The organism is Microbacterium sp. ZW T2_14 (assembly GCF_044987405.1).
Taxonomy (GTDB): domain Bacteria; phylum Actinomycetota; class Actinomycetes; order Actinomycetales; family Microbacteriaceae; genus Microbacterium.
Genome location: NZ_JBJDRK010000044.1, coordinates 1 through 41,028 on the forward strand (window position 1 = coordinate 1; position 41,028 = coordinate 41,028).

Annotated in this window: 30 protein-coding genes; 15 read left to right on the forward strand and 15 right to left on the reverse strand. The window is 69.7% G+C overall.

Annotated features, from left to right (window positions below):
• Nucleotides 1–46 precede the first annotated feature (46 nt).
• The 4 genes from ACI3KY_RS14660 to ACI3KY_RS14675 all read right to left on the reverse strand — a co-directional run bounded on the left by ACI3KY_RS14660 (nucleotide 47) and on the right by ACI3KY_RS14675 (nucleotide 5,430).
• Nucleotides 47–484 (reverse strand): type II 3-dehydroquinate dehydratase, encoded by a 438-nt coding sequence (locus ACI3KY_RS14660; protein ID WP_404930892.1) that lies wholly within the window; start codon nucleotides 482–484, stop codon nucleotides 47–49.
• Between the two features lie 85 nt (nucleotides 485–569).
• Nucleotides 570–1,847 (reverse strand): TRAP transporter large permease, encoded by a 1,278-nt coding sequence (locus tag ACI3KY_RS14665; RefSeq protein WP_404930893.1) that lies wholly within the window; start codon nucleotides 1,845–1,847, stop codon nucleotides 570–572.
• A 2-nt stretch (nucleotides 1,848–1,849) separates the two neighbouring features.
• Nucleotides 1,850–2,506, reverse strand: coding sequence for a TRAP transporter small permease (locus ACI3KY_RS14670; RefSeq protein WP_404930894.1), 657 nt, complete (start codon nucleotides 2,504–2,506; stop codon nucleotides 1,850–1,852).
• A gap of 230 nt (nucleotides 2,507–2,736) precedes the next feature.
• Complete coding sequence (locus ACI3KY_RS14675) at nucleotides 2,737–5,430, reverse strand: PQQ-binding-like beta-propeller repeat protein (protein WP_404930895.1); 2,694 nt, start codon at nucleotides 5,428–5,430, stop codon at nucleotides 2,737–2,739.
• Between the two features lie 308 nt (nucleotides 5,431–5,738).
• Between ACI3KY_RS14675 and ACI3KY_RS14680 the strand changes: the two genes are divergently transcribed.
• From ACI3KY_RS14680 to ACI3KY_RS14690, 3 genes are read left to right on the forward strand one after another with little or no spacing between them, the layout of a single operon-like run.
• Complete coding sequence (locus ACI3KY_RS14680) at nucleotides 5,739–7,187, forward strand: aldehyde dehydrogenase family protein (RefSeq protein WP_404930896.1); 1,449 nt, start codon at nucleotides 5,739–5,741, stop codon at nucleotides 7,185–7,187.
• On the forward strand, nucleotides 7,184–8,083 hold the full coding sequence (locus ACI3KY_RS14685; RefSeq protein WP_404930897.1) for a citryl-CoA lyase: 900 nt from the start codon (nucleotides 7,184–7,186) through the stop codon (nucleotides 8,081–8,083). The genes ACI3KY_RS14680 and ACI3KY_RS14685 overlap by 4 nt, the downstream gene beginning before the upstream one ends.
• The gene (locus ACI3KY_RS14690) at nucleotides 8,080–9,843 is read left to right on the forward strand and encodes a thiamine pyrophosphate-binding protein (RefSeq protein ID WP_404930898.1); all 1,764 of its coding nucleotides are present in this window, start codon (nucleotides 8,080–8,082) and stop codon (nucleotides 9,841–9,843) included. Before ACI3KY_RS14685 ends, ACI3KY_RS14690 begins: the two co-directional genes overlap by 4 nt.
• A 35-nt stretch (nucleotides 9,844–9,878) precedes the next feature.
• Here the strand turns inward: ACI3KY_RS14690 and ACI3KY_RS14695 are convergent, their stop codons facing one another.
• Complete coding sequence (locus tag ACI3KY_RS14695) at nucleotides 9,879–10,565, reverse strand: DUF998 domain-containing protein (RefSeq protein ID WP_404930899.1); 687 nt, start codon at nucleotides 10,563–10,565, stop codon at nucleotides 9,879–9,881.
• A 195-nt stretch (nucleotides 10,566–10,760) separates the two neighbouring features.
• Here ACI3KY_RS14695 and ACI3KY_RS14700 point away from each other — a divergent pair, with 195 nt between their 5' ends.
• Nucleotides 10,761–11,582: an isocitrate lyase/phosphoenolpyruvate mutase family protein gene (locus tag ACI3KY_RS14700; RefSeq protein WP_404930900.1), complete on the forward strand. Its 822-nt coding sequence runs from the start codon at nucleotides 10,761–10,763 to the stop codon at nucleotides 11,580–11,582.
• A gap of 22 nt (nucleotides 11,583–11,604) precedes the next feature.
• Here ACI3KY_RS14700 and ACI3KY_RS14705 read toward each other — a convergent pair whose 3' ends face one another.
• The 3 genes from ACI3KY_RS14705 to ACI3KY_RS14715 form a co-directional block, all read right to left on the reverse strand.
• Nucleotides 11,605–13,293 (reverse strand): MDR family MFS transporter, encoded by a 1,689-nt coding sequence (locus ACI3KY_RS14705; protein ID WP_404930901.1) that lies wholly within the window; start codon nucleotides 13,291–13,293, stop codon nucleotides 11,605–11,607.
• The gene (locus tag ACI3KY_RS14710) at nucleotides 13,290–13,940 is read right to left on the reverse strand and encodes a TetR/AcrR family transcriptional regulator (RefSeq protein ID WP_404930902.1); all 651 of its coding nucleotides are present in this window, start codon (nucleotides 13,938–13,940) and stop codon (nucleotides 13,290–13,292) included. The genes ACI3KY_RS14705 and ACI3KY_RS14710 overlap by 4 nt, the downstream gene beginning before the upstream one ends.
• Before the next feature lie 123 nt (nucleotides 13,941–14,063).
• On the reverse strand, nucleotides 14,064–15,167 hold the full coding sequence (locus ACI3KY_RS14715; RefSeq protein WP_404930903.1) for a substrate-binding domain-containing protein: 1,104 nt from the start codon (nucleotides 15,165–15,167) through the stop codon (nucleotides 14,064–14,066).
• A 230-nt stretch (nucleotides 15,168–15,397) separates the two neighbouring features.
• Between ACI3KY_RS14715 and ACI3KY_RS14720 the strand changes: the two genes are divergently transcribed.
• Nucleotides 15,398–20,806 carry a chitinase N-terminal domain-containing protein gene (locus ACI3KY_RS14720; protein ID WP_404930904.1) on the forward strand — a complete coding sequence of 1,803 codons (5,409 nt, stop codon included), beginning with the start codon at nucleotides 15,398–15,400 and terminating at the stop codon, nucleotides 20,804–20,806.
• 507 nt (nucleotides 20,807–21,313) lie between these two features.
• Here ACI3KY_RS14720 and ACI3KY_RS14725 read toward each other — a convergent pair.
• Nucleotides 21,314–22,726, reverse strand: a complete 1,413-nt coding sequence (locus tag ACI3KY_RS14725; RefSeq protein ID WP_404930905.1) for a PLP-dependent aminotransferase family protein — start codon at nucleotides 22,724–22,726, stop codon at nucleotides 21,314–21,316.
• Here ACI3KY_RS14725 and ACI3KY_RS14730 point away from each other — a divergent pair.
• The gene (locus ACI3KY_RS14730) at nucleotides 22,725–23,648 is read left to right on the forward strand and encodes a DMT family transporter (RefSeq protein ID WP_404930906.1); all 924 of its coding nucleotides are present in this window, start codon (nucleotides 22,725–22,727) and stop codon (nucleotides 23,646–23,648) included. The two genes, ACI3KY_RS14725 and ACI3KY_RS14730, sit on opposite strands and share 2 nt — an antisense overlap.
• A complete protein-coding gene (locus tag ACI3KY_RS14735) occupies nucleotides 23,648–24,259 on the forward strand; it encodes an FMN-binding negative transcriptional regulator (RefSeq protein ID WP_404930907.1) in 612 nt (203 codons plus the stop codon). The genes ACI3KY_RS14730 and ACI3KY_RS14735 overlap by 1 nt, the downstream gene beginning before the upstream one ends.
• Before the next feature lie 313 nt (nucleotides 24,260–24,572).
• Here the strand turns inward: ACI3KY_RS14735 and ACI3KY_RS14740 are convergent, their stop codons facing one another.
• Nucleotides 24,573–25,475, reverse strand: coding sequence for a helix-turn-helix transcriptional regulator (locus ACI3KY_RS14740; RefSeq protein WP_404930908.1), 903 nt, complete (start codon nucleotides 25,473–25,475; stop codon nucleotides 24,573–24,575).
• 100 nt (nucleotides 25,476–25,575) lie between these two features.
• Between ACI3KY_RS14740 and ACI3KY_RS14745 the strand changes: the two genes are divergently transcribed.
• Both ACI3KY_RS14745 and ACI3KY_RS14750 read left to right on the forward strand, forming a co-directional pair.
• Nucleotides 25,576–26,832, forward strand: coding sequence for a multidrug effflux MFS transporter (locus tag ACI3KY_RS14745; protein WP_404930909.1), 1,257 nt, complete (start codon nucleotides 25,576–25,578; stop codon nucleotides 26,830–26,832).
• Between the two features lie 78 nt (nucleotides 26,833–26,910).
• Nucleotides 26,911–27,930, forward strand: coding sequence for a zinc-dependent alcohol dehydrogenase family protein (locus ACI3KY_RS14750; RefSeq protein ID WP_404930910.1), 1,020 nt, complete (start codon nucleotides 26,911–26,913; stop codon nucleotides 27,928–27,930).
• A 218-nt stretch (nucleotides 27,931–28,148) separates the two neighbouring features.
• Here the strand turns inward: ACI3KY_RS14750 and ACI3KY_RS14755 are convergent, their stop codons facing one another.
• Both ACI3KY_RS14755 and ACI3KY_RS14760 read right to left on the reverse strand, forming a co-directional pair.
• Complete coding sequence (locus ACI3KY_RS14755) at nucleotides 28,149–28,853, reverse strand: class I SAM-dependent DNA methyltransferase (RefSeq protein WP_404930911.1); 705 nt, start codon at nucleotides 28,851–28,853, stop codon at nucleotides 28,149–28,151.
• Nucleotides 28,854–29,016: 163 nt separating this feature from the next.
• On the reverse strand, nucleotides 29,017–30,375 hold the full coding sequence (locus tag ACI3KY_RS14760) for a D-alanyl-D-alanine carboxypeptidase family protein (RefSeq protein ID WP_404930912.1): 1,359 nt from the start codon (nucleotides 30,373–30,375) through the stop codon (nucleotides 29,017–29,019).
• A 395-nt stretch (nucleotides 30,376–30,770) separates the two neighbouring features.
• Here ACI3KY_RS14760 and ACI3KY_RS14765 point away from each other — a divergent pair, with 395 nt between their 5' ends.
• From ACI3KY_RS14765 to ACI3KY_RS14775, 3 genes are all read left to right on the forward strand, one after another.
• Nucleotides 30,771–31,790 carry a carbohydrate ABC transporter permease gene (locus ACI3KY_RS14765; protein ID WP_404930913.1) on the forward strand — a complete coding sequence of 340 codons (1,020 nt, stop codon included), beginning with the start codon at nucleotides 30,771–30,773 and terminating at the stop codon, nucleotides 31,788–31,790.
• Nucleotides 31,790–32,740 carry a carbohydrate ABC transporter permease gene (locus tag ACI3KY_RS14770; protein ID WP_404930914.1) on the forward strand — a complete coding sequence of 317 codons (951 nt, stop codon included), beginning with the start codon at nucleotides 31,790–31,792 and terminating at the stop codon, nucleotides 32,738–32,740. Before ACI3KY_RS14765 ends, ACI3KY_RS14770 begins: the two co-directional genes overlap by 1 nt.
• 181 nt (nucleotides 32,741–32,921) lie before the next feature.
• A complete protein-coding gene (locus ACI3KY_RS14775) occupies nucleotides 32,922–34,289 on the forward strand; it encodes an ABC transporter substrate-binding protein (protein ID WP_404930915.1) in 1,368 nt (455 codons plus the stop codon).
• A 125-nt stretch (nucleotides 34,290–34,414) separates the two neighbouring features.
• Here ACI3KY_RS14775 and corA read toward each other — a convergent pair whose 3' ends face one another.
• Nucleotides 34,415–35,413 carry a magnesium/cobalt transporter CorA gene (gene corA / locus ACI3KY_RS14780; RefSeq protein WP_404930916.1) on the reverse strand — a complete coding sequence of 333 codons (999 nt, stop codon included), beginning with the start codon at nucleotides 35,411–35,413 and terminating at the stop codon, nucleotides 34,415–34,417.
• A gap of 108 nt (nucleotides 35,414–35,521) precedes the next feature.
• Between corA and ACI3KY_RS14785 the strand changes: the two genes are divergently transcribed.
• Together ACI3KY_RS14785 and ACI3KY_RS14790 are read left to right on the forward strand one after the other, a co-directional pair.
• The gene (locus ACI3KY_RS14785; protein WP_404930917.1) at nucleotides 35,522–36,493 is read left to right on the forward strand and encodes a squalene cyclase; all 972 of its coding nucleotides are present in this window, start codon (nucleotides 35,522–35,524) and stop codon (nucleotides 36,491–36,493) included.
• A 113-nt stretch (nucleotides 36,494–36,606) separates the two neighbouring features.
• Complete coding sequence (locus ACI3KY_RS14790; RefSeq protein WP_404930918.1) at nucleotides 36,607–37,530, forward strand: S1C family serine protease; 924 nt, start codon at nucleotides 36,607–36,609, stop codon at nucleotides 37,528–37,530.
• Nucleotides 37,531–37,575: 45 nt separating this feature from the next.
• Here the strand turns inward: ACI3KY_RS14790 and ACI3KY_RS14795 are convergent, their stop codons facing one another.
• Together ACI3KY_RS14795 and glsA are read right to left on the reverse strand one after the other, a co-directional pair.
• Complete coding sequence (locus tag ACI3KY_RS14795) at nucleotides 37,576–39,231, reverse strand: MFS transporter (protein WP_404930919.1); 1,656 nt, start codon at nucleotides 39,229–39,231, stop codon at nucleotides 37,576–37,578.
• Nucleotides 39,228–40,280 (reverse strand): glutaminase A, encoded by a 1,053-nt coding sequence (glsA, locus tag ACI3KY_RS14800; RefSeq protein WP_404930920.1) that lies wholly within the window; start codon nucleotides 40,278–40,280, stop codon nucleotides 39,228–39,230. The genes ACI3KY_RS14795 and glsA overlap by 4 nt, the downstream gene beginning before the upstream one ends.
• A 104-nt stretch (nucleotides 40,281–40,384) precedes the next feature.
• Here glsA and ACI3KY_RS14805 point away from each other — a divergent pair, with 104 nt between their 5' ends.
• Complete coding sequence (locus ACI3KY_RS14805; protein ID WP_404930921.1) at nucleotides 40,385–40,654, forward strand: hypothetical protein; 270 nt, start codon at nucleotides 40,385–40,387, stop codon at nucleotides 40,652–40,654.
• Nucleotides 40,655–41,028: the final 374 nt, after the last annotated feature.

A 41,028-nucleotide genomic window follows, 5' to 3' on the forward strand; every position in this document is an offset into this window, starting at 1 on the left:
GACCCTCGGCGGGCCGGATCCGCCGGTCCGCCGCCCGGTCGGGAGGTCAGCCGGTCAGCCGGTCCGCGGCGCGGATGGCCAGCTCGTAGCCGTACACGCCCGCGCCCGCGATCACGGTGCGGGCGACCGTCGAGATGATCGAGTCCCGATGGAGGGCGTCCCGGGCGTGGATGTTCGTGATGTGCACCTCGACCACGGGTGTGGACAGCATGTGCAGTGCGTCCAGCAGCGGCACCGAGCCGAAGCTGAACCCTGCGGGGTTGATCACGACCGTCGCGTGCCGGCGGAACGCCTCGTGCACCCATTCGACGAGCTCGTGCTCCGCGTTGGACTGCGCGAAGAAGAGCTCGAACCCGACCTCGCCGGCGACCCGCTCGCAGTCGGCGCGCACGTCGTCGAGGCTCGCGGTCCCGTAGAGCTCCGGTTCGCGCACGCCGAGCATGTTGAGGTTCGGGCCGTTGAGCACGAAGAGCTTCCTCGTCATGGATGACTCCTTTCTCGCCCGTGCCGTTCCCCCGATGTCCCCGCGCCGCCGGCGCGGGGACATCGGGGGAACGGCACGGGCGCTTCTACAGACCGAGCAGCGTCGGCAGGAACGTGACGACGACGGGGAACAGCGTCAGCAGCAGCAGGACCGTGCCCAGCGGGATCAGGAACGGCAGGATGCCGCGGAACAGCTCTCCCATCGGTCGGCGCGTGATCGAGCCGACGACGAACAGCACGGCCCCGACCGGTGGTGTCAGCGATCCGATCATCAGGTTGAGGATCATCAGCACGCCCAGCTGCACCGGGTCGATCCCGAACTGGGCGACGATCGGCATGAGGATCGGCACGAGCACCAGGATGACCGGCGGGGCCTCGAGCGGGATGCCGAGCAGGATCAGGAGCACGTTCAGCATCAGCAGGAAGACGATCGGGTTGTCCGTGAATCCCGTGAGCCACTCACCGAGCGCGCGCGACACCTGCTCGCGGGCGAGCACCTGGCCCATGAGGTTCGAGGCCCCGAGGATCAGGAGGATGCCGCCGGCGATCACGACCGTCTCCTTCGCCGACTTCCAGAACACCCGCCACGTCAGCGTGCGGTAGATCGCCCCGAGGATGAGCATGTACACCGCCGCGATGCCGGCGCTCTCGGTCGCGGTGAAGAGTCCGCTGAAGATGCCGCCGAGGATGATCACGGGCAGCAGGGCGGGGCCGATGACGCGCACGGCCGCCTTGCCCAGCATCCCGCCGTTGAACGGTCGGCCGACCGCGACGTCGGGGTGCCGGCGCACCCAGAAGAAGATGTACAGCGCGAGACCGGCCGCCATCAGCAGCGCCGGGATGATCGATCCCGCGAACAGGGCGCCGGTCGAGATCGATGCCGTCGCCGCGAACAGCACCGCCGGGATGCTCGGCGGCATGACCGTGCTCATCAGCGAACCGGACGCCGTCAGGCCGGCGGAGAAGCCGTAGGGGTAGCCGGCCTTGAGCATCTGGGGGATCTGCACCTTGCTCGTCGAGGCGGCATCCGCCAGCGCCGAACCGCTGATCCACGAGAAGCCGATTGCGGTGCCGAGGTTGACGTAGGCGAGGTTGCCGGGAAGTCGCGGAAGCAGCGCCCGGGCCAGGTCGTAGAGGCGCGTGGCGATGCCGAGGTTGTTGGCGATCGTGCCGACGAAGATGAACAACGGCACCGCCAGCAGCGGGAAGCTGTTGATGCCGTTGACGATCGAGGAGATCGCGTACCCCGCCGACAGATTGTGGCTGTAGAAGTAGAGCATGCTCGACGCGATCATCGCGAAGGCGACGGGCACCCGCAGCAGCAGGAAGACGACGAACAGCAGGATGTAGAGCCAGAGGTCCACGCTCAGCCCTCCATCTCACCGATGTCGAGCTTGCGCTCGGGACGGTTCGCGTAGGGGATCTTGAACGACGAGTGGATCGCGGCCGACACGAAGCCGACGAGCGCGAAGATGTACAGGACGCCGACGGGCACGTGCATGGCGGCGCTGAGCCGGCCCCACTCGGTCTCGATCTTCACCCACGCCTCGTAGGCGAGGGCGAGGCTCGTGGCGACCATGATGACGGCGGAGATGACCCGCAGGGCGACGAAGAGCCGGGTGCCGGCGAGCATCTCGTCGAACATCTCGAGCACGATGTGCCCGTTGCGCCCGACGAGGTAGCCGGTCGTGATGAACGTCATCGCGATCATCGAGAGCAGCGCCAGCTCGCCGGCGCCCACCCAGCTGATGGTGGGGAAGTACCGGCCGAGCACCTGGTACATGACGCCGAAGATGATGCCGGCGAAGAGCGTGACGCCGATCGTGATCTCGATGCCCGAGAGGATGCGGATGAACACCGGGTCGGGCGGGACGCCCTGGTTGAGCTTGGGCGTCGTGTAGAACGTGTTCGTGTGCGGGTAGATCGACTCGCCCACCCCCGGCTCGTGCGCCGCGTCCGCTGCCGCCTCGGACTCGGTGCCGCGAACCTCCTCGGGTTCCGACCCGGGGTCCTTGTCGGTCATGGCGTCACCGCCACGGTCTCAGGATGCATTGCCAACCTCTCTGTCGGTGCCGGGCCCGGCGTGCGCGCACGCATCGCCGTCCCTGTGACTCTGGTCTGCGGGCGGGGGTGTGCAAAGAAGAGTTTCGCCGAATGGGACACCGGCCGCACGCGCCGATCCGCACCGTCGCACACGCGCCGATCCGCCCCCGTCGCACGCGACGGAGGCGGATCGGTGTCGGGCGGGAACGGCTACTTGACGACAGGCACCGTCGCCGTCGAGGAGAGCTGCTCCTGCACCCCCGCGGGGTTGAGGACGTTGATCCTCAGGGTCAGCGCCGCCTCTCCGGCCGGCACGTTGTTGTCGACGTCGTCGGCGTCGAACTGGACGATGACGCGGTTCTTGTTCGCCGTCACCTTCGACGCGACGATCGGGGCCGACGACAGCGGCGTGACGAGCACGGCGCCGCTGTCATATGTGTACCCGGCCGGCAATTCGAAGTGCGCCGAGACCTTGCCGTCCACGCCGGTGAACAGCCCCGTCTCGGAGCCGAGCTGCAGCGTGCCCGGTGTGAACTTCAGCGCGCCCGGCTGATCCTGCGGCACGAGGTACACCTCGATCTTCCCGGTCGGCCGCGGATCGGTGCAGTCGTTGAAGAAGTACTCACCGGCACGGTCGAACGTGTGCTGGTAGGTCTCTCCGGGCTGCAGCTTGACGTTGAACTCGCCCTCGAAGAACTGCGTCGCGCAGTGCGCCTTCGTGTTCGGGAAGTTCGGGAACGTCTCGGCTCCCGGGTTGCGGAACGTCACCGTCGTGCCCACCGGCACCCGCAGGTGCGTCGGCTGCATGCCGTTCTGCGACACGCTGTCGCGGGAGGCGGCCGTGTCGGCCGTGCGGCTCGACCGTGCGAGCAGCACGGTGTTGCCGACCGTCGAGCCTTCGACAGCGGCACCGCCCACCGGGCGACGGATCGTCAGGGGCGCCGTCGCCGGCCCCTCCTGGCTGCCGGACTCGGTCGTGTAGTCTCCGCCGAGTTTGAACGACCACAGCGAGTCGCCCTGGGTCACGGACCCGCCGTACGGGTTCGTCGATCCGGCTGCGATCACGGCGACGTACTGCTCGCCGTCGACCTCGTAGGTGACCGGCGCCCCCGAGATGCCGGAGCCCGTCTGGAACTCCCACAGCACGTCCCCCGTGGCCGCGTCCATCGCCAGCACCCGGCCGTCGATCTGGCCGACGAACAGCAGATCGGATGCCGTGGTCAGGGGTCCCTGGCCGTGCGACATGTCAGTGCCCAGGTGGTTGCGCCACGCGACCTCGCCGGTCGACGCGTCGTATGCCAGGATGCCGCCCGTCTGGTACTGACCGATGGCGCGCAGGCCGTTGGCGGCTGCGCCGTCATAGTGTGCGACCGGGTTCGTGCCGTACGGGAAGTACACCAGGTTCGTGCTCTGGCTGTACGAGTTGTTCGACCAGTCGCCGCCGCCGTTCTGGCTCGTCGTCGACAGGATCGGCGCCTCGAACTGCGGGTCGTACAGGCATCCCTCGCGGTGGCCCGACGAGCCCGCCGGGTAGGTGAGGAACGGCTCGTCGACCGAGACGTAGCTGTCCGGGCTGAACACGAGGTTGCCCTCGGCATCCGCCTGGTAGCCGTTGTAGTTCGGCACGCCGCGCCAGGGGTTCCCCGGGATGTTGTCGGCGCCGAGCTTCTCCCAGACGACGCAGTCCGGCAGGAGCCGGGTCTCGGGCATGGGCTGGGTCGCCGTGTTGTGCTGGCGGGAGTCCGTGATCACGGGCTGCTCGGTCACGGGGAGCACGGGCTTGCCGTCGGTCCGGTCGATCACGAACTGGTGGCCCGACTTGCTGCCGTAGAAGGCGACCTTGCGCTCCTCGCCGTCGACCGTGATGTCGGCAAGTGTGGGCGGATGCACGTTGTCCATGTCCCACACGTCGTGGTGGATGGACTGGTAGTGCCACTTGAACGCGCCGGTCCTGGCGTCGACGGCCACCATCGTGTCGGAGAACAGGTTGTCACCCGGCCGCCCGGAGGCGTTCTGTGACGACGTGCAGCTGCGCGCGTTGCCGAAGGTCATGATGTACGTGCCGAGTTCGGTGTCGACGGCGCCGTGCATCCACGAGGTCGCACCTCCCTCTTCCGCGCAGTCCGTGCCGTCGGCCTGCACCGGCCCCCACGTCGCCGACGCGTCGAACGTCACGCCGTCCAGCCCGGTGAACAGCTCGCCGCGCTTCGGGCCGCCGAAGAAGTGCCAGAGGTAGTGCCCGTCGCTCGCGTCCAGCGCGACGACCGCGCCGCGGTCGCCGTCCGCCGCGTGCGCGTAGACGATCCCGTCGTAGTACACGGTCGCAACCTTCCCGACGCGGCCGAGGTCCTCGCCGTTCGCTCCGGTGGGCTGCACCGCCCAGACCTCGGCGCCCGTCGCCTGGTCGAGGGCGACCACGCGGTTGCCGCCGGCCAGCGTGAAGATCTTGCCGTCCCCCGCCGAGACCCCCCGGCGAGTGGTCGACGTTCCGTAGGCGGGCTTGTCCCACTTCCAGATGGCGTCTCCCGTGACGCCGTCGACGGCGATGACGCCACCGCTCGGCGTGTCCACGTAGATGACGCCGTCGACGACGATCGGCGTGGTCTGCTGTCCGACGTTGGCCGACGCGGGCGCGACGGCCGAGAGGTGCGTGCGCCAGGTCGGGGCCAGCTCGTCGAGGTTCTCGGCCGTGATCTGCGTCAGACCCGAGTAGTGCTGGTTGCCGAGATTGCCGCCGACCGTGGGCATGTCGGCGCCGGTCGGCTCGAGCCCGCTGAGTCCAGCCGGTGGCACCGGATCTGCGGGTCTGGTCATTCCGTAGGCGGGTGAGGCGGCGATGGCGAGCACGGCCACCAGCGCGCCGATTCCCGCCGTTCCCAACCTCATGGTCAGTCGTTTGCGCATCCCTTGCTCCTTGATCGTCTTCGATCCGGCGACGCGGGGACCTGCCCGCGCGTCGCCGCTGTGGGGAATGCCGTCCGGGCCGTCGACCCTGGGGGGATCGGCCACTCCGGCCGGCGCTCGGACGCTAACCCCCGGTCACCGAGGCGGCAACCTCGCGACCCATCGAGTGGTACAGCGGCTACTGCGCCGAGCGACCCAGGCCGCAGGGATCCCTTCCCTTTCTGCCCAGTGGGACACGCTTTGTCGTCGGCGGCGGCGCCTGCATAGCATGCGGCCGTCGGCACCAATGCCCCATGGACGGAGTTGTCATGGCTGCTTCAGCATCCAAATCCCTGTCGCCCGAGCAGCAGCAGGAGCTCGATGAGGTGTTCGCCCGGGCGCGCGCCGCGCTGGCGGTCATCGAGACCTATGACCAGGCGCGCGTCGACCGGCTGATCCGCGCGGTCGCCTGGGCGGTGGCCAATCGCTCGTCGTTCCACCGTCTGGTCGAGATGGGCATCGAGGAGTCCGGGCTCGGCGACTTCGACAGCCGCATGAACAAGCGGATGAAGATCCGCGGCGTCCTCCGCGACGCGCTGCGCAGCCCCTCGGTCGGCATCATCGAGGAGGATGCCGAGAAGGGGCTCGTCAAGTACGGCAAGCCCGTCGGGGTGATCGGCTGCGTCGTCCCGACGACGAACCCCGATCTCACGCCCGCCGGCAACGCCATCTACGCGATCAAGGCGCGCGATGTCGTGGTGTTCTCGCCGCACCCGCGTTCGAAGCACACCACGTTCGAGACCGTCCGGCTGATGCGCGAGGCGCTCGAAGCGGAGGGCGCTCCCGCCGACATCCTGCAGTGCATCGAGCTGCCGAGCCTGGCCGCATCCCAGGAGATCATGCAGCGCGCCGATCTGGTGATCGCCACCGGCGGCCAGGGGCTGGTGCGCGCCGCCTACAGCTCCGGAACGCCGGCCTACGGCGTCGGCGCGGGCAACGCCACCGAGTTCGTCGACGAGACCGCGGATCTTCGCGAGACCGCGCGCAACTGCGCCCTGTCCAAGACGTCGGACTTCGGTTCGGGGTGCTCGGCGGACGGCAACGTGCTCGTGCCCGCCGCCCGATATCGCGAGATGCTCGAGGCGCTCCAGGCCGAGGGCGGCTACCTGGCGACCGCCGACCAGCGCGCCGCCCTGCGGGCCGTCATGTGGGATGCCGAGGGGCATCGGCTGCCCCACACGGTCGCCGTCTCACCGCAGAAGCTCGCGCGCGCCGCCGGCTTCGACATCCCCGCCGACAGCCGGTTCATCGTCGTCGAGGGCGACGGCATCGCCGAGGACCGGCAGTTCTGCAAGGAGAAGCTCACCACCCTGATGGCGGTCCACGCCTACGAGGGCGGTTTCGAAGACGGCGTCGAACTGGCCAAGAGGCTCTACGACATCGGCGGCAAGGGCCACTCCTGCGGCATCGCGTCGACCGACGACGCGCACATCGACTACTTCGCTCGGCACATGCCGGTCTCGCGGATCATGGTGCGCCAGCCGAACTCGAAGGCGAACGCCGGATCGTTCACGAACGGGATGCCGATGACGTCGTCGATGGGATGCGGCACGTGGGGCGGCAACATCACGTCCGAGAACGTCTCGCTGCGCCACTACCTGAACACGACGTGGGTCTCGCGCACGATCGCGGAGGACCGGCCGTCGGACGAGGAGCTGTTCGGCGACTTCTACGACGCCGCGCTGGAATCCGCCGACACGGCGGCGGCGGCGCGGTGAGCGCCGTCGACGGCCGCGGGCTCGCGAGCGGGCCGGGCGACGAGCCGTCGGCCGAGCAGCTCGTCGACGAGGCGCGGCGATGGTGGCAGACCGACATCATCGACATCCGTCCCGGCGAGATCGCGCTGCGCGGGTATCCGATCGAGCAGCTCGTCGGCAACGTCGGCTTCGTCGACACGATCTGGCTGATGCTGCGCGGCGAGCTTCCCTCGCGAGCGCAGGCGGCGCTGCTGGAGTCCGCCCTCGTGGCTTCCGTCGACCACGGGCCGCAGGCGCCGTCGATCGCGATCGCCCGGATGGCGACGACGTGCGGTGCACCGGTCAACGGTGCGATGGCGTCGGCGATCAACGTGCTCGACGACATCCACGGCGGCCCGGGGGAGCAGTGCATGGAGCTGTACCTGGAGGTCGACGCGGAGCTCGCCCAGGGGCAGGGGCTCGAGGACGCGGTCCGTGTCGTCCTGCAGCGACGGCGGGACGCGGGCGTCACCTACATCCCGGGCTTCGGCCACCGGTTCCATCCGCTCGACCCGCGCACCCCGCGTCTGCTGTCCCTGGTGGACGCCGCAGCGGTGGACGGCACGGTGAGCGGGCGGTTCGCGACGATCGGGCGCGCCGTCGAGGCCGCCATCAGCGCGGGAAAGCCGCGGACCGTCCCGATGAACGTCGATGGAGTGACCGCGGTGATCTACTGCGAGCTCGGCTTCACCCCCGCGCTCGGGCGCGGCGTGTTCATCCTCGCCCGCTCGGTCGGCATCCTGGCGCACGCGAGCGAGCAGATGGTGCAGGGCGGTCGCATCAAGGGCCCGCTGCCCAAGTCCATCGGATACACCTACACGGGGCCGGCGCGCCGGCAGGTCCCGGTCGACGGCGACGAAAGAAGGAGCACCTCATGAGGGACCTGGTCTCGAACCAGATCGTTCGCTACCTGGAAGCACGTGAGGTGGAGCATGTCTTCGGCCTCTGCGGTCACACGAACATCGCGCTGCTCGCGGCGCTCGAGAAGAGCGAACGCATCTCGTTCGTCAACGTGCGGCACGAGCAGATCGCCGCCCACGCGGCGGACGGCTACGCGCGGGCCGCCCGACGGACCGGTGTCGTCCTCACCCATCTGGGTCCCGGCCTGACGAACGCCACCACCGGCGTCGCGAACGCCGCGCTCGACTCGATCCCGATGGTCGTCATCGCGGGCGACATCCCGACCCACTACTTCGGCAAGCACCCGCACCAGGAGATCAACCTCCACGCGGATGCCGCGCAGTACGAGATCTACCGGCCCTTCGTCAAGCGCGCGTGGCGCGTCGACCAGCCGCACCTGATCGCCGAGGTGCTCGACAAGGCGTTCACGCTGGCGGAGAGCGGGCGTCCCGGTCCCGTCCTCGTCGACGTGCCGATGGACGTGTTCTCGGCCGAGATCGACGTCGCCCTGTTCGACCGGGTGATCGGCAACACTCGCGCGCTCGTGAAGCCGGGCCTCGACGAGGCCGTCGCCGAACGGATCGTGCAGAACCTGCTGGACGCCGAGCGGCCGGTGCTCTACGTCGGCGGCGGCATCGTGGCCGCCGGTGCGGCGCCCGAGCTCGCCGAGTTCGCCGAGCTGCTCTCGCTCCCCGTCGCCCACAGCCTGATGGGCAAGGGGGCGGTGCCCGACGACAGCCCGCTGGTGCTCGGCATGACCGGGTTCTGGGGGACCGCCTTCACGAATGAGACCACGCGGACGGCGGACTGGATCCTCGCGCTCGGAACGCGGTTCGCGGAGGCGGACTCGAGCTCCTGGTACACCGAGTACACCTTCGACATCCCGGGGACCAGGCTCATGCAGATCGACGTCGACCCCGCCGAGCTGGGCCGCAACTACCCGCTCGAGATCGGCGCGCTCGCCGACCTCAAGTCCGCGCTCGCCGCGCTGCTGCGCGTGGCTCGCCGGTTGGCTCCCGACGGCGTGGGGCGCACGGAGCTGCTCTCGCAGATCGCGGCGAACCGCGCGACGCTGAAGCTCCAGAACGCGCCGGCGCAGGCATCCGATGCGTGGCCGATGCGGCCCGAGCGGATCCTGTCGGAGACGAGGGAGGTGCTGCCCGCGGACGCGATCATCACCACGGATGTCGGCTGGAACAAGAACGGTGTGGGGCAGCAGTTCGACATCCTCACGCCCGGCAGCTTCCTCACGCCGGGCGGCTTCGCGACGATGGGCTTCGGCGGCCCTGCCGCCGTGGGCGCCAAGATCGCCTGCCCCGACCGCGTGGTGGTGTCGCTGGTGGGCGACGGCGGCTTCGGCCAGAACCCTGCGGTGCTCGCGACGGCGCGGGAGCAGGGTGTTCCCGTCGTCTGGGTCGTGATGAACAACAACGCGTTCGGCACGATTGCGGGCCTCGAGAAGGCCGCCTTCGACACGACCTACGGCACGGTGTTCGGCAGCGCCGACGACCCGATGTACACCGACTTCGCCGCGATCGCCGAGGCCTACGGGGTCACCGGCATCAAGGTCGAGTCGGCGGCGGAGTTCAAGCCCGCGCTCGAGCGCGCGATCGCGCTCGGCGGCCCGGTGGTGATCGACGTCTCGATGGTGAACGTGCCGACCCCCACCACGGGCCACTGGAACATCCTCGACATCTACTCGCCCGGCGAGACGGTGGAGCACGTGGCCATCCCCTGACGGCGGGCGGTCGCACGTCAGACCATGGTCGCGCGTCAGACGGTCGCCGCGCGCTGCGCGCGCACCGGGTGCGGCGACCACCCGTACACGTGCGCCGAGGCGAGCGCCAGCCACAGCAGTCCGGCCAGGACGGAGAGCCAGAGCAGCAGCACGCCCAGCGGGATCATCGCGAAGGCCGCGCCGCCGAAGAACCCGATCACCACGACCGCGCCCAGCCCGATGGCGAGGGAGGCCCGGCCGCGCTCGCCGATGCTGCGGCACCACCCGGCGTAGGCGAACGCGGCGACCGCCAGGGCGAGGAATCCGATCGCGCCGAACACCAGATGAAGGATGCCGCTGGTCGAGGCGACACCGCCCTCGGAGCCGGGCGGGAAGCCGGGGACCGGGTCGGGCGGGAAGATGGCACTCAGGATCAGGCACGCTCCGTAGACGTCCAGCAGCACGGCGGTCGCGAGCCCGCGACCGTTGCGGATGGCGCGCTGGAAGCCGAGCGCCGCCGCGAGCACCATGAGGCCGGTGAGGATGAGGTTCGCCCGCTGCATCCATCCCCACTCGCCGAGCATCAGCAGTGACAGGGCGTGCTCGCTGAGCCGGAATCCGGGACGCGTCAGGGCCAGCGTGAGCCCGACCAGGATGTAGAACGGACCCGCGACGACGCCCCAGCCGAGAAGGCTGCGCGTCACCGCCGCCCGACGGTCGAAGCCGGTGGTCTGTGTGGACATGAGATGCTCCTTCTCTTGCACTCGCCAGTGCAATATTGCACTCACGGGTACAATAGAGCGAGCGCGTCACGTCGCGCAAGACCCTGAGCCGGCGCGGTGGTCTCGCGGCCCTGTCGCGGCGGGGAACCACTGGTACCGTGCGTAGACGGGGCGAGGCTGCCCCGCCTTTCCGCACATCCGACGGCAGGAGACGCCATGGCCGACGACCTCAGGTTCACGAGCCGAGCGACCGAGCTTCTCGTCCTGCACGCCGGCCCCGGCTTCGTGATCCCGAACGCGTGGGATGCCGGGTCCGCCCGGATCCTCGAACAGGTCGGCTTCCCTGCGATCGCGACCACGAGCGCGGGCATCGCGTGGGCATGCGGCGTCCCCGATGGGAATGCGCTGGACCCCGACACGATGTTCGAGCGCGTGGCCGAGATCGTGGCGGCGGTCGGCGTGCCCGTCAGCGCCGATCTGGAAGCGGGCTACGGCGACTCGCCGGCCGCCGTCGGCCGCACGGTCGCGCGGGCGGTGGCGCTGGGCATCGCCGGAGCGAACATCGAGGATGCGCAGGACGGCCGGCTCTTCGGCATCGACGACGCGGTGGAGCGTCTGGTCGCCGCGCGCGCTGCCGCGCCGACGGGCACCTTCGTGCTGAACGCCCGCACCGACACCTACTTCGGCGGCGTGGCCGGTGACCCGTTCGACGAGACCGTCGAGCGTGCTCGCCGCTACGTCGAGGCCGGCGCCGACTGCATCTTCGTGCCCGGCGTGAACGACGAGGAGACGATCCGGCGACTGGCGGACGTCATCCCCGCACCCCTCAACATCGTCGCCGGGCTGGCCGCCAACGTCATCCCGGTGCACACGCTGTTCGGGCTCGGCGTCTCACGGGTGAGCGTGGGCGGTGGTCTGGCGCGCGCCGCGCTCAGCCTCGTCGAGCGCGCCGGACGCGAGCTCAAGGAATCCGGCACGCTGGGCTTCCTCGACGGCGCTCTCGGCTACGCCGAGATGCAGCGCCGCTTCGGCGCCTGACCCGCCTCCTCGGCCCCCGCGGCTAGCTTCCGGCGCGGTCGCGCTGACGGGATCGCCGCGGCGCGCGAGCCGGGCTCCCGGCGTCGCCGTGCTCGGCCGCGCGCTGCTCGGCCTCCAGCCGCTCGGCCTCCTCGCCGCCGATCGCCTCGCCGCGGGCCACGAGTCCCGCGACATCCGAGAGGGGGATCTGCTTGAGGAACAGCGCCAGGATGAACGCCACGGCGATGAAGGGCACGAGATACCAGAACACCGGAGCCAGGGCATCGGCATACGCATCGACGACCCCCGTCTTCACGGCGTCCGGGAGCGTGCTCAGCACCGACGGGTCGATGGTCGAGGTCGCCTCGCCGGCCTGTTCGGGGCTGGCTCCGGCATCCGTGAACACCTTCGTCAGGTTCTCGGTGAGACGCGTCGTGAACAGGGTGCCGAAGACGGCGGTGCCGAGCGCGGCGCCGACCTCGCGGAAGTAGTTGTTCGTCGACGTGGCGGTGCCCAGGTCGGACGCCGGCACCGCGTTCTGCACGACGAGCACGACCACCTGCATGATGCAGCCCAGGCCGACGCCGAACAGGAACAGGTACGTGCAGATCAGCCAGATGGGGGTCGAGGCGTTGAGCGTCGTCATCAGCACCATGGCGATCCCGACGATGATCGTGCCCACGATCGGGAAGATCTTGTACTTGCCCGTCTTGGTGATCAAGAGGCCCGAGGCGATCGACGTGCCCATCACGCCGACCATCATCGGGAGCATGAGAAGACCGGATGCCGCGGCTGAGGTGCCCGACGACATCTGCAGGAACGTCGGCACGAAGCCGAGGGCGGCGAACATCCCGATGCCGATCGCCATGCCGATCGCCGTCGCGTTGATGAAGATCGGGTTGCGGAACATCGAAAGCGGCATGATGGGATCGGCCGCGCGGGACTCGGTGAAGATGAACAGCCCGGCGGACGCGACGAGACCGGCGCCCCACGCCCAGGTCGCGCTCGAGTCCCAGCCGAAGTCGGCCGACCCGCCGAAGTCGGTGAAGAAGATCAAGCACGTGGTCGCCGCCGTGAGGAACAGCACGCCGAGCCAGTCGATGGGCTTCTCGGCCCGCTTGTTGGGGAGCTTCAGTGCGAACACGGCGATGAAGAACGCCACGATGCCGACGGGGATGTTGATGTAGAACGCCCACTGCCAGGTGAGGTGATCGACGAAGAAGCCGCCTAGGAGCGGGCCGGCGACGGCCGCGAGCCCGAAGATGCCGCCGAGCGGGCCGAGGTACTTGCCGCGCTGGTCGGCCGGCACGATGTCGGCGATGATCGCCTGCGACAGGATCATCAGCCCGCCGCCGCCGAGCCCCTGGATCGCGCGGAAGACCACGAACATCCAGAAGTCGGTCGCGAAGGCGCAGCCCACCGACGCGAGCGTGAAGATCGCGATCGCGACCATGAACAGACGCCGCCGGCCGAGCACGTCGCCGAACTTGCCGTAGATCGGCATCACGATGGTCGTCGCGAGGATGTAGGCGGTCGTGATCCAGACCTGGTGCGAGACGCCGCCCAGTTCGCCGACGATGGTCGGCATGGCGGTCGAGACGATCGTCTGATCGAGGCTCGACAGCAGCATCCCCGCGATCAGGGCGGAGAAGATGATCCAGATGCGCCGCTGCGTGAGCAGGAGGGGCGCGTCACCGTCGGGTCTGACGGTGGGGACGGTGGCGGTGGTCATTCGGGGGATCCCATCAATGCGTTCTGTGTGGCGAAGAGTGCGCGTGCCGCGGCGACGCGCCGCTCGAAGATGTCGATGAAGGTGTCGTCGCTGCCCGGCACGAGGAATTCGCCGGCCGCGGAGCGGACGAGGGCGCCGACGACCTGGGCGGCCACCTGCGCGCGGAGGTCGCCCGACGGCAGGTTCTCCCGCTGCTCGATCAGCCGTGCGTCGAACTTCTCGCTCTCGGCGCCGAGTTCGAGCATCCGCGCGAGCAGGCGGGGTTCCTTCTCGACAGCGCGGAACAGGTCGTGCACGGTGTCGGGGGCGATGTCGAGGGCGCGCCAGCGCTCCTCCGCGAGGAGCGCGAGCTCGGTCAGCAGGTTCGGTGAGAGCGCCGGCCCGTCGGAACCGCGGGCGAGGAAGCGGGCGACGGCCGCGGCATCCGATCGTTCCAGAGGGATGCCGAGCACGGCGTCGTCCTTGGAGGCGAAGTAGTTGAAGAAGGTGCGCCGCGATACGTCCGCTTCGGCGCACAGCTCCTCGACGGTGAAGCCGGCGAGGCCGTGCTGGGCGGTGAAGCGCCGAGCGGCGCGGATGAGCGCACGCGTCGTCTCGGCTCGCCGACGCTCACGGAGCCCATCTGCACTATCTGTCACAGCATGCATTTTTGCACTGCCGCCCCAAACGTGCAAATTCGGTGGTTGGAGCGCGCGCCGAGCCACCCCCAGTGGGGCAGGTGACGGATGCCGCGGCCGCGGCATCCGTCGGCCGCACCGACTCGCCGGGCGTCAGGGTGCGGCGCGCAGCGTCGAGTCGCGGGGCAGCAACTCGGGCAGCAGGTGCACACGCTGCACCGGGCGGCGGCCACCCTCGCTCAGTCGCGCGACCATCGTCTCCACGGCGAGCCGCCCCACGTGCTGCTTGGGCGGGCGCAGGGCCGTGATCGGGGGCTCGGCGCTCTCGGCGACCTCGTCGTCGTAGGCGATGATGGCGAGGTCGGCCGGGATCGACCAGCCGTGGTCGCGGGCGTACTGCTCCAGCAGCACCGCCTGCGGGTCGTTGTGGATCAGCAGCGCGGTGGTGGAGGTCTCGCGGCAGCGCTCGAGCAGGTCCGCGATGAGCGCCTCGCGCGCGACGCCGTCGAGCGCGTCGAGCGTCGCATCGACGTCGACGAGGCACTCCAGGCCGAGGTCCGCCACTGCGCGGTCCCAGCCTCGGCGCAGCTGCCACGACGTGGGGGAGCCGGCGGAGGTCAGGATGCCGACCCGGCGGTGTCCGAGCGAGGCCAGATGGTCGGCGGCCAAGGAGCCGCCGAAGACGTGGTCGGTGGTGACCCACTCCAGCTTCGTCAGGGCGACGGCGGAGGGCACCCGGCGCTCGGCCAGCACGACGGGGATCGGCAGCGCTTCGAGCCAGTGCAGCAGCGCCCGGCCGTCGGCCCCGAGCGTCTCGGGCGCCACGATGAGTCCGTGGAGGCTGCCCGATTCGACGAGTGACGAGATCTGGCGGCGCTGGTCGTCGACCGAGTAGCTCGCACCCCGCAGGATGAGCTGGACCCCGAGGTCGGTGGCTGCCGCGCGCGCGCCGATCATGATGTGGGGCCAGTAGTAACTGAGGGACGGCACCACCATGCCGACGCGGAACCGGATGGGCGCTCCCGCCGACGCCGGCACCGTGGTGTCGAGCCGGCTGCGCAGCGTCGCGCCGCCGTGGACCCGCGTCACGAGTCCGCGGTCGGCGAGATGGCCGATGTCGCGGCGGATCGTGAGCTCCGACACGCGCAGCTCGCGGGCGAGATCGGCGACGCGCACCGACCCGGTTCGGCGCAGCTCGTCCAGGATGTGCTCGCGGCGGGACAGGCCGAAGGCGGGCGGGTCGAGAGGCGGCTCCATGATCGCCTCAGCGTACAACTGTGATCGAATCGGTTCAAGGATGAACGAGTCTGTTCGATTGACTTCCGGCATCCGTCTCTCTCGATGGAGGATCTCGCTGCGGGCACGCGGTCGTGCCCCTTTCGTGCGTCGCAGCCGGCCCGGTCTCGCGAACACGTGAGAGAGCCCAGGAAACGGAGACTGCGATGTCGCAGGCAGGGACACCTCGTCCGAAGGACGTTCAGAAGCCCATGCGCAGGGTCAGGATCGCGGTGGCGGCGGCGGTCACCGCCGCGGTGATCGCAGCGCCCCTCGCCGTGCCCACCATGGCGCAGGCGGCGGTGACCGACCCGGTGGTCGTGAACGTCACCGGCGCCGATGTCGCGGCGGCCGCGCTGAACAAGAACGGACTGACGTTCAAGGGCTTCGGTGTGCTGTCGGCCAACTCGACCAGCGCGCTCCTCCTCGACTACAAGTCGCAGCATCCCGACAAGTACTGGGAGCTGATCGAGACGCTCTTCGGGGGCGATCACCCGATCATGAACACGGTCAAGATCGAGATGGGCAACGACCGCAACACCTCGACGGGCCCCAACGCGTCGACGATGCGCACGCGCGACGAGTACCCCAACGTGCAGCGCGAGCCGGGCTTCCAGCTCGCCGCGGATGCACAGCTCGTCGCTCACGGCGACGTGCACCTCAGCCTTCTGCGGTGGACCCGCCCGGCGTGGGTTCAGAACGACGCCGACCAGTACATCTGGTTCAAGAACACCGTGCTGGCCGCGTACCGCGCCTACGGGGTCATGGTCGACTCCATCAACCCCGACACGAACGAGACCAGCAGCCCGAACATCCAGCTGTACAAGAACTTCTCCGCCTGGGTCGCGGCCGACACCGCGGGGTACCAGGGCGCCGACGCCTCCGACCCCAACAACGGCTTCGCCTCGGACGAGGAGAAGAACCTCTTCCACGCGATCCAGACCATCGCCGCCGACACGGTCGGCACGCCGCCGGTCTCGTTCGGCAACGCGATGACGTCGGCCACCGACTCCTCGCTTCGCGACGCGGTCGACGTCGTCGGATTCCACTACTCCAGCGCCGATGACAGCGCCGGCAACATGAAGAAGATCGCCGAGCAGCTCGACAAGGAGGTCTGGAACTCGGAGGGCCAGTCGACGTTCTCCAGCTCGGCCGACCGCCCCAACAACAACGTCAGCAACGAGCAGGGCGGCTTCGGCACCCAGTTCGGCGGCACCAACAGCGCGCTCGAGATGGGCAACTGGGTCACCACCGGTTTCGCCGCCTCGCGCCGGACGCTGAACATCTTCCAGCCCGCCATCGGGTCGTTCTACGACGGGTTCCAGTACTCGTCGAAGGAGCTCGTCAACGCCCGTGACCCGTGGTCGGGCTGGATGTACTACGACGGCGGCCTCGCGGTCATCGAGCAGTTCACCCAGTTCGCGAAGCTCGGGTGGGAGAACGCCGACAACACGGCCGGCATCTGGCGGGCCATCCCGCAGGCCTCGAAGAGCGAGCTCGGCACCGGCAACCCCCCGAGCGGCGCGCGCGCCGGCGGAGCGTCGTACACGACGCTGGCCGCCCCCGACGCCTCGGACTTCTCGACCGTCATCATCAACGACAGCACCTTCACGAAGACGTACCGCATCGTCGCGAAGGACCTGAACCTCGGCGCCGACCAGACGGCCGAGCTCTGGGAGACCCGGGCCGCCGACGCCGGGCAGGCGTACGACGCGAACTACCTCAAGCCGGTCGGCGAGCTCACGCCCGCCGCCGACGGTGCGTACACCGTCACGGTCAAGCCCTGGTCGGCGCTCACGGTCACGACCCTCGACCACGCGACGGCGGCAGCCGGTGGCGGGCTCACCGCCAAGGACGGCTACGGCAGCACGCTGCCGTCTTCGAAGGAGTACACGGATGCCGACGGCGGCCGTGATGTGCTCGACACCGACGCGAGCGGCAACGTCAACGGCGTGACCGACGACTCGTTCATCTACGCCGACGACTTCGACTACAGCGAAGAAGGCGCGATCAAGAGCTACGACCCGGAGAGCGGCGAGCTGGTCGATTCGGGCCAGTCGTACCTCGACAGCCGCGGCGCCGCGGCGAGGCCGGCAGGAACGCCCGCGGTGCAGAACGAGGACATCGGCGCGACGCCCCGCTACACGAACGACACCAACGGCGCGTTCGAATCCGTCGCGACCGCCGACTCGGCGCACGACCGTGTGCTGCGGCAGCAGGTCGGCCCCGGCATGGCAGGCGGAGCATGGAACGCCGGTGACCCGAAGACCACGATCGGCGACGCCCGGTGGACCAACTACACGGTCTCATCCGACGTGCTGTTCGAGGCGACCGGAGCGCAGTACGCGACCATCGGCGCGCGCGAGCAGGGCGGTACGGCGAACGGCCAGAGCGTCTCTGTCGCGGAGCTGAAGATCGATCCGACCGGCGCCTGGACGTTCCTGCGCTTCGGCGCGACGCTCTCGACGGGCACCGTGGCGAGCACCCCCGCCGCCGGCTTCAAGACCGGCGCGGGCGTGTGGAACAACATTGCGGTGAAGGTCGCCGGATCCGTGTACACCGCCTACGTCAACGGCGTGCAGGTGGCGACGTACACGGATGCCGCGCCGCAGGCCGCCGGTCGCATCCAGCTGGGCTCGAGCTTCAACTTCGTCCAGTTCGACAACCTGAAGATCGAGACCGTGCCCGGCTACACGCCGTACTACGCGACGATCATCGACGGCATGCACCAGACCAGCTGGGCGGATCGATCCGTGCCCGTCCTGAAGTTCGACGCGAGCTGGAGTCACGCGAACGGCCAGGGCATGTTCGAGTGGCAGCGCACCGCCTCCAAGAGCACGGCCAAGGGCGCCGCGATGACGTACGCGTTCACCGGCACCGGCCTCGACATCATCGGCACCAACAGCGGCGCCACCACGCTCGACGTGAGCGTGGACGGCGTCCCGATCGTGGCGGCCGCCCCAACCTTCGCGGCCGGCAGCGAGCGGACGACGTTCATCCTGCGAGGGCTGAGGGATGCCGCCCACACGGTCGTCATCAAGACCGCCAACGACGCCTCGATCAACGTCGACGCGGTGGGTGTGATCACGGCCACCGCGGACTCCGCCGCGGTGGACACCACCGCGCTCGCCGCCGCCATCGACGCGGTGAAGGGTCTGGACGAGAGCGAGTACAGCGCCGAGACATGGGCGGTGTTCGCGGCGGTGCTCGCCGATGCGACCTCCGCGGTCGCCGACGCCGGCGCCTACGGCCTGGACGCCGAGGGTGCCGCGGCGCTCGCCGCGCGGGTCACGGTCGCGGCCGACGGCCTGACGCCCAAGGACGTCAGCGCAGACGTGATCAACCTCGGCGTGGTGTCCATCACGTCGACCGATCGCACGCTGCCGGCGAAGCTCACCCTCGGGGGTGTCGACGCCAAGGTCACCTGGAGTCTCAGCTCCGTCGCCGCCGCGAAGACCACGGCGGAGCTCGGCACGTTCGCCGCTGCCGGCCGTTCGACCGAGAAGCTCTCGTCCGGTGTGTACCAGCGCTTCAGCGCCACGGTCCTCGTCGTGCCGGCCGACCTCGAGTACTTCATCGACTCGGGCTCGTCGGGTGCGGCGGAGGGATCGGCCTACGCCGCGGCCGCAGCATCCTTCCCGGACCTGCGCAACGACACGAGCGACCAGAAGTGGGACGGGACGACGGCCGGCGAGACGTGGGGCTACTCCACGGCGGCCACGACGCTGGCCGCCGGCAACCCGCAGGACTGGGGCTCGTCGTACGTCGGCGCCGACTTCAACAAGCCGATCACCTATCACCTCACGCTGCCCGCAGGCACGTACAGCATCGTCGGCGTGCAGGCGCCGCGTGCAGGTCTCACGACGAACGTGTACTCCAAGGTGAAGGTGGCGGGCACCGAGACCACCAAGTCCGCGGTGTCGACGGGTGCGGCCACGCCGGTCGCGCAGACGCTCACGATCGATGCCGACGCCGTGGTGGATCTCGAGTTCGGCACGACGGGCACGAGCGGCTACAACGCCCGCCTCGCGCTGGTCTACGTGCAGAGCCTTCCGCGCGACCTCGGGGTGCAGGCTGCCCTGGGCGTGGACGACGACCTGCCCGAGACGGTCGTCGTCGCGGGCAGCGAGCGGGCCGTGGAGTGGGATGCCGCATCCGCCGCGCAGCCGCGCAGCGAGTACGCGAAGCTCACGGTGACCGGTCGCCTGCCCGACACCGACCAGGCTGTCGTCGCGGGCTTCGAGATCGTTCCTCCGGCGCTGGTGTACTACATCGACGCGGGAACGAGCGGTGCGCCGTCGCCGCAGTACACGGCGGTCGCCGGCTCGGTGACGCTGCGCAACGACAAGGTCGACCAGGTCTCCACGGCCGCCGACCAGTGGGGCTACGTCGCCGACGGCATGAAGACGAAGGGCACCACCGACATCAACGACAAGTACTCGACGGGTCTCTACCAGGACACGACGAAGCTCGTCTACCGGCTGCCGCTCGACGCGGGCACGTACACCCTCACCGGTGGGTTCACCGAGTGGTGGGGCGTGAACCGTGCGATGTACCAGACGGTGTCGGTCGGGGGAACCGAGCTCGCCAAGGGCACGGTGCCGCTGTCGGGCTCGAACACGCCGATCGCCGCTCCGCTCACCTTCACGCTCACCGCCCCGGCCACCGTCGACTACCTGGTGACGAACGAGGGCGCCGGCAGCGAGAAGCCGGTCATCTCATGGCTCGCGGTCGCCGACCAGACGCTGCCGGGCGCACCGCAGAACCCGACCGCGGCCCTGGCGGGCGACACCTCGATCACGGTCTCGTGGGATGCCTCGGCCCTCACCGGCCCCGGATTCACCGGGTATCGCGTCTATGAGGCCGGCGCCGCCGATCCGGTGTGCGAGACGAGCAGCACGACCTGCACCGTCAAGGCGCTGGAGCTCGGCACCACCCACGCGTACGAGGTCGCGGGAGTGAACGAGATCGGCGAGGGCGAGCGGTCGGCGGCGACGGCATCCGTCACCCTTCCCGAGGTCGCGTCGGACGACGGCGCGAAGACGGCTCCGGCCAAGGGCGTGCTCTCGTCGAACGACGGCTGGGACACCGGCCTGAAGGACGGCACGTTCCAGGTCACGATGAACCTGTGGTGGGGTGAGAACGGCTCGCTGTTCAAGCTCTACCGCGATGGCGAGCTCGTCGCCAAGGTGCCGCTGACGATGATGACGCCCGGGGCGCAGCGTGCCGTCGTCGACGTCGAGGGCCTGCCGAACGGCACGTACGTCTTCACCGGCCAGCTGGTGAACTCGAAGGGAACCACCGCGACGCAGCCGCTCACCGTGAAGGTGACAGACGCCGCGCCGGCCAAGCCCGTGCTGTCGGCCGAGAACAAGGACGGCGACGGCAAGTACACCGTCACCGCCGATCTGTGGTGGGGCACGAACGCCACCTCGTACCGGTTCCTCGAGAACGGCGTGGAGGTCGGGGCCGGTGCGCTGACCGCCGCCTCGCCCGGTGCGCAGCGTGCGACGCTGCCGGTCACCGGCAAGGCCAAGGGCACCTACACCTACACGGTGGAGTTCACGAACGCCGCCGGCACGACGGTGAGCGCGCCGCTCAAGGTGACCGTCTCGAAGTAGCGAAGGGCGACGAAACGCGCCCCGGGTCTCTGCAGAGGCTCGGGGCGCGTTTCGTCTCGCTCGTTCCTCGCTCGCTCAACGACCGGGACCTTGACCTCGCTCGCTCGACGACCGGGGGCCTTGACCTCCGGTCGTTGAGCGACGCAGGACCCGCGACCGGGGCCTTGACCTCCGGTCGTTGAGCGAGGGAGCGCCAGCGACCGAGACGAAACGCCTCGGGCCGACGAGCAAGGCCGTGTGCGGCGCGTTTCGTCTCGCTCGTTCCTTGCTCGCTCAACGACCGGGACCTTGACCTCGCTCGCTCGACGACCGGGGGCCTTGACGTCCGGTCGTTGAGCGACGCAGGACCCGCGACCGGGACCTTGACCTCCGGTCGTTGAGCGAGGGAGCGCCAGCGACCGAGACGAAACGCCTCGGACCGACGAGTAAGGCCGTGTGCGGCACGTTTCGTCTCGCTCGTTCCTCGCTCGCTCAACGACCGCTCGGACCGACCTACGGCGCCGGGGATCAGCCGGCGACCCGGTCGAGCACCTCTCCGAGGATCCGCGCCGCCTCCGGGAATCGCGCCGGATCGTCGCTCGAGTAGTTCAGGCGCACGTACGGTCCGGACGGCTCGGCGGGGAACCACTCGTCTCCCGCGGCGATGATGAGCCCTCGCGCCTCGGCTTCGCGCACGACGAGTGCGGCATCCGTGCCGTCCGGCAGCCGTGCCCAGAGGTTGAGGCCGCCCTTCGGCGTCGTCTCGATATGCGCTGTCGGGGCATGCTCGTGCACGCTGTCGCGCAGCAGGTCGCGCCGTGCCCTCAGCTGAGGACGCAGGCTCTTCAGATGTGTCCGCCACGCGGGCTGCGTGACGACGTCGAGCGCTGCGGCCTGCAGCAGTCCGCTGACGTACATCGACTCGGCGGCGCGATCAGTGAGGATCCGCTCGCGCGCCGGCCCGCGGGCGATGACGGCTGCCACGCGCAGCGCCGGCGAGACGCTCTTGGTCAGCGAGCGCAGGTAGATGACGTGGCCGTCGTCATCGTGAGCGGCGATGGGACGGGGATCGGCGTCGATCGCGAGATCGTGCGCCCAGTCGTCCTCCACGAGGAAGGCGCCTCGCCGGCGGACGACCGCGAGGACGGCGTCGGCGGTCTCCGCCGTCCACTGCCCTCCGGTCGGGTTGGCGAACGTCGGCTGCGCGTAGAACGCGCGGGCGCCGGTGCGCTCCAGCGCCCGGTCCACCTCGTCGGGGTCGGGGCCGTGAGCGCCGGACGGGACGGGAACCAGGGTGACGCCCGCCTGCTCGGCCGCGAGCATGGCGCCCCAGTACGTGGGCGACTCGATGAGGAGGGGCTGCCCGGGCCCGACGACCGCGCGGAAGATCGACGACAGGCCGCTCTGGCTGCCCGAGATCACCAGCACGTCCCGGGCGGCGGGCGGGGTGACACCCGACGGAGCATGTGCAGCGAGCTCGTGCGCGAACCACTCCTGCAGCTCCGGCATGCCGGTCACCGGGGAGCGGGTGATCGCCGCGCTCGAGCGCGCCGCCCGGGAGATCGCGGCGCGCACCGCACGCTCCGGCAGGAGATCGGATGCCGGGTAGCCCGAGTGCAGCCCGATGGCATCGGGCGCCACCGACCGCTGGGTGGAGGAGAGCGCCGACAGCCGTGCCGGGGGCGCGCCGAGCGCCCCGGCCTGCCAGCCGTAGTCGGCCGGCCCGGTCGCTCGCACGGCCCGCTTGAACGTGCCGATGCCGGGCCGGCTCTCGACGAGCCCGGCGTCGATGAGGGTGCGCATGGCCTTCTGCACGGTGACCGGACTCGCCGAGTACTCGGCGACCAGCGCGCGGTTGGACGGCAGTCGCGCGCCCGGCGGAGCGGCGGCGATCCACGCGCGGAGGCCGACCGCAATGCGGGTGGTGCTATCCTGACTCATGACAGAACAGAGTAGCGCTACTCTCCCGATTGCGCCGGTGCTACACCGGTTCGCCGGCCTGGGATGGGGACTCCTCGGCATCGTCGCGTTCTCGTTCACGCTGCCGTTCACCCGCGTCGCGGTCGGCGGTCTGTCGCCGCTCTTCATCGGAGCGGGCCGCGCCGTGGTCGCTGCCGCGCTCGCGGCCCTCGCGCTCTCGCTCACCCGTCAGCACTTCCCGAACGCCGTGCAGTGGGCGCGCCTGGCCGTCGTCGCGGCCGGGGTCGTCGTGGGCTTCCCGCTCCTCACCTCGTACGCCCTGCTGTCGGTGCCGGCCAACCATGCCGTCGTCGTGATCGGCCTCCTCCCCGCCGCGACCGCGGTGATGGCGGTGCTGCGGGGCAGGGAGCGCCCGGCCGTGTCGTTCTGGGTGTTCGCAAGCCTCGGCGCCGTCGCGGCGATGGCCTTCGCATCGCTGCAGAACGGCGGACTCGGAGAGCTCCGCGAGGCGGACCTGCTGCTGTTCCTCGCGGTGCTGCTCTGCGCCATGGGGTACGCGGAGGGCGGACTGCTCGCCCGCGAGCTCGGCGCGTGGCAGACGGTGTCGTGGGCGCTCGTGCTGGCGGCGCCGCTGATGATCCTCGCGACGATCGCGGCCGTCATCCAGCAGCCGCCCGCTGCCACGCCGGTCGAGTGGGCGGCTTTCGCCTACCTTGCGGTGGTCAGCATGTTCCTGGGCTTCTTCGCCTGGTATCGCGGCCTTGCGATCGGCCCCATCGCGCAGGTCAGCCAGGTGCAGCTCATCCAGCCCGTGCTCGGCATCCTGTGGTCCGCCCTCTTCCTGCACGAGCGCATCGGTCTTCCGACGCTCCTCGGCGGGCTCGCCGTCATCGCCTGCGCCGGTCTCGCCGTCCGCACCCGACCCACCCGAAAGGAACGCTGATGCGCCACACGCCGCGCTATCTCATGACCGACCCCGAGCAGGTCAAGGAGCTCATCCGCCGCCACCCGTGGGCCACGTTCGTCTCGCACACGGCAGACGGGCTGGTCGCCTCGCACTACCCGGTGCTCCTCGACGAGGAGGCCGACGACATCGTCCTGCTCAGCCATTTCGGCCGGCCCGACGACGAGCTGCACGAGCTCGGCAGCCACGAGATGCTCGTGATTGTGCAGGGGCCGCATGACTACGTCTCGCCGAGCTGGTACGCCCCCGGCGATCTCGTCCCGACCTGGAATCACGTCACGGCGCACCTGTACGGCACGCCGGAGATCCTCTCCGAGGAGGCGAACTACGCGATGCTCTCGCGCCTGACGGACCACTTCGAGGCGGGGCATCCTCACGCCCGCAGCCTCGGCGAGGACGAGGCGGGCACCCGTCGTATCGCGAAGGGCACCGTCGGCCTGCGCCTGCGCCTGCGCGTCACGCGGTTCGACGCCCGCGCCAAGCTCAGCCAGAACAAGCCTGCGGAGGTGCGCGAGAACATCACGGACCACCTCGCCGCCCACAACCCCGCGCTCGCGCAGGCGATGCGGGACGTGCCGCCGATGCGTTGATCGCGGCGCGTTTCGTCTCGCTCGTTCCTCGCTCGCTCAACGACCGGAACCTTGACCTCCGGTCGTTGAGCGAGGGAGCGCCGGCGACCGAGACGAAACGCGTCTGGCCGACCTGCAGCGCCGGGCCCGGGGCGTTTCGTCTCGCTCGTTCCTCGCTCGCTCAACGACCGGAACCTTGACCTCCGGTCGTTGAGCGAGGGAGCGCCAGCGACCGAGACGAAACGCGTCTGGCCGACCTGCAGCGCCGGGCTCGGGGCGTTTCGTCTCGCTCGTTCCTCGCTCGCTCAACGACCGGGACCTTGTGGCGGGCCCCTCAGGCGCCGTCCGCCGCCAGCAGGTCGACGCCCGCCGTCTCGTCGGGCCGGTGCGTCGCCGCCCACGAGGCGAGCAGGCGGAGGCGCTCGGCGGAGGGCGAACCGGGCTCGGCGGTGTAGATCAGCATGACGTTGCCGGGCTCGGCGGTGAGCGCCAGTTCTTCGTAGGCGAGAGTGAGCTCGCCCACGACCGGGTGGTGGAACCGCTTCGTGCCGGCGCCGTGCGTGCGCACGTCGTGCGCGGCCCATAGCCGGCGGAAGATCTCGCTGCGCGTCGACAGCTCGCCGACCAGTTCCTGCATCGCGGGATCGTGCGGATCGCGGCCGGCCTCGGCGCGCATCACGCCGACGCACATCTCGGCGAACCGATCCCAGTCGGGGTAGAACTCGCGGGCGGCGGGGTCGAGGAACTGGAAGCGGGCCAGATTCGGCACGCGACCGCCATCGCCGATGACGGGGGAGTAGAACGCCCGGCCCAGCTCGTTCACGGCGAGGAGGTTCTGCCGCGGGTCGCGGACGAACGCCACCCCGTCGGTGATCGACGCCAGTGCCCACTGCAGGCTCGGTCGCCCGGCCGCCGGTCGGCCGGCGCGCCGCCGAGGACGACCGCTGGTGGGGATGCCGTCGGCCGCGCGAGCCAGGTCGAGCAGGTGGGCGTGCTCGGCGTCGTCGAGCTGCAGGGCGCGGGCGATGGCATCGAGCACCGACGCCGACGCACCGGCGATCGCGCCGCGCTCGAGCTTCGCGTAGTACTCGACGCTGACCCCCGCCAGCACGGCCACCTCGCCCCGGCGGAGCCCGGCGACCCGCCGGCCCGATCCCGCGGCGATGCCCGCGGCGTCGGGTGTGACGCGGGCGCGGCGCGTCATCAGGAACTCGCGGACCTCGGCTCGATTGTCCATACGAGAAGGCTAGATCGACTGCGGCCGGCGAAGGGTGCCTTGTCAATACACGTTTTATCAGGAACTCCCCCGGCCGTCGCGGGTGGGCGAGGCTCGGTGCATGACCGAAACCGCCGCCCCGCTGCGCCCTGCTCTGACCCGGCTGCTGCCGACGCTGCTGCTGCTGCTGACGGTGTTCGGCCCGATCTCGATGGACCTGTATCTGCCGGCCCTGCCGGCCCTCACCGCCGACCTCGGCGCGTCGACCTCGATCGCACAGCTCACCATCACGGCCTGCCTCGTGGGGCTCGCGGTCGGCCAGCTGCTCGCCGGCCCGCTGTCGGATCGCTTCGGCCGCCGCGGCATCCTGCTTGTCGGCGTCGCGGCGTACGTCGCCACCTCGGCACTGTGCGCGGCCAGTCCGACCGTCGAGACGCTCATCGTCGCGCGCTTCGTGCAGGGCCTCGCCGGCGGCGTCGGCATCGTCATCGCGCAGGCCGCGGGCCGCGACGTGTACTCCGGCGGTGCCCTCATCCGCTTCTACGGCCGACTGACCGTCGTGGGCGGTCTCGCCGCCGTCATCGGGCCGCTCCTCGGCGGACTGCTCACCGCCGTCACCGACTGGCGCGGGCTGTTCGCCGTGCTCGCCGTGGTCGGCGGCGGCATCCTCGTGGTCGCGGCGGTCGCCTTCCCCGAGACGCTGCCGGCTTCCCGCCGCACCCGTGGCGGGTGGGCCCAGACGATGCGCGACTACCGGACCCTGGTGACGGATGCCCCGTTCCTGGGCGCCGTGCTCAACCAGGGGTTCCTCTACGCGGCGCTGTTCGCGTACCTGGCCGGAGCGACGTTCGTGCTCCAGGACATCTACGGATTGAGCCCGCTCGGCTACGCGTTGGCCTTCGGCCTCAACTCGGCTGGGTTCATGGTGTTCGGCTACGTCGCCGGACGGCTCGCTGAGCGCTGGAGCGTGCGCGGGACGCTGGTCGCCGGCATCGTCGTCGCCGGCGGCGGCGCCGCAGGGCTGCTCGTCGCGGGGCTGACGCCGATGCCCCTCTGGGTCGTGATCGTCGCGCTCTTCGCGCTCTCGGTCGGCGTCGCGATCAGCTCGCCGCCCGCGACGACCCTCGCGCTCGTAGGCTATCCGCAGATGGCCGGAACGGCGTCGTCGCTGCTGGGCATGGTGCGCTTCGGCTTCGGCGGGGTCGCCGCTCCGCTGGTGGGCGTGGCGGGTGCCGCGAGCATCCTGCCGCTGGGCCTGGTGACGGTCGTCGCTGTCGGACTCTCGGCCGTCGCCTTCTTCGCCCTCGCCCGCCGGCGCGGGGCCGGCACCCATACGGAGCAGGTGCCGGAGCAGGCAGCAGTCGCGGCATCCGTCTGAACCCCGAAACGTCCCTCAACCCGACACCCCCCCCTCATACCGACAACATCCCTCAACCCGACTACAAGGAGAATCCACATGCGCGCAGTCGTCATGTACGCCCCCGGCGACGTCCGGGTCGAAGAACGGGCCGACCCGACCATCACGAGGCCGACCGATGCCATCATCCGTCTCGCCGCCTCCTGCATCTGCGGGTCGGACCTCTGGCCGTACCGCGGCGACGACGCGGTCGACCACACGCCGATGGGTCACGAATACGTCGGTGTCGTGACTGAGATCGGCGACGAGGTGTCGAACGTGAAGGTCGGCGACTTCGTCGTGGGATCGTTCTTCGCGTCCGACAACACCTGCGAGATCTGCCAGGCGGGCTACCAGTCCCGATGCATCCACGCGTACCCGATGGGTGCGATCGGGACACAGGCCGAGTACGCGCTCATCCCCATGGCCGACGGGACCCTCGTCGCCACGCCGGGCGCGCCCGACCCGGAACTGATCCCGTCGCTGCTCGCGGCATCCGACGTGCTGGGCACCGGATGGTTCGCGGCCGTCGCCGCCGAAGCCGGCCCGGGCAAGACCGTCGCGGTCGTCGGTGACGGCGCGGTGGGTCTGCTCGGCATCCTCGCCGCCCGGGAGCTGGGGGCCGAGCGGATCATCGCGATGAGCCGCCACGCCGACCGGCAGGCGCTGGCGCGCGAGTTCGGCGCGACCGACATCGTCGAGGAGCGCGGCGACGCGGGGGTGGCGAAGATCAAGGAGCTCACCGGCGGCTACGGTGCGCACAGTGTGATCGAGGCCGTCGGCACGCAGGAGTCGATGATGCAGGCCATCCGCGCGACGCGGGCCGGCGGCCACGTCGGCTACGTCGGCGTCTCGCACGGTGTGTCCCTCGACGGCATGGAGCTGTTCTTCTCCGGCGTGCACCTGCACGGCGGCCCTGCCCCGGTGCGCCGGTTCCTGCCCGAGCTGATCCAGCTCATCTGGGACCGCAAGATCGATCCCGGCAAGGTCTTCGACCTCGCCCTGCCGCTCGACCAGGCGGCCGAGGGCTATCGCGCGATGGATGAGCGCCGCGCGACGAAGGTGCTCCTGACCGTGTGACCGCCGGCCGCCGGCCGCCGCGGTGCGGCCGGCGGCGGGACCGTCACCTCGGGGCGGCTCCGCGGTCACGACGGGCGTGGCGGGCATGTCGAACCGCTCAGGCCCCGTCGAAGAGCTGATCCAGCACATTCCGGGCGAACTCGGCCTGGCCGGGCGGCTCGTTCGTGATCATGATGAGACGTACAGCTCCCGCCGGCCGGCGGCGCCGTCTCCGAAGGTCAGGCCCTACCGGCGAGCACAAATCCCTGCGCGTGCTTCTCGACGCCGCGTGGACCGCGATCGAGCACCGCGACTGTCGAGAAGCCCGCTGTTGCGAGTGCGTCCCTGACGTACGGCGTGTGGTGAAGGTACGCCGTCAGGTCCACGTCGTGCCCGTACGGCCTGTCGAGTCGACGGTCGCCGGTGCCGGCCTGGAACCCCAGCAGCAGTACTCCGCTCGGCCGAAGCACACGATGGAACTCGCCGAACACCTCACCGAGCTGGTGTGGCGGAGTGTGGATGGTCGAGTACCACGCGAGCACGCCGTCGAACCGGGCGTCCGCGAAAGGAAGGGCGGCGTTGTCGCCCTGCACGAGTTCGAGCTCCGGGTGCACTCCCCGCGCCTGGTCGAGCATCGCCGGAGACAGGTCGCTGCCGGCGATGTCGAGTTCGGAGTCGAGGCTGGTCAGGTAGCTGATCATGCGCCCGGTGCCGCAGCCGGCATCGAGCACAGCGGCCGGACGCGCGGCGATCGCATCGACGAAGTGCTTCACCATCGCCAGATCGACGGCGGCCTCGTACCGCGTGTCGGGGATCATGGCGGCATAGCTGGCCGCCACCTCGTCGTATGCCGCTCGAGTCCGATCTGTCGCTCCGCCGTTCTGTCCGCCGCTCACCCCGCCGTGCCCTGTGCCGCTCACTCCGCCGCCCGCTGCGCCACTCACTCCACGATCATGGCTGCACCGCTTCCCGATGGCTCGGTGCGCAACGCCGTCAGACGGCGCGCCATTCCGGAAGCCACCGGCGACGCCGCCACAGATGAGCATCCGGCTGCCGCGGCCACCGAGGTCGCTGCATCCGATGGTCGTCTTCTCGGCGTCGACGCCGCTACTTCGTGCCGAGCTTCGACGGGTGGGTCAATCGCCACCATTCGGTGGGCGGGATGATGCTGCCGTCGATCTCGAGCGCCACGCTCGTCGTGTTCGGCCCGGCCGTCCACGTGATGCTGCCGACCAACTCGCCGTCCTCGTATGTCTTCGGCGTCATCGTGTCCATCGCTACCGTGATCGGGGTGTCGGACCACGTGAAGATCGAAGCGTCGTCGGCGACGATCACGCGGGCTGTGGATCCCCACGGCGTCGAGTACGAGCCCACTTCGAAGCCTCGCGCGACCAGCGGCACCTGCTGGAAGCCGGCGCGGATGCTGTCGAGCGTGCGGACGACGTCGGCGTTCACCGACTGGCGGGTCGCGCCGCCCAGCGCCACTCCGATCACGCTCAGCGGTTCCGCCGCGCCTACGTCCAGCGTCGCGGTGTACAGCAGGTTGTAGCTGTTCTCGCCCAGGTTGCCGGTCTTCAGTCCCGTGATCCCGTCGACTCCGAGAAGCGAGTTCGTGTTGGACATCCCGCCGGGACCGGGCAGCGACAGCGCCGGGGTCGCGACGATCTGCGCGATCGCGGGGTGTGCGGCGGCGAGCCTGCCCAGAGCGATCAGGTCGCTCGGCGTGCTCGTGTTGGAGGCGCTGATGCCCGTCGGCTCGACGATCGTCGTGCCGACGAGGCCGTGGGCGGCGAGCCATCTCCTGGTCGCCGACACGAACGCTCCCTGCGAGCCGAACGCCCAGGTCGACACGGCCTCGGCGTAGTTGCTCGCCGACGGGATGAGCATCGTGGCCAGCGCGTCGCGCAGCGACATGGTGCTGCCCGTCGGCATGGCGGCGATCGTCGCGCCCATCACGTAGTACTTGTCGTAGAGGTCGTGATCGGCCTTGTCGAACGTGATCGTCGGCCCGGGGTCCGCCGCATCGGCGAGCGGCTTCGCATCGAGGACGACCAACGCGGTGATGAGCTTGGTGATGCTGGCGATGGCGCGCGGCTCGTCGGTCCCGCTCGTCGCCCAGATGCCGCTCGCGGTCGGGCCCAGGTACGGGTCGCCGCCCGCCACGCTGATCGCCGAAGCGCCCGTGGCCGGGAGGGCGAGAGACGCCGCCTCCGGCACAGGCGCCGCCGGGGCGCGCGAGACCCTGGCGGGAGCGGCGACGGGGGCGGTCAGCGCCCAGCCCACGTAACCGCCGACGGTGCCGAACAGCAGAGCGAACACGACGGCGGTGATGATCCACCCCCGGCGTCGACGTGCGCGCCGGACCTGCGGGTCGACTCCGCTGCCGCGAGCCGGGAACTGCTGCTCATCGCGCAGGAGATCAGCGAATTCCGACAGCTCGTCGGGCGACTGCTGGTCCGTCGTCATCGAGGGCGGTGTCTTTCGTGAGCGGCTTGCCACCGGGCCATGGGGGAGGGCGGCAGAGCCATGGTCCACCACTGTGACACAACTTATCGCGAGGGCCGACCGATCACGATCGCGGGCGGGGGAGAAGCACATGACACGGCTCTCGCGCAAGCCCCGTGATCGCGTCGTCGCGGTGTGTCTACCATCGCCGCACGATCGCCCCTGAGCCTGGGCGTCCTGCCCCTCGCACGTCGGATGCGGACCCGCCGCAGACGGTGGGGTGTGGGAAACGCCGCGCGAGGGGCGGACGCCCGTACGGATGGTCCCTGGCACGTGGTGACGATGCCACCTGTCGATGTGGAGAACGACATGACGAACTGGATCCGCCGAGAGGATTCGCTGCGCGAGGATCCGCGATGAGCATCACGACACCGCAGAACGATGCCGTCGTCGAAGCGCTGAAAGAGGCATCGGACGGGCGTGAGGATCGAGCTCGCGCCGGACGCCGCCGCCGCGAGGACCGCCCGCGCAAGGTCAAGGTGCACTACGACAAGCGCGAGGCGCTCGCCGGCTACCTGTTCATCTCGCCCTGGATCATCGGCTTCCTCGTCTTCACGGCCGGCGCGATGGTCTACAGCCTGTACATCTCGTTCAGCAACTACAACCTCGCCACGAACACGGCGAAGCCGGTCGGCTTCCAGAACTACGCGAACCTCTTCGAGGACCCGCGCGTCGGGGTGTCGCTGGCCAATACGCTCTTCTACGTCGTGATGGCGGTGCCGCTGGAGATCATCTTCGCCCTCACCCTGGCGATGCTCCTCAACCGCGCCGCACGCGCGGCCGGCTTCTGGCGCACGCTCTACTACCTTCCGAAGATGACCCCCGCCGTCGCCACGGCCGCCGTCTTCTTCCTGATGCTCAACGGCAACACCGGCGCGATCAACCAGTTCCTCCGGCTGTTCGGCATCGAGGGTCCGCAGTGGCTCGTCGACCCGGCGTGGGTGAAGCCGAGCATCGTCCTCATGACGCTGTGGACGGTGGCGGGCACGATGGTGATCTTCCTCGCCGCGCTCAAGAACGTGCCGCAGGAGCTCTACGAGGTCGCCTCGCTCGACGGCGCGGGCGCGGTGCGCAAGTTCTTCTCGCTCACGCTGCCGATGATCTCCGGCGCGATGTTCTTCAACGTCATCGTGCTGTCGATCGCGGCGTTCCAGGTGTTCGACCAGGCCTTCCTGCTGTTCTGGCGGGATCAGAGCAACGCCTCGCCCGAGGCATCCCTCTTCTATGCCATCTATCTCTTCCAGCAGGCGTTCCGGCAGTTCAACTTCGGCTTCGCCGCGGCGATGGCGTGGCTGCTCTTCGTCATCATCATGGTCATCACCGTGATCCAGGTGAAGTTCGGCAATCGCTTCGTCTACTACGAGGGAGACCGCTGATGTCGGCGTCGCTGGAGACCCCCGGGGTGGCTCGTCCCGTTCCCGAGGCGGCGACCGTCACGTTGGCGGTGCCCACCCGCTCGCGGTGGCGGCGCCATCTCGCCCAGCCGAAGACGCTCGTGGGCCGGATCGTCCTCACGATCGTCCTCATCGGGTTCGGGCTGCTGTTCCTCTACCCGTTCGTGTGGCTGCTGTCGGCGAGCCTGAAGCCGCGCGGCGAGGTCTTCGACAACTCGCTCATCCCGAAGACGTGGATGCCCGAGAACTACGTCGAGGTGTGGAACCAGCTGCCGCTCCTCAGCTGGATGTGGAACAGCGTCGCTATCGCCGTGCTGGCTGCGGGAACCGTGGCGATCTCGAGCTCGATCGTCGCTTTCGGGTTCGCGTACTTCAAGTTCCCGGGTCGTGGTCTGCTCTTCGGCCTCGTGCTCGCCACGATGATGCTGCCGGGAGCTGTGACCATGATCCCGATCTACCTGATCTGGAAGGAGACGGGGTTCCTCGGCACGTGGGTGCCGCTCTGGGGCATGAACCTCTTCGGGTCCGCCTTCTACATCTTCCTTCAGCGCCAGTTCTACCTCGGTCTGCCCAAAGAGCTGTTCGAGGCGGCGCGCCTGGACGGCGCCAGCTACTGGGGCCTGTTCTGGCGCATCGCGATGCCGCTGTCGATCCCGTCGTTCATCATCGTGTTCCTCTTCGAGTTCCAGGCGAGCTGGAACAACCTGCAGGCCGCGCTGATCTACCTCAACGCCGGCTCGGTCGACGAATTCACCGCGCCGCTGGGCATCGCCTACGCCATGACGAAGTACAGCCCGACCGCCGGCGGCCAGGGCGACTACCAGTACGTCATGGTCGCGTCGTTCCTCGTCACGCTGCCGATGCTCATCATCTTCGCGTTCGGCCAGCGCTACTTCATCGAGGGCGTGGCGACGCAGGGCAGGAAGGGATGAGACGGATGCCGCGCCGCGGCCGGCAGCGATTCCACGACGTACACCTCACACATCAATGAATACGCGGGCAGCGCCGATGTCGCGTCGCGTGGGCAGCACGACGGTCCGTGGGAAGGGTTCCCACGGCGGACCTGCCCACGCAGAGGCGGCGACGGAGCCGCCCCGATCGAAAGGGAAACAGATGCGCAAGCGCATGATCGGGATCGCCGCTCTGGCGGCATCCGCCGTCCTCCTCGCCGGGTGCGGGGGCGGCGGAAACGGTGGAGGGGGCACGGGCGGCGACGTCGACTTCGGCGCCGAACCGAGCGGGTCTCTCACGGCATGGGGCTTCGAGAACGCGGACGACGTCGGCCAGTCGAGGCTGGACTACGCGGAGGAGCAGCTGAGCGACGTTGACGTCGAACTCGACGCGACAGCCTTCGACGCGCAGAAGTTCACCACGCGCATCGCGAGCGGCGACGTGCCCGACGTGGTGCAGATGGATCGGCGCTACGTGACCCAGTACGCCGCGCAGGATCTGATCATGCCGCTGGACGACTGCTTCAGCGCGCACGATGTCACGCCCGACGACTACTGGTACCCGTTCGTCGTCGACGACGTGCGCTACGACGACGAGATCTGGGCGGTGCCGCAGTTCTACCAGCCGCCGGCCATCATCCTCAACACGCGCGTGATGGACCAGGCGGGCGTCACCAACGAGGAGATCGACACGTCCAACCCGGACGCACTCCTGGGCGCGATCAGCAAGATGTACCAGGAATCCGGCGGCGTCCCGTCGCGGCTGGGCTTCGACCCGGTCTCGACCGGTCAGGCGCCGCTGTGGATCCTCGGCATGGGCGGCCAGCTCACCGATGACGACGGCAAGCCGACGCTGGACGACCCGAGCAATGTCGCCGGCATCGACATCCTCAAGCAGATCAACGACGCGCAGGGCGGCTACGCCTCGGTGAAGAGCTTCACCGACTCGTTCGACACGTTCGGCGAGGAGAACCAGTTCGTCAAGGACCAGGTGGGTGCGCAGGTCAACGCCCAGTGGTACCCGAACGTGCTGTCGCCGTACGTCGACCAGCTCCAGATCGAGGCCGTGCCGTTCAAGGACAGCGAGGGCAACCCCTTCTCGGTCGCCGGCGGTTCTGCGTTCGTCATCCCGGTGGGTGCGGAGAACCCCACCGCAGCGTGTGCGTGGATGATCGACCTGACCAGCGAGGATGCGTGGAACGCGGCCGGCGAGGCTCGCGCCGCGACGCGCGAGGGGGACGGCGGCATCAACACCGGTCTGTTCACCGGCTCGCCCGGTCCGGACCAGTCGACCCGCGAGCAGTTCGTCGTCGAGAGTGGCAACGCCGGGTTCGACCAGACCATCTCGACGTACTACGACGTGCTGGACTACGGACAGTCGTTCGGCTCGTCACCGGCCGGCCAGGACATCCAGAACGAACTGAGCAATGCCGTCACGGCGGCGCTCCTCGGTGACAAGACGCCGGAAGAGGCACTCGCCGATGCGCAGGCCGCGGCCATGCGCGCGTACGAGAACGCGACCGGGGGCTGACCTCCAGCGGCTGGTCTCTTGGGGGATCGGGGTGGGGCGACTCTCGGGTCGGTCCGCCCCGATCCGTCTCCGGTCGGTTCCGCCCGATCGCTCTCCGGCCTCGCGGGACCCGCGGACCGGCCCGGTCAGAGCCAGTGGCGTTTGCGGAACACCCAGTACAGGGTGACGCTGGTCGCCGCCATGAGGGCGAGCGCCATCGGGTAGCCGAGCGGCCATTCCAGCTCGGGCATGTACACGAAGTTCATGCCGTAGATCGTGCCGACGAGCGTGGGCCCGAAGAGGATTGCGGCCCAGCCCGAGATCTTCTTCACCTGCTCGTTCTGCTGCAGCGCGGTGTCGGTCTGGCGCTGCGTGACGATCGTCGCGTTGACGGTCAGGGCGTTCTCGAGGATCGAGCGGAATGCGGTCGCCTTGTCGATGATCCGCAGCGCATGGTCGTGCACGTCGCGCAGCGACCGCTGCAGCTCGAGGTCGACCTCGTACTTCGGGGCGCCGCGCTGGAGGGCGTCGAGCATGTCCGCAAGCGGCGCGACGGCGCGCTGCAGGGTGATGACCTCGCGTGACAGGTCGTAGATGCGCTTGGAGAGCGTGACACCGCCGCTCTCGAACAGCGCGTCCTCGATCTCGTCGATATCGTTCTCGACGCCCTCGATCACCGGCGAGTACTCGTCGACCACCTCGTCGAGGATGGCGTAGAGCACTGCCTCCGGCCCGAGGGCGAGCAGCTTCGGGTCGCGCTCCATGCGGTGGCGCACCCGGCTCAGGTCGGGCGACTCGGCGTGGCGGATGGTCACGATGAAGTCCGGGCCGACGAACACGTGCAACTCGCCGAACTCGACGGTCTCGGTCTCGTCGATGTAACGCGCGGGCCGCAGCACGATGAAGAGGATGTCGCCGTAGCGCTCCAGCTTCGACCGCTGGTGACCCGTCAGGGCGTCCTCGACAGCGAGCGCGTGCAGCGAGAACTCGTCGGCGACCTGGGCGATCTCCTCAGGAGTGGGACGGAACAGCCCGATCCAGGCCATTCCATGCTGGGCGCGCGTGTACTCGAAGGTCTCGGCCAGACTCGTCGGATTCTTGATCCGCTGTCCGGCGACGTACACGCCGTTGTCGACGATGGGCATCGGGCCATCCTCCCTCGCCGGCGGGCGGCGCGGCAACGATCCCCACAGTATCCGGACGAACGGATGCCGCGGCCCTGCCGCGTCGGTGGTCGTGGGTACTCTGCCCTCATGTCCACGCCGCGACCTGTGCTCGACTGGCTGCTCGACTCCGACCCCGCGCTGCGCTGGCAGGTCGAGCGGGACCTCGCCGGCGCCCCGCCCGACGTCTGGGAGGCCACGCGCGCCCGGGTTGCGACCGAGGGCTTCGGCGCCCGGCTCCTCGCCGAGCAGGACGGCGACGGCCAGTGGGCCGGCGGCGCCTTCTTCCCATCGGGATTCTTCGGCAGCGCCGAGGCGGAGGCACCGGGTCAGCCCTGGGTCGCGACGACGTGGGTGCTCAAAGACCTGCGGGAGTGGGGCGTGGATGCCGCCGTGCTGGAGGGGACCGCTGCCAAGCTCGCGGCGAACAGCCGGTGGGAGTACGAGGATCTGCCGTACTGGGGCGGCGAGGTCGACGTCTGCATCAACTCCTACACGCTCGCGACCGGCGCCTGGCTCGGCGCCGATGTGTCGCGGCTCGCGGCGTGGTTCCCCGAGCACCGTCTCGCCGACGGCGGTTGGAACTGCGAGGCCGAAGAGGGCGACTCCGTCCGCTCGTCGTTCCACTCGACGCTGAACGCGGTGCGCGGCATGCTCGCGTACGAGCGGATCACGGGCGACACGAGCCTGCGCGAGGCCCGCCACGGCGGGGAGGAGTACCTGCTGTCGCGGCGCTTGATGTTCCGCGCGTCGACCGGCGAGCCGGTGGGCGACTTCGTGACCCGCTTCGTCTATCCCCACCGGCACCGCTACAGCGCGCTCGCCGCCCTCGACCACTTCCGCGACGTCGCGCTGCTCGAAGGCACGGCGCCCGACCCCCGGCTGGCCGAGGCGATCGAGGTCGTGCGCGCGGCCCGGCAGCCGGACGGCACGTGGCTGCAGACGACGCCGCTGCCCGGGCGGACCTGGTTCGACGTCGACGTCGGCGAGGGCGAGTCGTCGCGCTGGCTCACCCTGATGGGCACCCGCGTGCTCGACTGGTGGGACTCGTCGGCCGCCTGACCGCCGGCACTCGCCGCCCCTCGTCCGGCGCCCGCTGCCCGCCGCGGGTGGGGTGGGCTTCCGCCGTCGGCGAACGCGGGCCGCGGCATCCGTCACGGGTCGACACTTGTCGCATGGACGACAGGGAGGCGCTCGACGCCTACTCATCGACGGTGATGCGCGTCGCGCAGACCGTGCTGCCCTCGGTCGCGGCGGTGAGCGTGCGCACGCGCCAGGGGATGGGCGCGGGCAGCGCCTCGGTCATCACCCACGAGGGACACCTCCTCACCAGCGCTCATGTGGTCGAGGGCGCGGTCGGCGTCGAAGTCGCGTTCCCCGACGGCACCGTGGCGCCGGCATCCGTCATCGGCGCCGACCCGCTCTCGGATCTGGCTGTGCTGCACGCCGACGGCCCGACGCCCCCGCCCGTGAGGATGGGGGATGCCGCGGCCCTGGGAGTCGGTCAGCTGGTGGTCGCGCTCGGCAACCCGCGAGGGTTCTCGGGCAGCGTGACGGCCGGCATCGTGTCGGCGCTCGGGCGATCGCTTCCGACGCGCTCGGGGCGGGTGATCGACGAGGTCATCCAGACCGACGCCGCGCTCAACCCCGGCAACAGCGGCGGTGTGCTCGCGGACAGCTCCGGCCGGATGGTCGGCGTGAACACGGCGGTCGCCGGCATCGGCCTGGGGCTCGCCGTGCCCATCAACGCCACGACCCGCGAGATCATCGACGCCCTGCGCACGACCGGGCGCGTGCGACGCGCTTGGCTGGGCATCGCCGGCGCGACCGTGCCGCTCGGCCCCGACGTGGCGGCCAAGGCCGGAGCGAGGATCGGGATGCAGGTGGTCTCCGTCGTGCCGAACAGTCCCGCGGCCGCGGCCGGCGCGCGCGCCGGCGACATCGTACTGTCACTGGACGGCGTCGCGATCGCGGACCCCACCGCGTTGCAGCGCCGCATGGTCGCGGGAGTCATCGGCCGGCGGATGGAGATGACGCTCTGGCGCAACGGCGCTCTCGTCGATGTGGTCGTCGAGCCCGAGGAACTCCGCGTCGGCTGAGCCGGAGCGAGCGGGAGTCACCCGGTGCGCCTCGGTGTCGCCGGCTCAGTCGTCGGCATCTCCCTCGGCCAGGCGTCCGGTGCCGACGGACTCCGGCAGTTCACCCGGACGGAACCTCGGAAGTCGGCTCGCCGGGACGATCGCGAGCGCGCTGACGCCGGAGAGGATCAGCAGGCCGATCTTCAGTGCGCTGAGGCGCGCCTCCTCGTTCAGTGCCACGGCGGCGTCGACCTGCTCAGCAGTCGCGTCCGTCTGCTCGGTCAGCGTCGCCTCGAGGCGATCGTTGCTGATGAAGTTCACGTTGTCGAGATCGACCTGTGAGACCAGCTCGGGCGAGAGTTCAGGGTGCTCGACCAGTGAGCCGACGACGTTGAGGCTCAGGATGCCGACGAGGAGTGCACCCGAGACGGCCGTTCCGACCGCCGAGGCGAGGTTCTGCGTGGTGCCGCGCACCGAGCCGACGTCGCCGGCCAGTTCCTTGGGCGATGCGGTGACGAGAACGTTGAAGACGAGCGTCACGAGCGCGCCCTGTCCGACGCCGAAGACGAACAGGCCGAGGATCGTCGGCAGCGTCTCCCAGTTGTTGGTGACGACGATCGAGAGCCAGACCAGGGCGATCGTCGTGAGCCCGAACGAGAACATCCCGATCGTGCGCGGCGTGAAGCGCCGGTAGAAGCGCACGACAAGCATGGCGGTGAAGAAGACGGTCAGGTTGAAGGGCAGCATCGCCAGGGACGTGTCGAACGGCGTCCGGCCCTGGACGATCTGGATGTACAGCGGAATCGTGAAGTTGAGGGCCGCCTCCAGGCTCACCACGATGAACATCGCATAGACGGCGGCCCGCTCACGCGACGATCCGAAGACCGAGAGGCTCACGAGCGGAACCTTGCCGGCTTTCGTGCGTCGCCGCGTCCACAGGAAGAAGAGCTGGACGAGCACCACGCCGATGAGGATCATCACGGGGGCGGGCGAGACGCCGGCGATGTCGAACGGGGCGGCCGGGCGCGCGAGCAGGAGCCCCCAGTTGTTGAGGTTGTTGACACCGAGCGTGAGCGAGACGATGCCCAGGCCGATCAGCACCGCGGCGACGACGTCGATCTTGATCGCCGGGTTTCCCGGCAGCCCGCGCAGCCAGAAGCTCAGCACGAAGACCGCCACCGCGAGCAGGAGCACCACGATGAAGACCTGGCGCCACCCGACGAGTGTCGCCAGCGTGCCTCCGATGAGGAACGCGCTGACGCCGGCCAGGGCGCGCGCAGAGCCCAGGGAGCCGATCGCCGTCTCCTGCTGGCCGCCCCGGTAGTTCTCTGCGATCAGGGCCACCAGCGAGGGGACGATGATGGCGGCCGATGCGCCGGCGAGCGCCTGGGCGAAGATGACGTACCCGACAGACGGGCCGAAGATCATGAGCAGGGCTGAGGCGGCGAAGAGGGCTACGACGACACGGAAGACCGTCACCCACCCCACTCGCTGGCCGATCTTGGCGCCCACCATGACGAGAGCTGCGACGACGAGCCCGTACGTCACGATCGCGGTGCTGACATCGGTGGGGGGCACGCCGAACGTCTCGACCATGCCGCCGAGGGAGACGGGCAGCGCCGCCACGTTGAACGACATCAGGATCTGGGCGAGGAAGAGGCCGATCATCGGCACCCAGGAGGCCCGAGTGGCGGTCACGCTGACGTTCTGCGGTGCGGTCATTTCGAGGATCCTCCTGAGAAGTGCGAGCTCGAGGCGAAGATGTTGAGACCGAGGGCTCGCGACAGATAGGCCGTGGCCACCTGGCCGCGAACGCTGTTCCCGGCGGAGTCGAGTGGCGGCGCGTACGTTCCGATGCCGACCTTGCCGGGGGCGACGGTCACGAGACCGCCGGCGACGCCGGACTTGCCCGGAAGCCCGATCTCGTAGAGCCACTCGCCCGACCGCTCGTAGAGGCCGGTGGCCGCGAGCACCGCCAGAAGGTCGCGGCAGACCGCGGCGGACACCACCCGTTCACCGGTGAGGGGATTGACGCCGCCGTCGGCGAGCGTGGCACCCATCACGGCCAGGTCGCGTGCGTCGACGAGCAGCGAACACTGCCGCGTATAGACATCGACCACCTCGAACGGGTCGACGTGAATGCGGCCGTAGCTCTCGAGCAGCTGCGCGATCGCTCGGTTACGGTGATTGGTCTCGGCCTCCGACCGGTAGACGTTCTCGTCGACCACCAGCTCGCGCCCCGCGAATCGCGAGAGACCGGACAGCACCGTCTCCCATTTGTCGTCGGCGGTGTCTCCGGGGACCAGTGCCGTCGTCGCGAGAGCGCCGGCGTTGACCATCGGATTCATCGGGTGGCCGTCGTTGAGCTCGATCGCGACGACAGAGTTGAACGGCAGCCCCGTGTTGTTGACGCCGATCACGTCGAAGGCCTTCTCGTGTCCGAGTGCGTCGCAGACGAGCGCGTAGACGAAAGCCTTCGATATCGACTGGATGGAGAACGGGACGCGGGTCTCGCCGACTTCGTGCAGGCCGCCATCGACATCGGCGACGCAGACGCCGAAGCTCTCGGGGTCCGCCTCGGCGAGGATCGGGATGTAGTCAGCGACCACGCCCTCCCGATGGGAGCTCGCGCGGCTGTGGGCGGCGGCGACCATCTCGTCTATGCGATCGCTCGGTGGAAGGGACCCGGTCGCAGCGCGCTGCTCGACATCGGCTACGTCCAGATCGCTCTCTCGCACACTGCCCACAGTAGGACCCCACCAGCTCGCCATGAACCGAGGGTCGGGCCTGCGGCGTCGACCCGATGCCCGCCGTGCGTGGAAAACCCTCGACGGCGATTCCACGGCTGCGGCCGCCACCCGGGATACTGGGACGCATGTCCTCGTCTGTCGAACGCCGATCGAACCCGACGGCCTGGGCCGCGTTCTGGTTCGCGCTGGCCGGTCTCGTGCTCATGCCCATCCCCCTGTTCATCGGGCTGATCCTGGGTGGCGGCCTCTCCATCGTCGCCGCCGTCCTCGCCGTCATCGCCCTCCTCAAGGGACTGGCCCGCAACGGCAAGGGCATCGCCCCCGTCGTGTTCGCCGCGATCTTCATCGCACTCACGTGGGGCGGCATCTCGATCGGCGGCGGCACCGTCTGGTAGACCCCGTGCGGCGCTGACCTGGCCGCGGAGCGAACCGAGTGCTACGCGGCGGGGGACGCCGTGGCTGATTTCCGCGGCATCCCTCCCGCCACCCTCTCCCGAGCCGAAAGTCGGGCCCGTCACACGACACGCCGCCCACAGCGATGGCACCACGGCGCGTCGTCGTCACCGGCCCGACTTTTCGCATCGGCATCGGCATCGGCATCCGTCCCGGCCCGCCGTGCGAAAGGCTTCAATGACGGCAGAAGGCTCACGGCCCTAGCTTTGAGGCATGAACGACATCAGCATCCCGGTGCAGGACATCGCATCGGACGTGGCGCACATCGGCAGAGTTCTCGGGGCGGCCGGCGTCGGGCTGGAGGGCGGGGGAGTGT

Coding starts and splice junctions, on each gene's coding strand:
- ACI3KY_RS14660 (WP_404930892.1), bottom strand. CDS start 484: ATGACGAGGAAGCTCTTCGTGCTCAACGGCCCGAACCTCAACATGCTC.
- ACI3KY_RS14670 (WP_404930894.1), bottom strand. CDS start 2,506: ATGACCGACAAGGACCCCGGGTCGGAACCCGAGGAGGTTCGCGGCACC.
- ACI3KY_RS14675 (WP_404930895.1), bottom strand. CDS start 5,430: ATGCGCAAACGACTGACCATGAGGTTGGGAACGGCGGGAATCGGCGCG.
- ACI3KY_RS14680 (WP_404930896.1), top strand. CDS start 5,739: ATGGCTGCTTCAGCATCCAAATCCCTGTCGCCCGAGCAGCAGCAGGAG.
- ACI3KY_RS14690 (WP_404930898.1), top strand. CDS start 8,080: ATGAGGGACCTGGTCTCGAACCAGATCGTTCGCTACCTGGAAGCACGT.
- ACI3KY_RS14695 (WP_404930899.1), bottom strand. CDS start 10,565: ATGTCCACACAGACCACCGGCTTCGACCGTCGGGCGGCGGTGACGCGC.
- ACI3KY_RS14700 (WP_404930900.1), top strand. CDS start 10,761: ATGGCCGACGACCTCAGGTTCACGAGCCGAGCGACCGAGCTTCTCGTC.
- ACI3KY_RS14705 (WP_404930901.1), bottom strand. CDS start 13,293: ATGACCACCGCCACCGTCCCCACCGTCAGACCCGACGGTGACGCGCCC.
- ACI3KY_RS14710 (WP_404930902.1), bottom strand. CDS start 13,940: ATGCATGCTGTGACAGATAGTGCAGATGGGCTCCGTGAGCGTCGGCGA.
- ACI3KY_RS14715 (WP_404930903.1), bottom strand. CDS start 15,167: ATGGAGCCGCCTCTCGACCCGCCCGCCTTCGGCCTGTCCCGCCGCGAG.
- ACI3KY_RS14720 (WP_404930904.1), top strand. CDS start 15,398: ATGCGCAGGGTCAGGATCGCGGTGGCGGCGGCGGTCACCGCCGCGGTG.
- ACI3KY_RS14730 (WP_404930906.1), top strand. CDS start 22,725: ATGACAGAACAGAGTAGCGCTACTCTCCCGATTGCGCCGGTGCTACAC.
- ACI3KY_RS14725 (WP_404930905.1), bottom strand. CDS start 22,726: ATGAGTCAGGATAGCACCACCCGCATTGCGGTCGGCCTCCGCGCGTGG.
- ACI3KY_RS14735 (WP_404930907.1), top strand. CDS start 23,648: ATGCGCCACACGCCGCGCTATCTCATGACCGACCCCGAGCAGGTCAAG.
- ACI3KY_RS14740 (WP_404930908.1), bottom strand. CDS start 25,475: ATGGACAATCGAGCCGAGGTCCGCGAGTTCCTGATGACGCGCCGCGCC.
- ACI3KY_RS14745 (WP_404930909.1), top strand. CDS start 25,576: ATGACCGAAACCGCCGCCCCGCTGCGCCCTGCTCTGACCCGGCTGCTG.
- ACI3KY_RS14750 (WP_404930910.1), top strand. CDS start 26,911: ATGCGCGCAGTCGTCATGTACGCCCCCGGCGACGTCCGGGTCGAAGAA.
- ACI3KY_RS14760 (WP_404930912.1), bottom strand. CDS start 30,375: ATGACGACGGACCAGCAGTCGCCCGACGAGCTGTCGGAATTCGCTGAT.
- ACI3KY_RS14765 (WP_404930913.1), top strand. CDS start 30,771: ATGAGCATCACGACACCGCAGAACGATGCCGTCGTCGAAGCGCTGAAA.
- ACI3KY_RS14770 (WP_404930914.1), top strand. CDS start 31,790: ATGTCGGCGTCGCTGGAGACCCCCGGGGTGGCTCGTCCCGTTCCCGAG.
- ACI3KY_RS14775 (WP_404930915.1), top strand. CDS start 32,922: ATGCGCAAGCGCATGATCGGGATCGCCGCTCTGGCGGCATCCGCCGTC.
- corA (WP_404930916.1), bottom strand. CDS start 35,413: ATGCCCATCGTCGACAACGGCGTGTACGTCGCCGGACAGCGGATCAAG.
- ACI3KY_RS14785 (WP_404930917.1), top strand. CDS start 35,522: ATGTCCACGCCGCGACCTGTGCTCGACTGGCTGCTCGACTCCGACCCC.
- ACI3KY_RS14790 (WP_404930918.1), top strand. CDS start 36,607: ATGGACGACAGGGAGGCGCTCGACGCCTACTCATCGACGGTGATGCGC.
- ACI3KY_RS14795 (WP_404930919.1), bottom strand. CDS start 39,231: ATGACCGCACCGCAGAACGTCAGCGTGACCGCCACTCGGGCCTCCTGG.
- glsA (WP_404930920.1), bottom strand. CDS start 40,280: ATGGCGAGCTGGTGGGGTCCTACTGTGGGCAGTGTGCGAGAGAGCGAT.
- ACI3KY_RS14805 (WP_404930921.1), top strand. CDS start 40,385: ATGTCCTCGTCTGTCGAACGCCGATCGAACCCGACGGCCTGGGCCGCG.